The sequence below is a fragment of the Methylotetracoccus oryzae genome (genome assembly GCF_006175985.1).
Lineage (GTDB): Bacteria > Pseudomonadota > Gammaproteobacteria > Methylococcales > Methylococcaceae > Methylotetracoccus > Methylotetracoccus oryzae.
Genome location: NZ_SRSH01000013.1, coordinates 56,989 through 113,907, shown reverse-complemented (window position 1 = coordinate 113,907; position 56,919 = coordinate 56,989). Strand labels below are relative to the sequence as shown.

Sequence of the window (56,919 nt, the reverse complement as noted above, 5' to 3'; positions counted from 1 at the left end):
ACTGGAGACGGTGTTCGAGGACGGTATCCGCTGGCGCCGGAACCGCTTTCCGGCCATCTCGGTGCGCGCCGACATCGTCGACGGCAGTCTGGCACCCGATGTCGCCGACCAGATCCTGCCGGACATCGACGCGATCCGGGCCGAATTGCCGCCGGGCTATGCCATCGAGGTTGGGGCCGCCAAGGAGAATGCGTGGCTTGCGCAGCGCTCGATCCTCGTCTGGATTCCGCTGGTCGCGGTCGTGACCCTGCTGTTGCTGATGGTGCAGTTGCGGAGCCTGTCGCGCAGCCTGCTGGTCCTGCTGACCGCCCCGCTCGGCCTGATCGGCGCGGCCTTCGCGTTGCTGTTGTTCGGCGCGCCGTTCGGTTTCGTGGCGCTGCTCGGCATCATCGCGCTGGCCGGCATGATCATGCGGAACTCGGTGATCCTGGTCGAACAGATCGATCGCGACGAGCAGGCTGGTCGCGATACCTGGACAGCTATCGTCGAGGCGACCGTGCGCCGTTTCCGGCCGATCCTGTTGACGGCCGCGGCGGCGATCCTGGCGATGGTGCCGCTGTCGCAGAACGACTTCTTCGGCCCGCAGGCCATCGCGATCATGGGCGGCCTGACCGTGGCGACCGTGCTGACGGTGTTCTTCCTGCCCGCCCTTTACGCCGCCTGGTTCGACGCCCGGCGTCCGGACCGGCTCGATGAAACCGGCCGCGCTGCCGCAGCGTCCGATCCGACTGCGCCCGTGCCGGCCGGAGGTGCGCGATGAAGGCGCGGGCCCTGGTTCTGCCGCTACTCGCATCGCTCGTGGCAGGCTGCACCCCGACGCGGGTGGATCCCGCGGCGTCGCTCCCGAAGGTGGAGCGCTGGCGCAACGCCGAGGCGGGGGCCGCGGCCACTGATCCGCGGTCGCTGGCGTCCTGGTGGCAGGGTTTCCAAGATCCGGTGCTGAACCGGCTCGTCACTCAGGCTTTGGCCGCGAATCGCGACATCAAGGCCGCGCAGGCGCGGGTGCGCGAGGCGCGCGCGATGGTCGACGTGGCCGAGTCGACGCTCTATCCGTCGATCGAGTTATCGGGGTCCGGCGGGCGGGAGAAGCGGATCGATCGCATCATCGCCGTGCCCGGACCCCAAGGCGTCAAGCTGGTCACGCCGGCTGCGAACGCCGTCAGCGGGGGGCTTGTCGCCCGTTGGGAGATCGACCTGTTCGGCGGGCGGCGGCTCGAAGCGGAAGCCGCCGCCGAGCAGGCTGCCAGCACCGACGAAGGGGCCCGCGGGGTGCGGGTCGGCTTGCTGGCCAATCTCGCGACGAACTATCTCGAGCTGCGCGGTATCCAGGCCCGCACCGGCATCCTGCGCGAGCACATTGCGCTCCAGCAGCAGCGCCTGAGGACCGTGCAGGCGCTGTTCGCCGCAGGCCGTGCGAATCGCGGCGACGTGGCTCGCCAGCAGACTGCGCTGCGGAGTACCGAGGCTGTTCTGCCCGACCTGCTCCGCGCGGCGGACGTCACGATTCATCGGCTTGGGGTGTTGGCGGGCGAAACGCCGACGCGGCTGCAAACGCTGCTCGCGCCCGCGGCGCCGCTGCCGGCGGCCGCGCCGCGACTGCCAGGCCTGTTACCGGCCCAATTGCTGGAACAGCGGCCCGATCTGCGGCTGGCCAAACGCACGGTGAACGCAACCGCGGCCGCTCTCGGCGCGGCCGAGGCCGAACTGTATCCACGCCTGGTGTTATCGGCGAGCGGCGGCTTCGGTGCGCTCGCGGTCGGTGGCTACCCGTCGCTGGCCGAGACGGTGTATGCGCTGGGCTCGGGACTCTCGGCGCCACTGTTCAATGCCGGCCGGATTCGCGCCGGGATCACGGCCGCGGACGCGCGATTGGAACAGGCCGCGGCAGAGTACGAGCGGGCCTTTCTGACCGCGCTGGAAGACGTCGAGAACGCCTACGTGGGCCACCGCGCCGCCACCGAACAGGTCGAGCAATGGGCGCGCGCCGAGGAAGCTGCCGTGTTATCGCACCGTGACGCCGAGGCGTTTCACGTGCGGGGCGCGACCGACCTGTTGTCGGTGCTGGATGCCCGGCGGGCGCAGCTTGAGGCTCGTGAGGCTCGAGTCCGGGCGCAGACGGCTCTGGCGGTCTCGGTCGTGTCCTTGTATCGGGCTTTCGGGGGCGGATGGAGCGCTGGCGCCGACCCGGTCGCCAGCCGCTGAGGCCGCAACGGCGTTGGAGGGGGAACGGTCTGGGCTGCTTGCCGTGTCCGGTCATCGACGGGACGTTAGGCTCTAGGTGCCCTACCGTGTTACGCGGTGGACGGCAACGTGTCGATTAGCTGCCGCAAGGCGTTGAAGTCGACAGGCTTGGTCAGGTGGTGGGAAAAACCCGCTGCCTGCGACCGTTGCAGGTCGCTGTCCTGGCCCCAGCCGGTCAGGGCCGTGATCACGATGTCGCGGCCCCAGGCGTGCTCCCGGATGCGACGACAGGCGTCGTAGCCATTCAGCCTGGGCATGCCGATGTCCATCAGGATGAATTCTGGCCGATGCGCCTCGGCAGCCGCGACCGCTTCCAGACCGTCGCGCGCGATGTACACCTCGTGGCCGAGTGCGCGCAACAACGCCGCCAGGCTGTCGCCCGCGTCCTGGTTGTCGTCGGCGACCAGCACGCGCCGCGGCGGCGATGGCGCCGGCGCGGCTTCCGATTGCGCGGGCGCCGGCTCGCTCGGCGGCGACGCTGCCGGCAGCCACACGACGAATTCGCTGCCCTGGCCAGCGCCCGCGCTGTAGGCCTGGATTGAGCCGTGATGCAGTGCCACCAGTTCCCGCGCCAGACTGAGTCCGATCCCGAGCCCGCCGTGGGTTTTCTCAAGTGACTGGTCGCCCTGTGTGAACATCTGGAACACCTGCGACAGCAGCGCGGGCGGGATCCCTATACCGTTGTCCTTGACGCGGAGGATGATCCCATCGTCACCCGGTTCTACCCTCAGTGCGATATGTCCGCCGGGTTCGGTGTACTTGGCGGCGTTGTTCAACAGGTTCGACACCACCTGCGCCAGACGTACCGGATCGCCTTCAACATAGGCGGCGGCCGACGGCAGAAGTAAATCGAGTTGATGTCGGTAGGTTTCCAGCAAGGGCCGACAGCTTTCCAACGCGCGCTCCACGATGTCCCCGACCGCGACCGGCTGCCAGTCCAAGCTGATCTTGCCGCGGGTTATCCGTGAGATATCCAGCAGTTCGTCGACCAGCTTCGTCAGGTGTTCCATCTGGCGTCTGATCAACTCGCAGCACCAGGTGCGTGTCGGGTCGTCGATGCCCGCCGTTTGCAGGATTTGCACCGCATTGCCGATCGGTGCCAGCGGGTTGCGGAGTTCGTGCGCGAGGGTCGCGAGGAATTCGTCCTTGCGGCGGTCCGCATCCTGCAGTGCGGCTTCGGCCAGCTTGCGGTCGGTAATGTCCTGAACGGTGCCGGCAATGCGCATGGGAAGGTGCCGCTCATCGCGCTGTAACTCGCCCCGACCCGTCAGGTGGCGCACGCGACCGCCGGGGAGCAGCGCGCGGAATTCAAACTCGGGCGGAGCGTCGCCCGCAGCGCATGCCGTGATCCATGCCTGCATAAGGCTGCGGTCATCCGGGTGGAGGCACTCCAGCAGCGAGTTGACGGTCGGAGTGAAGTTCTCGGGGCAAACCCCATAGATCCGAAAGGTTTCTTCTGACCACGACAATGTCTCGGAGAAATCCCAGCTCCAGCTTCCGATATGGGCGATCCGCTGTGATTCCGATAACCTGCGTTCCCTTTCCTGCAGAGCCTCGGCAATGAGCTTGCGGTCGGTGATGTCCGTGGCCATTACCAGTACGCCGGTCACCTTCCCGGCGGCATCCTTGAGGGGGACCTTGTCGGTGGACAGCCACCGAACCCGGTCGGCGGCGACGCGAATCGGCTCCTCGATGCCGAGGCGGGGTTGGCCGCTTCGGATGACGATCAAATCGTCCTGATAGTATCGCTCGGCCTCGTCCGGAAAAAATTCGCTCGTGTGCCGGCCCTCGATCCGATCCTTAGGCAGGCCCAACGCCTCGGCGACCCTGGCGTTGACACGCAGGAGGCGATTGGCAGTGTCCTTGTAGAAGATCATCGCCGGTACGGAATCCAGGATGAGTTCCTGTTCCTGCTGCAGCTTGCGGAGTGCCATCTCGGTTCGCTGGCGTTCCGTAATGTCCCGGCAGACCGTTGCGATGAATTCCAAATCGCCTGTTTCGGCGTCCTTCTGGGCCAGGATCATCTGGGAAACGGGAATTTCGGCTCCGCTCCGCGTCAGCATTGCATTGTCGCCCTGCCAACGGCCGAACTCGAATGCAGCCGGGACGCCAGCTTCGACAACGCGCCGATAGGCCCAGACCGGGTGATAATCCTCGATGGTCGTGTGCAACAGGGACTCTGTGGCACCGATGCCGAGCAGCGCGCGGCCCGCCCGATTCATGTATTCGATTCGGCCGTCTGGCGTGGCGGTGGCGATCAGGTCGCTGCTGGCTTCGATGATCGCGGCCAGCTTGTGGTTAAGGGCTTCGGCGCGCTTACGCTCGGTGATGTCGGTGGAGATGCCGCAGGTGGCATAGATGTTTCCGTCCAGATCGGTGAGCGGGAACTGGGACGACAGGAAGGTGCGCCAGGCGCCATTGACCGGCAGCAATTCTTCCACCTGCCGGCAGCCTTGTCCGGACAGCACCCACCGGTCGTTGGCCGTGAGCTTTGCGGCGACTTCCGGCGCGAACAACTCGTCGGTCGTCTTGCCTACGATATTCTCAGGGTCGGCGTGGAGCAGTTCGGCGCAGCGGCGATTCGCAAACAGGTAACGTCCCTGGATATCCTTGATGAAGACCAGGACGGGCGCATGGTCGAGTGTGTCGCGAAGCCGCTTCTCGCTTTCGCGCAACCCGCGCAGTTCCTCGTCCTGACGGGACAGCAGCCGACGCTGCCGCTCGAGTTCTGACTTGAGGTACGCAATGCTGTCGGTGTTCCGACTTGCGGCGCTGTTCAGCTCGTTCGCGGCCACCTGTTCGGTAGCGGGCGGGGTCCGGATGCAGTTCTCATCAACGGTGCCGACGGCCGGTTCCTCGAAGGCGGGCTGGGGAACCTTCATGATGTCTCATGTCTCCAGGGAACTTGAATTGAGCGCTTTCTCAAGGAAAAGCCACTTACGGCCGCGATGAGCGATCCCGGTTGTAATGGTCGGCTAAGCGGCAACGGTACCGGAAGTTGCGTCACGTCGACACGGCGACTCGCCCGCCACGGCTCGGTGCCGGCAAACCCATGGGTGCCGGTTGGACGCGAGGGCTGGGATGGGCGTCGGATCCTGAGGCCCTCGGCGGGTCGGCTCGCCTAAGCCGCACGACGGGCGGGATAAGGGTTTTTCTGAGTTGTTGGGTTGGAAATGGTATCCCGCGCATCCGGCCTTGGGAATAGGTAGCGCACTCCGACCCGACGGCCCCCGGCCGGCTGGGGTCGTGACACGCGGCGCAGACGCTGGCAGACTCGCGCTGAGACTTGGCACGCTGGCCGGTGAGCGGCGTGGGTTCGAGCCGTGCATTGGTGCCCTGTGCGCTCCCCACCGCGTTGGCGCCGCTGAATCGGTTTGGCGAGACGATCCTTCGATGCCGCTCGGCGACGCTGCCATTGTGCTGAAGGCAACCCAGGGCTTTTGAGCCGTCGTTCCGGATCGGATCCCGGGACCCCGAAGCGCAGGGATGGCGAAGCCGAGAACCGCCCTGGCACTGTATGCCCGAGTCCCGCCCCGCATAACGCAAAGACCACACCGACTTGACACGCTTAACCATTCACGAGGCCTCCCGATGAAGACTTTCCCTGCGCTTGCGGCAATGCTCGCGGCGACGGCAGCGCTCGCCGACGGTCCCCCATTGAAGAAATGGGCTCCCGGGCATTACTTTGAGGTCAAGGATGGTGGGGATGGCCAGAAGGCGTTGAAGCGGGCGCTGGACACGCCAAAGTCGGCCGGCGCGCTGATCCGGGTGCAGTGGCGCCAGATCGAGACGAGGCCGGGTGTGTTCGATATGTCGATCATCGCCGACAGTCTGGCGCTGGCGCGGGCGGCCGGGAAGAAACTCGGTATTGCGCTGGAGGACAAGGGGTTTAACGTCGAGGATGAGGACGAGGCCCGCTGCGTGCCCGACGACATGCTCACGGATGCTCGCTATAGCGGCGGTCAGGAAGTGACTTCCCAGCATTCGGGGCAGTTCGCCTGTAACCCCAAGCGTGCCGTGCCAGCCGTAGGTGAGCGCTGGGCCGCCCTGCTGAAGGCAGTCGGACAGCGTTTCGATACCGATCCGACCTTGGTGATGGTCCAGAACACCGAGTCGGCCTTGAACAGTAGCGGGCTCTCGCAGCCCGATTACGAGGCGGCGCTGGAACGGCAGGCCAAAGCGATGGCGGCCGCCTTTCCGATGACGCCCTGGGCCGTGTCGCTGAACTGGTCGCTGATGAACCCGAAGCTGCAGGTGAAGCTCATCGATACGATTGCATCGCTGGGCGGTGGCATGACCCACCCGGACACCGTGCCGCCTTCAGGCAACGGCAACCCGTTCGATGCCTATTTCAGTACCTATGCCGGACGGATCGTCTCTGCCCCGTTGGTCGAGCTGACCTTTCTTGCCGGCGGTCGGGGCCATCTCTTTCGAGATGGGACGGATTGCGGCGGGCACCCCTGCACGTGGACGGACGTATACGACTATGCGGTCAACCGACTGCACGCTCACTATATCTTCTGGCCCCGCATGGGATGGGGTGAAGACCGCTACATCTGGGAGCGCGATTTGCTGCCGGTGCTGGAGGCCAAGAAATGGGCGATCAACACGGCGTGCCCGAGCAACATCCGCTGTTCGAGCCGTTGACCCCGCTGCGGCGCTTCGTGGCGTGCCGAAAGGGCAGGCGGTTGGGTGGTGATGTTCATGGACCTATCGCCTCGCGTGGTTTCGACTAGACTTGGGTCGTGCCGGAGGTGTCAGGCTCCCAAGCCTGAACGGACCTGATTCCCCCCAATGGCCCCGTATCTTCGGCACTTTCCATCGCACCCTTCCCAGTCGCTGCCCGTGCATGGGCGCGGCAGCAGTCACAAGCGCGGTCTCGTTCCATTCCCGAGAGTCACGCTCAGGCGAACAGCGCGCGACAGCTGGAACCTCGCGTGGAGGGCATCGGCGCTCAGCAGACTTGGCACGTGCGGCCCATTCGACCGCGTCGCCTCGACGGCGATGGGCGTCAGTGCTCCATCGACCGACCGCAGCTGCGGATTCACCATTCCCCGGTGCCATACGGATTTCTGACGCCCTCGGGCGAGTAGCGAGACCCGTACTTGCCGTAAGGGTTGTTGATGGAGTCGGGCGAATACGGCGAACCGTAGCGGCCGTAGGGATTCGCGACCGAGTCCGGATCGTATCGATTGGAATTCAGATTGCCCAGGAACTTGCCGTCTGAGCTGTAGATGCCTGGCGAGCCCGAGCCATTGTTGAACCGGTCCGTTCCGGTGCCGTCTGTGCCCCGTGTATCCCACGCCTGCGCCGGGCTGGCGAGCAGTATGGCGACGATAGCGAGCTTTGCGCTCATGGGTCCGCACCTCAGGTGATTGACTTGCAAGACCAGTATCAATCCACGGCGTGGATTTTCAAAGGGACTTTCGATGGGGCTCCTGTACAGCGCGGCGCCGCAAAAAAAAAAGCGGGGTGGGGTGCGGTGCGGTAAGGTGCAACAGCCCATGAATCCTCCCCCTGGGCTCTGGGGCTTTTCGCGTCCTTCGCGCTACCATCGATGGAAGCGGGGCGGGCGAGAAGATTCGCCGGAAACTGCCCGAAACCTGCGACGCGCATACCATCCTGCCTTGCCGACCGGCATCGTCTACGCCCGGGGCGTCCAGGCGAACGCGCCCTTGTTCGAGCCCCTCCTCAAGGACGGCCGGATCCATACCCGGGGCATCTGGTTCTGCGATATCCGCACCGACAAGCCTTTCACGCGGAAGCCCAAGCCGCTGAAATTCTGGGACCTGCAGGACTGCATCGCTTGCTGCCAACCGGAGAACCGTCGTCGGCGCAAGTCGACGGAACGCTTCAAGTATTTCGGCTGTAAAGAACCGATCGCGCGACAAGGCGAGCCTCGACATCTTCTGGCTGAAGTACGACAGCTCGGCTGAGGCGCCGCTGCGGTGGATTTTAGTCTTCCCCCCAGGCCTGCGGAAGACCGGATTCGGGCCGGATAGCAAGGGAATGCGACCAAGCTGTCAGAGCTCTGGCGCGCTCTGTGCAGAGTTATCGCGAGGCTGGCTCGACTTGAGTGCGATGGCCCCGAACTTCGTCGGGAAGCGTCCCGGGAGACCGCCGGCATCGGTGCCGCAAGGTCCTGCGGGTGCGGTGCTGACCTTGTCGCAAACCATTGAGATATTGGAGCCGGCGACAGGATTCGAACCCGCGACCCTCTGATTACAAATCAGATGCTCTACCAACTGAGCTACGCCGGCAATGGACGGATTCTACACAAGTTCCGGGTGCTTGTGAGGCTCGGCGGTGCGGGGGGGCGGTTAGTCCAGGTCGTCAGTGCGCGGTGCCGGGCGTGTCATCCTGCGCGGTCCGGGCCGGCTTGTCCGGATACTCGCACAGATCCGCGATGACGCATTCGGCGCACTTTGGCTTGCGCGCGATACAGGTATAGCGTCCGTGCAGGATCAGCAGGTGGTGCGCATCGCGCAGATGCTCGCGCGGCGTGAACCGGTTGAGTTTGTCCTCGACCTCGCGCACATTCCTGCCCGGGGCAAGCCGGGTGCGATTTGCCACCCGGAAGATGTGCGTGTCGACGGCGATGGTGTGCTGGCCAAACGCCGTGTTCAGGATAACGTTCGCCGTCTTGCGGCCCACGCCGGGTAGGGCCTCGAGTTCGCCTCGCGTCGCGGGGACTTCCCCGGCGTGTCGCTCCAGCAGAAACGCGCACAGCGCGATGATATGGCGCGCCTTGCTGTTAAACAGCCCGATCGTCTTGATGTAATCCTTCAGACCTTCCTCGCCGAGTGCGAGGATGGCTGCCGGCGTGTTCGCGACGGCGAAGAGCTTTTCCGTTGCCTTGTTGACGCCCTTGTCGGTGGCCTGAGCCGACAGCACGACGGCGACCAGCAATTCGAACGGCGAGGTGTAGCGCAGTTCGGTCGTGGGTTCCGGAATCGCGGCTGCTAGCCGGTCGTAAATCTGCCGGCGCCGTTCCTGGTTCATGCGTCGGAGCTGTCTTCGGAGTGCGGAGTCTTGATTGACGATGTGCCGCTGGACCCCGTCGTCGCCATCGCCTGCTTGCGAGCCCGGGCCCGTTCGATGGCACGAGCGATTTCCTCGGCCCCGGGCCGCTGCAAGGCGGCCTTTTGCCGTTCCGCCCGCTCGGTCTTTTGCTGTTGTTCGCGGTTCAGACGTAGGTGTCGAGCTTCATGACGCCGACGCCAGTGATCGGGTTGCGCGAGTTGTTCCGGCGGCGCGGGCACCATGACGATGCAGTCGACCGGACAGGGCGGGATGCACAGTCGGCATCCGGTGCATTCGGCGGCGATGACCGTGTGCATTAGCTTCGCGGCACCGATGATCGCATCGACCGGACAGGCCTGGATGCACAGCGTGCAGCCTATGCACTTCGGCTCGTCGATCACCGCCAGATGGAGCGGCTGCTCCACACCGTGCTGGGGATTCAGCGGCTTGGGTTCGCATCCCAGCAGGGTTGCCAGCGCTGCGATACCCGCGGTTCCGCCGGGCGGGCATTGGTTGATGTCAGCCTCGCCGCAGGCGATGGCTTCGGCGTATGGACGGCAGCCGGCGTATCCGCACTGGCGACACTGGGTCTGGGGCAATAGTGCGTCGATGCGCTTCGCTAGGCCGTCGACGGTGGCGGATGGGCTGGAGTTGGACACGGGGTGCGGTTCGTCGGATAGCGTCATCGGGACATTCGGCGGCGATGTGCGGGGGCCAAACGGCCCGCCGCCTGACCGATCGGATCTGGCTTGAACGCGGCGATTCTAGGTCTGTTGCAGGGGATGTCAATCGCGCCGGTGGCGTGCCGGTGTGGGCCTGTGGGTGAGGGCCGGCCGGGTTTCCCGCCCTCGCCAGGTGTGGGCTCGCGCTAAGCGTGATGCCAAAGACCGAAAGAACTGAACTTCGGATCCAGCCACCAGGCGCGGTTCTGCACGACAAGGCGGTAATTGGTCGCACCGGCCTGCGACTCAACGGGACGCTGGATCATACCCTGAGCGTTGCGGGACGCGGAGAAGTCGTCGGTTTCCGGAACCACCGCGGTGATGTGGCCCGAGCGGTTCAGATCCTTCCGCTTCGCGACGATCAGGCAGATACCGCCGTCGTTTGCCGCCCGTTGCAATTCGTCGATATCCGCCGCGCGCTGCCATCCGAACCGTTCGCCATAGTCCTCAAGCCAGTCGTGCAGCGCGTTGGCGTTGAGTTCGCGCACCGTGCGGTCGTAGACTGCGTCCACCGCATCGCCGCCTTGCAGTCGCTCCAGTGCGTCGCTCTTCCACCAGACCCGTGGCAGGTAGGGGCCGGCCAGATAGCAATAGTCATAGGCGTAGATGTTGCAGAAGGTGGTGCTGCCCTGGGGCCAGTACCGCTTGTGCGTGGCTTTCGCACTGTCGAGGTACGCCACGATGACATGGATCTCGTCGACACGCTCGACCGGGACGACGCCCTGACGGCCCGGCCGGTCTTTCTCGCCGAGCGGGAACGCGCGGCCCCCGTCGCGGGCCCGCGTGATGTCGGGACGGTCCTGCTGCAGATGGGCGGGCGGAATCGCCGCCGCCGGTGCGGCCGCTCGGGCCGCCGGCGCGCCCGAGAAGGGCTTGAGATGGGCGCTGGCGACGAAACCCTCGAACAGGCGTCCATTCAGCGCCACCTGAATCTTCCACCACGCGTCCTCTGGCTTACCCTCCAACAACGCGATCGGCGTGCCCTGAGGGAGCGCCGCCAGTCGATTGCTGTTGTTGACGACTGCTTGGGAGCGCAGGTTCAGCGAGGAAGCCGTGACGCTGTGCGTCGGCGGCAGGCGTTCCGGTGTCGGTGCCGTTGGCAATGAGGCCGATACCCCGGGCCGGCTCGACAACTGCTGCTTGAGCTTGAGCAGCAGGTGCTTCCGATCTTCAAGACCGATGGTACCGCCATTCACCGCGCGCGTGATGTCGAGCAGGCTGTCTCGGTCGGCATAGGTATTCAGCGAAAGGCCGTTGCGTTTGCGGGTCGACCAATAGAACACGGCGGAGTGGACGGCATAGTCGCTGGCCACCTTGTCCGGTGCGGAGACGACGTCGACACCGAGCCAGTCACTAAAGCTCTGGTAGTTCGCGCGTCCGGTCAGCTGGATGAGGCCGCGACCTCGGAAGCGATAGCCGTCGCCGCTGGCCTCGCTGCCGTTACCGATGCGGTTGGCGTACACCCGGTTCGCGATTTTCGCCGGTTGCCGCGCGAAGGCATTGGCCTCGGCGTCGGAGCGGAAGTACTTGCCAAAGATCGAGCGCAGTCCTTTGGCGGAGTAGTTCAGGTTTTCCTCGACATGCCGCAGCAACCCTGATTCGTGCAGGACCTGAGCAAGGAAATGCGCGACCCGCAGCGGTGTGTCGATGCCGTAACGGGCGAGCAGCGTGTTGAAATCACCGGCATAGCGCTCGGCGCACTCCCGCCGGACGCCGACATTGACGAACAAACTCGAATCGATCTGCATGATGAATTCCCCCGAGTCTGGAAGGCCCTGGTTCTTACGGTCCCTGTGGGCCTTTAAATCGATTCCGCCTACGGAGTCCCACTGGATCGGTACCCCGTCATGGCCGCTTCCTGATGCAGGTCGGTGGGCCGTTCCACCGGCCGGTCAATAGTTTACGCTGAGGCGTGTGGATGCAATATAGAGGGTCTGCGTAGCAAGGGATGCGGTATGCATGCCTGCGGCGCGGGTAATTTTTCCTTGATCGGCGCCCCCAATCATGCGGGCCAGCCGTGGCGGTTCGTGGCGAGGGCCTTTGCCATCAGATCAGAACGGCTGCGACGCCGGCGAAAAAGATTACGGGGCTCAGCCAGCGGGAGTGCCAATCGACCCGCTGCCAGTTGGCATTACCGCGGCTTTCGAGAATCTTGACCCAGGTGCTGAGTCCCACGCCGAAGCCAATGGAGATATAGGTCCAGACGAAGAAGCGGTCGATTGGGGTCAGGTAGCTGATCCGCGGCAGGCTGAAGCTGATCGCGAACTGGGTCGCAACGCAGGCGAGCAGGCACGCCATCGCGATGCCGACGCGGTCGTGGTAAGAGGCGATATCGACGAAGAACAGCGCGAAGGAGATCATTACGATGATCATGATCGGGACGATCACCCGCCACGTGTAGAAGCTGACGTTCCGTTCGACCGCGAGTTCGAGCACGTACCGGCTGAAATTCTCGTTCCAGCCGCTGATCGCGGACTGGGTCACCGAGGCGTGGACGCCCATCAGATTCAGATCGCCGCTGGCGCTGTCGGGATCGGCGCGCGTGCGGTCGCGGTCGATCGTGAAACGCAACTGCCCGGTCTGCTCCAGAAAGGACTCGAGCATGATCTTTAGTCGCTGCCGATCGAACGGAAAGCGCTGGAAATCCATGGGCGTCGAAAAGCGGCCCAGCACGTCGATACGATGTTCGACGGTCCCGTCCGGGTGCAGGGTCAAGGCCTGATTGAAGGTCTGCTTCTCCACGGCATTCACGAACTGCACGTTGGGATTCCAGATGGTTTGCAGTCGTTCCGAGACGGCATCCTCGATCAATCGCAAGGGCTCAGTATGGCGAGCGGCGAGACGTGGGTCTTTCCAGCGGAAGTTGAACAGTATTTCGGCCTGAAAGGTTTGCTCTTTTTCGTCGATTGACAGCAGGTCCATCAAATACGCGGCGACCTCGACCTCGGCCGGTAGCGGGGCCGGTGGTGGCGGGTCGGTCGGGCGTCCTTCGGGAGTCGGGACGGCAGCGTGAAGTGCCGTGCCCAGCATACAGGTCAATACGAGGACGATTCCGCAACGGAGCATGCCGCAGCCATTCCGGTTAAGCGAGTCCTTAAGCATCCGCGTCTTCCATCATCGTCTCAATCCGTTCCGGCTTGTCGCGGCAGCCGGAGTTGACGCCCGGCCGCACGCTCGAGTCGTCCGGGCAGGGTTCCGGCGGGGCGAGCACAGCGCCGCGCGATCAGGGAAGGGGTCCAGCCAGTTCCGACCTTGTGTCCTGGGCTGAATCCGCGGCATGCGCCGGTCGACCGCGGTAGTCATGCCGTTGGCCCGAGTGACGCAGCGCCGCTGCCGGAGCGCCGGCTTTCAATGGCCGTTTCCGATGCCGTCAAGGTGTGACACTGACAGCCTGTCATGTTCGCCCATCAGCGGGAGCCCGGGACTGCCGTGATCGTCGCAGGCGGTTCGCTGCCACCCATGCTCAGGGTCTGGGCGTCAACGCAAAGGCATTCTCGGTCATGCGGGTGACGCCGCGTTCGCGAAACCGGGGGCTGTCGTCGAGCGCGTCGGTGCGGGTGAGCAGTTCGATCGTGTGGGTTGCGCCGAAGTACTGCTCCACATCGGTATCGCTGACCGCGAACGGTGGGCCGTCCATCTGCTCCTGCGGGTAATCCAGCGTGATCAGCAGCCCCGGCAGTGGGGTGGGCGCCAAAGTGCGTAACTGCCCGACGTATTGTTCCCGCATCGCAGGTGGCAGCGCCACGAGAGCGCCCCGGTCATAGACCGCATCGACTGCACCCAGTTGTGCTGCATCCAGCCTGAAAAAATCGCCGCACAGAATCTCGATGGTGCTCGACCGGAAGCGGCGGAACGTACCGACGGCGTCGATATCGGATGTCGAGTCGTGTTCGGTAAAGAATGCCGCGGCGGCGGCTGCGCTCAATTCGACGCCGACGACCCGATACCCTTGGTCCGCCAGCCAGGCCATGTCCTCGCTTTTTCCGCACAGTGGCAGCAAGACGCGCGCACCGCGCGGGAGGGCTAGCCTGAACCAGCCCTGCTCCAGCATTGGGTGGACGTGTGGCAGATGCCAGCCGGTTTCGCCGCGTTGCCAGCGTTCATGCCAAAAGTTGCTTTCCATGGGTCCATGCATCCAGGGTCAGTTGCTCTGGCAGACGATACCCCATTTCGTGTATCCCCTGTAAGCCGGATTTGCGGCAGGCGGCGGATTCCTCAACCTGCAGGCCGTTACTGCCTGAAGACCGTGCCAGGGGAGAATTCGTTAACCGCATCAATGCAAAAGGCGCTATCATGCGGAGCTTTTACAAGTCAATCCGAGATCATTGATGCAGATTTCTCCAAACAAGGTCGTCCACATCCACTACACCCTGACGGATAACGACGGCGAGGTGCTCGACAGCTCGCAGGGCAGCGACCCGATGGCCTACATCCACGGCATGGGCAACATCATCTCCGGCCTGGAGGAAGCGCTGACGGGACGTAAAGTCGGCGATCGTTTTCAGGTGAGCGTGCCACCCGAGGAAGCCTACGGCGTGCGCGACAATGATCTCGTGCAGAAGGTGCCCAAGTCTGCGTTCCACGGTGTCGACGAAGTGCTGCCGGGTATGCAGTTCCACGCCGAGTCATCCGAGGGCATGCAACTCGTGACCGTGATCGAGGTCGAGGGCGATACGGTAATGCTCGATGGTAATCACCCGATGGCCGGCATGACCTTGAACTTCGATGTCGAGGTGACCGGTATCCGCAATGCGACTCCAGAAGAACTGGACCACGGCCACGTCCATGGGGCTGGCGGGCATCACGAACACGACTGATCGTTAACGACCGCGCGCAGCGCCAGAGTTGGCTCGGGTGCTGCGGTGCCCTGCCAGGGGTTCCCCGGGGAAATCCGCTCGGGTTTCGATCAGATTCTCGACGGTCGCCGGCGTTTTTGGCACCACCCTCGCGGCCGTTCGTGCCTGGGACGGAATCAGCGCATCCCTGCGACGCGCGAGGAGGGGGACATCTGAGCCGGTCAGATCTTCCGCAGCGTCAGCCGGTCGTTCCTCTGCGCGGTATATCTGGCCGCACGCCGAGGCGATCGATACCGACCGGGTTCACGCGAGGTGGGCCCAGAGATCGTGTTCGTCGGCCTCCTCGAATTCGACCCGAACGAACGATCCGACTTCCAGATCGGTCGCACCGTCGATGAACACCTGACCATCGATGTCGGGCGCGTCTGCACGGCTGCGGGCCACTGCGCCCTCCTCGACCACCTCGTCGATCAGCACCGTGTCGGTGCGTCCTACCCGGTTCTGCAGCTTCGCCGCGCTGATCTGCGACTGGACGGCCATGAACCGCTCGAGCCGCTCCTCCTTGACCGCTTCGGGTACCGGATCGGGGTAGTCGTTCGCCGCGGCGCCGTTGACCGGAGAGTAGGTGAAGCAGCCGACACGATCGAGCTGCGCCTCGTCGAGAAACGCGAGCAGCGACTCGAAGTCTTCCTCGGTCTCCCCCGGAAAGCCGACGATAAAGGTGCTGCGGATCGTGATGTCGGGGCAGATTTCGCGCCAGCGCCGGATGCGCGCGAGGGTGTCTTCAGTGGCGGCAGGCCGCTTCATGCGTTTCAGTACATCCGGGCTGGCATGCTGGAACGGAATGTCGAGGTAGGGCAGGATCTTGCCCTCGGCCATCAGCGGCACGACCTCGTCGACATGGGGGTAGGGGTAGACGTAATGGAGGCGGATCCAGATGCCGAGGTCGCCCAGCGCCTGTGCCAGATCGAAGAAGCGCGTCCGCAGCGGTCGGCCGCCCCAGAAGCCGGTGCGGTACTTCAGGTCGACGCCGTAGGCGCTGGTATCCTGCGAGACGACCAGCAGTTCCTTCACGCCCGCGTTCACCAGGCGTTCCGCTTCGTCCATGACCTCGCCGACCGGCCGGCTGACCAGTTCGCCGCGCATCGACGGGATGATGCAGAAGGTGCAACGGTGATTGCAGCCCTCGGAAATCTTCAGGTAGGCATAGTGTCGCGGCGTCAGCTTGATCCCCTGTGGCGGGACGAGGCTGTCGAAATCTCCCGTCGGTGGCGGCAGGTGGGCATGCACTGCGCCGACGACCTGCTCGTAGGCATGTGCGCCGCTGATGTCGAGCACATTCGGATAGCGTGAGCGAATCTCCTCGGCCCGTGCGCCAAGGCAGCCGGTCACGATGACCCGGCCGTTTTCGGCCAGCGCCTCGCCGATCGCGTCCAGGGATTCCTCGACGGCCGCATCGACGAAGCCGCAGGTGTTGACGACCACGAGGTCGGCATCGCGGTAGCTGGGGACCAGTGCGTAGCCGTCCGCCCGCAGCTTGCTCATGATGCGCTCGCTATCGACGAGCGCCTTGGGGCAACCGAGGCTGACGAATCCGAGGCGGGGAAGGTTCATGGGATCACCGTGAGGCCACGGCCGGGCCGGTATTTAAGAAAGGCGGGCCGCGCGGCGCCGGCGGCCGATGTCACAAAGCGAGAATCTCGAGTCCGGCGTTGGTGTCCCCGCAGCTTGCCGCTGTCCCGCGCAGGGCCTCGAGGCCGGCGAAGTCGAACCACTGCCGGTCGGCGAGCTGCGATGGAGAGGCATTCTGCAGCGCGCGGAATATGGTCTCCACGCGGCCTGGATTGCGTTTCTCCCAGCCGTGCAGCATTTCCTTCATCGCCTGGCGCTGAAGGTTCGGCTGCGATCCGCACAGGTTGCACGGAATCAGCGGAAAGTCCTTGATACGGGCGTACTCCGCGAGGTCCTTTTCACGGCAGTAGGCCAGGGGACGGATGACGATGTGGCGCCGGTCGTCGCTGAGCAGCTTCGGCGGCATCGCCTTCAAGGTTCCGCCGTAGAACAGGTTGAGGAAGAACGTCTCGAGGATATCTTCCCGATGGTGGCCCAGCGCAATCTTGGTAACGCCGTTCGCCGCCGCATAGGTATAGAGCGAGCCGCGCCGCAGCCGCGAGCACAGGCCGCAGGTCGTCTTGCCCTCGGGGATGACGCGTTTCACGACGCTATAGGTGTCCTGCTCCAGGATATGGAAGGGGATACCCAGGCCGGACAGGTAGCGCGGCAGCACATCGGCCGGAAAGCCGGGTTGCTTCTGGTCGAGATTGACCGCGAGGATCTCGAAATCCACCGGGGCGTTCTCGCGCAGACCCAGGAGGATGTCGAGCAGTGCATAGGAATCCTTGCCGCCCGACAGGCAGACCATGACCTTGTCGCCGCCCTGGATCATGTCGTAGTCGGCGATGGCCTCGCCGGTCAGACGACGCAGCCGTTTTTGCAGTTTGTTGAACTCGTACCGCTCCCTGTCGCTGAGCGACAGGCGCAGCTCAGCCGCCATAGCGACGGAAGATCAATGTCGCGTTCGTGCCACCAAAACCGAAGCTGTTCGACATCACGGTATTCAGGACCGCGTTCTCGCGGTATTCGCGGACGATGGGCACGCCCTCGGCGCCCGGATCAAGGCGCTCGATATTGGCGGACGCGCTGATGAACTGGCCTTCCATCATCAGCAACGAGTAGATCGCCTCATGAACCCCGGCGGCGCCCAGCGCATGCCCGGTCAGCGATTTGGTCGAACTGATCGGAGGGATGTTGTCGCCGAATGCGGCCTTGACGGCTTCCAGTTCGCGGATGTCGCCGATCGGTGTACTGGTGCCATGGGCGTTGACGTAGTCGATGGCCGTACCGGCGGTGGCCATGGCTTGCTGCATGCACCGTACCGCGCCTTCGCCGGAGGGCTGCACCATGTCGTAGCCATCGGACGTCGCGCCGTACCCGACGAGTTCGGCATAGATCCTTGCGCCGCGCGCCTTGGCGTGTTCGAGCTCCTCGACGACCAGTACGCCACCGCCGCCCGAGATCACGAACCCATCGCGGTCTGCATCGTAGGGACGCGAGGCATGCTGCGGCTCGTCATTGTATTTGGATGACAAGGCACCCATCGCATCGAACAGCAGGGTCATCGTCCAGTGCACTTCTTCGCCGCCGCCGGCGAACACGATGTCCTGCTTGCCGAGCTGGATCTGCTCCGCGGCATTGCCGACGCAGTGCGCGCTGGTCGCGCAGGCCGAGCTGATCGAGTAGTTGACGCCCTTGATCTTGAAAGGCGTTGCGAGGCAGGCCGAGTTCGTATTCGACATCGAGCGCGGTACCATGTAAGGCCCAACCTTCTTGATGCCCTTTTCCCGGAACGTGTCCCAGGCCAGCAGCATGTTGGACGTCGATGGGCCGCCCGAACCCATGATCAGGCCTGTTCGGGGGTCGGAGACTTCATGCGGCTCGAGGCCTGCGTCCCCGATCGCTTCCTGCATCGCCAGGTAGTTGAACGCGGCGCCATCCCCCATGAAACGACGGACTTTGCGGTCGATCAGTTCGTCGAGGTCCAGTTCGACAGGGCCGCAAACATGGCTGCGGAAGCCGAGGTCACGGTACTCGTCGCTATGACGGATGCCCGAGTGACCCTTGCGCAGGGCTTCAGCGACCTGGTCGCGATTGTGACCAATGCTGGATACGATACCGATACCCGTGACAACCACGCGTTTCATAGTTTTTCCCTCAGAAGGCGTCCGGGGAGGTGAACAGACCGACCCGCAGGTCGGTGGCCTCGTAGATCACGCGGCCATCGCATTCCATCTCGGCATCGGCGATGCCCATGACCAGCTTGCGCATCATGACTCGTTTCAAGTGGATACGATACAGGACCAATTTGTTGTGCGGCAGCACCTGGCCACGGAACTTGACCTCGCCGACGCCGAGCGCCCGCCCGCGTCCCTGGCCGCCCATCCATCCGAGATAGAAGCCGACCATTTGCCACATCGCGTCGAGCCCCAGGCAGCCCGGCATGACCGGGTCGCCCTCGAAATGACATCCGAAGAACCACAGGTCCGGCTTGATGTCGAGTTCGGCCAGCATCAGACCTTTTTCATATGGCCCCTCGGTCGCATTGATGCGGGTGATGCGATCGAACATCAGCATTGGCGGCATCGGCAACTGGGCATTGCCGGGACCGAATAGCTCGCCGCGACCACAACGAAGCAGCTCCTCCCGATCGTATTGTTCTTGACGCTGCATGAGCAGGATTCCGCGGCAGAAAAGCGCGCATTATAGCGGGAAACGCGTTTCGCGAACCATATGCGGCCTTTCCTGTCGGAGCGGGGTTAGGCGGTTCGCCGCGAAGAGGGGCTCAAGATACCGAAAGAGCAGCTTACGCCAGTACGCGCTTCCGGTACCTGGCGACCGCGGGTCTCGCGCGGCGAGCTGTCAGCTCACACTCAAGCCGCTGCTTCTTGGGCCTGTGGGGCGAATGTTAGGATCGCGCCAATGTCGGGCTGATTTGGCTGGACGTAACTGGCGGGTGAGCACGGGCGAATTGGACATCCGCGAGATGCCGCACTTGGTGTTGCTGACGCACGCTTCGCGACCTGGAAGAGGGTTGACGTTGAGCGGGAAATACGGCCTGCAGCAGCTCATCGAAAAGATCGCACCGGCTCTTTTTCGCCCGTAGGCCTGGTGACGGGCTGGCCGGGCGGGTGTAAGTGTGCTTACGAAGCTGCGCGGGGGGCGAGGAGAAAAACGTTTCCGGCCTCTCGCTTCCACTTTCTCTATTCGAAAAGTCTTGGCCTTATTGGCAGAATGGCCTAAGACGATTCCGAGTGCTCCGAGTCATACCTTCGCAGTTGTGTCGAAGCCCGCGGCTCGGTGTTTAATGGCGAGTATTGACGCGGTGAGCCACTCCGCTGCTTAAGGAGGGGGGCGTACACTGGCCGCTCGCTTGTCATTGAGACTAACGCATGATGGTCCGGGTATTTCCCGATCGATCCGGCCAGATCAGGCAGCGGTGTCGAGCTCCGCCGCCTGACGGTACAAAAGTGCCCTGCGAGTTCGTCAGACCCGAAACTCGTCGACCGACCGTCCCTGGTCCACATACTCCTGCAGCCAGCGAGGCTTCACGCCACGCCCGCTCCAGGCGTTGTTTGGGTTGCCGGGGTCACGGTATTTGATCGCAACCTTGGAGCCCTTCCGGGTGTTTGCCTCGGGAGCCTGTTCGGTTATCTGAACATCGACACCGATCGTAGAGGCGAGTGACTTGATCTGGGCCAGAACATCGCGGCGCGCCTGCTGGCGTTTCGCTTCGAGCGCCTTGGATGCGTCGGCGATCAATACGGACAGTTCCTGTTCGGAGAGTTTTGAAAAATCGGTCATGGTGAATGTCGTGCAAAGTGGAACATGTTGCTGAGGGGCGGCCGCAATAGGCATCGCCAGCGGAGTAGTCGCCGCATCAGACCTTACCCGCTTATTCTATCGCTATGACGGTTAGATCAAAATAGCCGGATAACATTTGGTTCCGAAATTGGATGGAAAGGTTTCTCTGTTGACCCTAAGACGATGATTATTCCTCACCGCCAACTTACCCCTGACACGCTTCAGCGCCTTATCGAGGAATTCGTAACTCGCGATGGCACGGATTACGGTGAGCAGGAGACGCCATTGCAAGTCCGCGTCAGCCAGGTGCAGCGGCAGCTGGAACTGGGTAACGCGGTGATCATTTTCGACGAGGACGAGGAATGCTGCACCATTCTTCCGGTCGAGAGGGTGGTACCGGCGAATGGAGAACGACAGTCCGACTGATGGGCTCACGGGGATTACGGCGGTATCGGGCGACAGGCGCATGCGTTATCGCGGTGGTGCACCTTGAATGCTCAGGTCCGCGTCGTGCTGGGGACCGCGCACTGCCCGGACAGTGTCACGGCGGCGGTCGGAAGATACCAGTACAGGCAGCCGTCCTGCGTTACGCACCCGCCCCTCACGTAGTCCACTATGTCGCGCTTCAGCCAGGCCGGGAGCGTGCTGAACTCGAGCTGCAGGCAAAACGAGATGAATTCGTCGAGTTCGGCCTCACCGGCAGGATCGAACAGACCGGTCAGGTCGATCGGCGTCGGCAGCATCCTGAGGTCCGGTTCGACGCCGCGTGTTCGCAGCCCCCGCACCAGTTCCAGACTGCTCATGGCATTGTTCTGCAGCATCGGACTGGTGCGGTCAAGCAGCGGCTCGAACAACGGAAACATCGCGTGGACGCCGTAGGGTCCGGCGATGAAGGCCAGCACCTTGCCGCCAGGTACTACCGCTGTCGCTGCATGGAGCATTGTCGCGGCGGGGTCCTCCATCCAATAAAGACTGTGTGAAAAAAGTGCGAAGTCGTAGGGAGTGCCGAGTTCGGTTGTGGTCGAGAACGGGCACGCATGCACCTGATGCGGCAGACCAAGTTGCTGCAAGGTAGCGCCTAGCGCTGCAGCGTGCCGGGGATTCGGCTCGAACGCCGTGTAGTGGCCCGGGCTGCGTCCGTCGCCTTCGGCGAGCGCCCGGATCACCTGACCCGTTCCGGCACCGATATCGAGCATCCGGTAGCCTTCCGGGCACTCCGCGCGGGTCATGCGGGCCAGTTCGGCGACCATCTGGGGGTATTCCAGCGAGCGTGCGACGAACACGGCGAAGGTTTCGGCATAGCGGCCGGGATCGAGCGACGGAACCGGAATCTTCGTCATCGGTGAAGGTGCGGGTTGGCCAGGATGGACTGTTCCGTTGGGTGCGGCAGGGCGCAAAATCCGCTGTCCCGCACCGCGCCGAGTGTAGCAGACCTCCCGGCTGGATCGAGTTGCGCGGCGAGGCCCCAGGCCCGATGTTCCCGTGTACTTTGTCGCAGCACGCGGGACTCTGATCGATCGGCCCCCGGTTGACAATCCGACGTGCCGACCCGCATGCTCGCAGGCCAAGCTACAGTGCGTGTCGGCATCGGACGCAGCAAGTCCGCACGCCGATTTCCAAGCGTCGCACCCCGTCTTGCACCTGAAACCGAGCCTAGCGAGGTCCTGTTCATGACCATCGGATCGACTCCCGCGCTGCTCGATTGCGAAGCGTTGGCCGCCTGTCTCGGCACTGCCGGGAGCGTGGTGCTGGACGCAACCTTCTTCCTGCCGAACCAGGGTCGCGATGCGGCTGCCGAGTTTCGCGCAGCGCATCTCCCCGGCGCCCAGTTTTTCGATATCGACGCCGTTGCCGATCGGCGGTCCGCGCTGCCTCACATGTTGCCTCAGCCGGCCGAGTTCGCAGCCGCCGTGGGCGCTTTAGGCATCGGCAATGGGACTCACGTGGTGCTCTATGACGCCAACTCGTTCATGGCTTCGGCCCGCGCGTGGTGGATGTTCCGCGTGTTCGGACACGACCGCGTCTCGGTGCTGGATGGCGGACTGGCCGCTTGGAGAGCCCGGGGACACTCCGAGCAATCGGCGCCTGCGTTGCCAAGGGCTGCGTGCCGCTTCGAAGCCGCTTATCGCCCGGAGCTGGTGCGTGATCTGGAGGCCATGCGCCTTCTGGTCAATGGTGCCGGAGTGCAGATCGTCGATGCCCGCTCCCCCGGTCGTTTCACCGGCAGCGAACCCGAGCCGCGTGCCGGGCTGCGCTTCGGACACCTGCCCGGCAGTCGCAACCTGTTCTTCAAGTGGCTGATCGATTCCGAAACCGGTTGCATGAAAGCCGAGTCCGAACTCGCGAGCGCCTTCCGGTCGGCCGGACTCGACCTGCGCGAGCCGCTGGTCACAACCTGTGGTACCGGCGTGACGGCAGCGATCCTGGCTCTCGCGTTGTACCGGCTCGGTCGCGTCGATGTCCCTGTTTATGACGGGTCATGGACCGAATGGGGCGGTCGCGCGGACACCCCGATCGCGACCGGTCCGTAGCGATCCGGTGCGGGGTGTCCGGTGGCTGACCACGAGCCCGGCATCACGGTGGCGCGCCCCGTGGGCACGATCACCGAGGTCCATGGGCCTGTCGTCGTCATCGCGTGCAGCCGCCTCCCACCGCTGCGGCAGGCTCTGTACGCCGATATCGACTCCGAGACCTACCTGTTCGAGGTCCATCAACATCTCGACGAACGGCGCGTCCGCGCAATTACCTTGCATCAGACGACAGGGCTCGAGCGGGGCCTCCCGGTCTACGACACCGGCGCGCCGTTGCGTGTCCCGGTCGGTGCCGATTGCCTGGGGCGCTTGCTGAATCTATTCGGCGAACCGCTCGACGGACTGCCGGCACTGGCCGCCGCCGACAGCCGGTCCATCCATTTCCCGCCGCGTCCCTTATGGGAGTCCGTGGGGGCGGCCGGGATCCTCGAGACAGGCATCAAGGTCATCGATTTGCTGTGCCCGTTCGTGCGCGCCGGCAAGACCGGCCTGTTCGGCGGAGCCGGGGTCGGCAAGACCGTGCTGGTCATGGAGTTCATGCATGCAGTGATTGCACTGCATCGCGGCGTGTCGGTGTTCGCCGGTATCGGCGAGCGGATCCGCGAAGGTCATGAGCTTTGGCACGAACTCCGCGAAGCGGGCGTGCTGGACCGTTCGCTGCTGATTTACGGCCAGATGGACGAGTCGCCCGGCGTGCGCTTTCGGGTGGGACTGTCCGCACTGACCTATGCGGAGTATCTGCGCGACACGCTGCGGACCGAAGTGCTGTTTCTGATGGACAACGTCTTCCGTTTCGTCCAGGCGGGGAGCGAAATTTCCAGTCTTCTGGGGCGCATGCCGGCGACGGTCGGCTATCAGCCCACGCTGGCGACGGAAGTGGCCGAGATCCAGGAGCGGATCACGTCCACCCCGGCAGGTGCGATCACCTCGGTTCAGGCTGTCTACGTGCCGGCCGATGACATGACGGACCCCGCGGTCAGCGCTATTCTGAGTCACCTCGACACGACCGTCGTGCTGTCGCGCGATCAGGCGGCGAAGGGCATCTACCCGGCCGTCGATCCGCTGAAATCGGGTAGCAAGCTGATGGACCGGCGGGTGCTCGGGGAGCGGCACTACGCCGTAGCCGAGGCGGTCCGTGAGCACTTGGCCCGTTATCGCGAACTGGAGGACATCATCACGATGCTCGGTATCGAAGAATTGTCGGTAAGCGACCGCAAGATCGTGCTGCGCGCGCGGCGGCTGCAGCGCTATCTGACACAGCCGTTTTTCGTGACGGCCTCGCAGACCGGTCTTGCCGGCTGCAGTGTGTCGCTGCAGCGGACGCTGGACGACTGCGAGGGCTTTCTTGACGGCACCTTCGACACCGTGCCGGAGGAGCAATGCTACATGCGCGGACCCATGCCGGACCAATGAGACCCTTCGTGCTACAGCTCCAACAGTCGACGCAGTGCGAGCGGATTGCCGGCGTTTCGTCCTTCGTCGGCGAGGACGCGTCGGGTAGCTTCGGCCTCAGACCGGGCCATGAGCGCTTCGCGACGGTGTTGGGTTTCGGGCTGGCGCGTTTCAGGATCGCACAGGGTCCCTGGGAGTATCTCGCGGTGCCGGGCGGGGTCTTGTACTGTCGCGGGGATCAGTTGTCGCTGTGCGCCCGCCGGCTCTTTCGGCATGCCGATTATGAGGAGGTCGCGCGGGAGTTGCGCGAGCAGCTGATAGCCGAAGAGCGCGAACTGCACGAGTTCAAGCAGTCCTTGCGTCGGCTGGAGCAGGAAATGTTGAAACGCGTCTGGCAAATCGGGCGCGACTGGGGTGGTCGATGAAGGACGATGCGCGCTGGGAGGCCACCATTCGGCGACGCGTCGAGCGGATGCGGCAGGCCGAGCGCGACCGTCCGGGCCTGCTGGCCCAGACGGCCTATCTCGGCACACTCGGTCTGGTCGTCGTGCTGCCGATGGTGGGCGGCGCCTTTCTCGGCCGCTGGCTGGACGAGCGGCTGCCCGGCTTCTGTATACACTGGACGCTGAGCCTGTTGTTCGCGGGGCTGGTGGTCGGCGTCTACAGTGCGTACCTGCTGATCAAGCGGCACGAGTGACGCGATGGATGACCTGCAGCCTGGCGCCCGCACCCTGTTCACGCTCGGACCGGTCGCGATCGCCGACAGCATCGTCTACACCTGGCTGATCATGGCAGCGTTCTGGATCGGGTCATGGGCGGTGAGCTGCCGACTGCGCCAGATGCCAGGGCCGATGCAGGTTGTCTTCGAAGGCATCGTCGGGGCCTGCGAGAACGCTGTCCGGGAGTTACTGCCGAGGGACTACCTCCGCGTGACGCCCTTCGTGCTGAGTCTGTGGCTGTATCTCGGGGTCGCGAACCTGCTGAGCCTGATTCCGGGGTTCGAGACGCCGACCAGGGACTTGTCGGTGACGTCGGCGCTGGCCGTCCTGGTGTATTTCTCGGTGCACTGGTTCGGCATTCGCAGCCAGGGCTGGCGCGCCTACCTGAAGCATTACTTGAGTCCGAATCCGATCCTGTTGCCGTTCCATCTGCTCAGCGAGATCACGCGCACGGTTGCTCTCGCCGTCCGCCTGTTCGGCAACATGATGAGCATGGACATGATCGCGCTGTTGCTGCTGCTGATCGCCGGCTTGTTCGTGCCGGTGCCGATCCTGATGTTGCACATCGTCGAAGGCTTGGTACAAGCGTATATTTTCGGAACGCTGGCACTGATCTACATTGCCAGCGGCATCCAGAGCCAACTCAGTGAGCCGGAGCAGGAGAACGGCAGTTCATGAACGAGATGACGTGGTTAGTGATCGCCTCCACCGTCGCTGCGGTGTTGGGTATCGCACTCGCGGTGATGCTGCCGGCGCTGGCAATGGGCCGGGCGATCGGACAGGCGCTGGATGCGCTGGCGCGACAGCCGGATGCCGAGAAGTCCATCATGCGAACCCTGTTCATCGGGCTGGCGATGATCGAGTCGCTGGCGATTTACGCGCTGGTGATCGTGCTGATCGTGCTGTTCCGGAATCCCCTGCTGGAGTACCTGATCAAATAGGACCGCGCGCGTGGGCTTCAACCCCTGGACCTTCCTGCTGGAGGTCATCAATTTTCTGATCCTGGTGTGGATCCTTGGTCGTTTCCTGTACCGCCCGGTTGCGGCGGTGATCGAGGAGCGCCGGCGAGCGATCGCGTCCAGCCTGAACGAAGCCGCCGCGCAGGTGGCTCGGTCCGAGGCGCTGGAGCGCCAGTACGCTGAGCGTCTTTCCGCCTGGGAGCAGGAAAAGCGGTTGGCCCGCGAACAGTGGCTGGCGGACCTGAATGTCGAAAAGACGCGGTTGATGGACGCGTTTCGGCAAGGCCTCGAAGCCGAGCGCCAACAGGCGGATATCCTGGCGCAGCGGCGTCTTTCGGCTCAGCAGTCCGATCTGGAGCAACAGTCGCTGGAACTGGGCGGGCGTTTCGCGGCACGGTTGCTGGAGCGCGTCGCGGGCCCCGAGCTGGAAGCGCGCCTGCTCGACCTGTTCATCGACGATTTGAGTCAGGTTCCGGAGGAACGCTGGGAGGCGGTGACTGCCCAGGGCGGCGACGGGGGTGGCCGCGCCCGTCTGATGAGCGCATTCCCGCTGGGAGAACAGCAGCGCGCTGACCTGCAGCAAGCCCTCAGCGCTCAGCTCGGCCACCCTATCGCCTGCGATTTCATAACGGATCCCGGCCTGATCGCCGGGTTGCGCTTCGAACTCGGTCCGCTTTTGTTGCACGCCAACCTGCACGACGAGCTCGAGTTTTTCCGACTGGCGGAGTGACTGCAAGGACAGCGTCGGTCGCCAGCCAGGTAATCGCTTGGGAAAGAGCGGGCGGTTGGCTCTGGGCGTGGGACCGAGTCGAGTGGCGTCGGCGCCGTCACCCCCGTGCACCGTGCGCACGAAACCGCTGTGCGCACAAAGCAGATGTACCGCGCCCATGGTGCGCGCGACGCCCCGATCCCCGGATTCAAAACGGCGCTAACTTGATCGAATGCTTGGCCCGGGTCGCGGCTACGTAATAGACGTTGACCTCCTCGCGCAGCTTCAGCGGATCGGCGTCGTCCCCTTTTTGCTTCAGCGTGCGCAACAGATCGGCTCGCGTCAGGAAGTCGTCGCGCAGCATCTCGACATGGTCGTATTCCTGGCCCTTGGCCTTGTGCGTCGTCGTGAAGATGAAGTCGGCGTCGGGCCGCTCGACCAGCCGGGCCTTGATCTGTTTATCGAACTCGAACAGCGTGCCGCCGTAGCGCTCGACCAGCCCGATGATGCTCTGCAGCGATTGGTTCTGGGTCTGCTGCGCGAAGTCCTTCAACGCGGGAAAGCTCTGGAACCGACTCAGGAACGGGTCACGCACCTTTTCGCGGCGGCCCTGGCTCAGGAAGAATGCACCGGCCACGCGGGCATTCAGGAAGGAATAGCCGGCGTAGCCGCCCTGAAAGAAAAACCGTGTGTCGTTTTCGGACAGCCGCTCCAGACAGGCCTCGAACAGGCCGAGGTTGCTCCGTGCGATCAGCGTCAGCGGGCGCGCATCGTCCGGGGCTTTCGAGCCGAAGCGGGTCAGGGCGCGGGTGCCTTCGATGGCGACGGTCCCAGTTTCCCCGAGCATCGCGTAGGCCTCATTGACTTGCTTCGCGATGTGCTTGGCCAGCCCATCGCCGAAGCGGAAGGTCTGGCTTAGAGGCAAGGCCTTGGCCGACAGCCGCTCCAGCGAGTTGACCGCGTGCCGGAATCCATAGATTTGCTGAAAGGTATCGCCGACGAAGACCTTGCGGGCCGGCTGCCGCTCGACGACCGACAGCATCACGCCGGAGGTGTCCTGGGCTTCGTCGACCAGGATCACGTCGTAAGGGAGCGGCTGCCGCGAGAACTGGAACAGTTTCAGGTAGAAGTCGTGTACCGCCGGCTGCGCGCCGCTCCGCATTTCCCCCAGTAGGGTCCGGACCAGCCCGAGCAGTTCGCCGCCACGCCGGGTCAGTAGCGCGATGACGCGGGCCTGTGGGGCAGTGTCCAGCTGATAGCGCTCGAGCAACTCGTCGTCGATGCCGGGGTGAGCCGAGTTCAGGTAGTAGTTGACCAGATCCTTCAGCAGCCACGCGAGCAGCAGGCCGGATTGTGTGCGCCGGTCGGCGGCCGGGATGCAACGTTCGAGCAGGCGCCACTCGCTGAGTTCGTGCTCCAGCTCGAAGCGGCTGGCGTTGGTGTGGCGGTAGGCCAGTGCGTGAATCGTATGGACCGCGACGTGCCGCAGTGCCCGCTGCACGACCTTGGCCCTGACTTCTTCGGCAACCGACTTGTTGTAGGTCAGGTAGAGGATCGCCTGGTCGGGCCGCCGCGCCGCGTATTCGATCAGGGTCGTGGTCTTGCCACTGCCGGCGACGGCGTTGATCTTGACAATCGGAGTATCTGCCTCGATCGCCGCGCGCTGCTGCTCGGTCAGGCGCAGCGCGGACGCGGTCTTCGTCAGGGACTCGGTTTCAGGCCAGGCAGCGCTCAGGGCCGGTCCTCGCTAGGGGCGGGACGGGATCACGAACGGGTCCCGGCAATTCCCGAAATGGCTCCCGCTCTCGCGCGTCGGAATCGGACGGGTGGGCTGAGGTCCCCATTCGTACAACACATACACCGAGGACAAGGCACCGCCCTTGCAACTCAGGCGCAGACTGCCGGCCAGTTCGGGCAGACGGGTCCGGATGACGTCGTTGAACTGCCGGCGGGTCAAGGGCTGGTCGGCCAGCGGTGCCAGCGCATCGGCGATGCGGCGGGTCGTCGCCAGCGACCAGTGAAAATAGGGCTCGGGATCCATCGGCGAACAGGTGCCGTGCTTGACCCACTCATGACGTTCCAGGCACTTCGCGGTGCCGGCCATGTAATCCTTCAGTCCGGGCCACCAGTCCGTCCGGTAGACGTCCGGGAGGGCCGGATAGCCGCAATAACGGCCCGCGGTGCCGAATTGCTCGCGACATTCCGCCTGCGAGCAACGGCCTTGCGGATAGCCCGATTCGTAGTTGGGCCACAGGCCATGCAACTGGATTGGCGTCCGCTTCGGGAAGTCGCGGCAATCGGGTTCGTCGGCCGCCTTACGGCAATAGGTGGCAGGCACGGTCAGTTCGAGGCGATAGACTTTCTCCCGCGTCGTGTCAACCCGGCAGGATGGCTTCGCCCAGGCAACGGCGCTGCCGAGCAGGAACGACGTGGCGCACGGCAGAACGAGGCGCTGTGCGGTGCGTCGGGTAAACCTTGGACGACGGCTCCGGTCGAAGTGAAGGATTGACACAACCGCTATGGGAGATGAGTCATGAAAAGTGCCTGGATTTTCGCCTTGCTGCTGGCCAGCGGAACGGCCTGGACCGCCGAATCCTGCCCGGATCTTTTGAATTTTTCCCTCGAGAAGCTGCGCAGCAAGGAGACCATCGACTTCTGCGACAGCTATCGGGGCAAAGTCATTCTTGCGGTCAATACGGCCAGCCAGTGCGGATACACGCCGCAGTTCAAGGGGCTCGAAGCCTTGTACCAAAAATACCGCGACCGCGGCCTCGTCGTATTGGGGTTCCCATCGGATGCCTTCGATCAGGAATACGATGATCCGGCGAAGACCGCAGAGGTATGTTATATCAATTACGGCGTGACCTTTCCCATGTTCGCGCAGACGGCCGTAACGGGAGATAATGCCAATGCGTTTTTCCGCAAGCTGACCGCCGCAACGGGTCAAGCGCCGGCATGGAATTTCTACAAATACCTGATCGATGCCAACGGACAGGTCATGCGTGCGTTTCCGTCCCGGATCGCACCCGAAAGCCCGGAACTGCAGAGCCAGATCGAAGCACTGCTGCCTGTGGGCACGGCCGGACCGGCGCGCTGACTCGGGCGCGGCGGGATGAATCGAACGCCTCCGCATGCCCAACCGCGAACTCCTGACTCGTAAAGCCGAACAACTGGCCGGCTACCGCTTTGGGCTCCGGGTGTCGGAGCGGGGCGTCGTTGCATCTGTTGGCGATGGGATTGCCTGGATCAAGGGCCTGCCGTCGGCCGCCATGGACGATGTCCTGGAGTTCGAAGACGGCAGCTGGGCGGTCGTCTTCGACCTGATGGCCCAGCAGATCGGCGCCATCCTGCTGCATCAGAGCGCCGCGCTGACGGCGGGTACGCCCGTTCGGCGTGCGCGTCAATCGCTGAGCATTCCGGTTGGGGATGCACTGTCGGGACGGGTCGTTGATCCGATCGGCCAGCCGCTGGACGGCGCGGGGTCTATCGAGGTCGCCGAGCGGCGCCCGCTCGACATTCTTGCGCCACCGATCATCGCTAGGGAATTCGTCCGCGAACCTCTCTATACGGGTTTGCGCTCCATCGATTCACTGGTGCCCATCGGCAAGGGTCAGCGACAGCTGATCATCGGCGATGAAGGCACGGGCCGCAGCGCGATTGCGATCGATACCGTGATCAACCAGCGCGGACGCGACGTGGCCTGCGTCTATGTGCTGATTGGGCAGAAACGTTCGACCGTCGTGAGCACCCTGGAGACGCTGCGCGCGCATGATGCGATGTCCTACACGACGGTCGTCGTCGGGGAGGCCGGCGCGCTGCCAGGGCTGAAGTACCTGGCGCCATTCGCCGGTTGTGCAATCGCCGAGGCCTGGATGGCCCAGGGCCGCGATACGCTGGTCGTGTACGACGATCTCAGCACACACGCCCGCACCTATCGCGAGCTGTCGCTGCTGTTGCGGCGGCCGCCGGGGCGAGAGGCCTATCCGGGCGACATCTTTTACCTGCACTCGCGCCTGCTGGAGCGCGCGACCAGCCTGGGCCAGGCCTACGGCGGCGGCAGCATGACCGCGCTGCCGATCGTTGAGACGATGCAGGGCGAGATCAGCGCCTATATCCCGACCAACCTGATCTCGATCACCGATGGGCAGGTCTATCTCGACGCTGACTTGTTCGCCGGGGGATTCCGACCGGCCGTCGACATTCGCCGCTCGGTGTCACGGATCGGCGGTCGAGCGCAGCATCCGTGCGTCAAGGACGAGTCCGGCCGGATGAAGCTGGACTATCTGCAATTCCTGGAACTCGAAGTGTTCACCCGCTTCGGTGCCAAGCTGGAAGCCGGGATGGAGGGGAAGATCCGCCGGGGCCGGATTCTCCGCGAGTTATTGAAGCAGGAGCGGCTGGCGCCGTTGTCGCCTGAGTGCCAGTTGGCCTGGCTGATCGCCTTCAACGAGGGGCTGTTCGATGCGGTGCCGTTGGACCGCGTCGCTGCGACGCTGCAGGGCCTGTTCGACGGATGGTCCGGACGCAGCCCGGGTATGGAGGCGCCCCGTGCGCTGTGGGTCGATTCCTTGCAGCGCTGGTTCGAGACGCATACCGAGGCGGTCCATGACCCGGCGGCATGAACTGCAGCGCCGCATCCGCACGCTGGGTGAAGTCGACGAGATCATGGACTCGATGCGGATGCTTTCGCTGCTGGAGGCGCGCAAGCTCGCGAGGTTCATCGACTGCCAGCGCGCCGTGGTCGCGACGATCCGGACCGCGGCCGCGGATTTCCTGGCCAGTTACCCGGCGGTCGCGCCGATTGCAGGACTGGCGCAGCCCGTAGTGCTCGCCATGGGTACGGAGCGGGGTTTTTGCGGCGACTTCAATGCGCTCGTACGCGACCGGGTGCTTGCGCTGACTGGGGAAGGACCTGCGGTGGTCGTTGCCATCGGCCGTAAGCTGGAGGGTGATCTGGACCCGCTTGGAGACCGCCTCCGGATACTGGACGGTCCCACCACGGCCGACGATGTCCCGCCATTGCTGCAACAGCTCGTATCGCTGTTGGGCGGGCTGACGGAGCAACTCGGGGCGTTATCCCTGATTGCCGTGCATCATGGCGGTGAGTCCGGGCATATCGTCGAAACGGTCCTGCTGCCCGCCTTCTCCGACCTTCAGTGGCCCCAACCGGCCATGGGCAATCCGCTGCGGCTCAATCTGGCCCCGCCGACTTTTTTCTCGGAGCTCGTCGAGCAATACCTGTTCGCCGAGCTGCACCACATCGTGTTCACGTCGCTACTGCACGAGCACCAGCGTCGCGTGCAGCACCTGGAAGGCGCGACGCAGCGCCTGGACGAGACTCTGGCGGATCTGGCTCGCCGGCAGTCGACGCTGCGTCAGGAAGAAATCACCGAGGAACTGGAAGTGATCCTGCTCGGTGCGGATCTGGTGGTGCCGGGGGAGGATTGAGGGTCCGGACGCCCCGGGAGAAGACTCTGTACGATCGCATCGGATTGGGACGATCCGCCGGACCCATGCTAGCCCACGACGCTATTTGCTTATGCCCAGATCAAAGGCGTAGACGCGGCCGTTCTCGGAACCGAGATAGACTGCGCCATCGTTTATGGTCGGCGCCGAATGGACTGTTTGTCCTGCCAGGGCACTCCAAAGCCGGCGTCCATCGGCTGCGGCGACGGCCACGACTCCGCCGCCATTGGAGCCGCAGTAGACAACCCCGTTGGCCACGGTCGGGCTCGACCAGATGACCTGTCCACCAAGGTCGGCTGACCAGAGTACGTTCCCGGATTCCGCATCGAAGGCATACAGGAAACCGCCAGCACCGATGTAGACGGTACCCCCCTGCACGGCAGGCCCGCTGAAGCTATTTGTGGGCAAGGTCGCAGACCACAGCAGTGACCCGTCTCCGGTGTTGATCGCGTACACCGCCCCGCCGCTCGATCCTAAGTAAAGCACGTCGTCGACCAAGGCCGCGGACAAGCTCATCTGGGTCCTGCCCAGGCCGGTTTTCCAGAGCGTCGCCCCGGTCGCTGCATCGAGTGCGTAGACGTTGCCGGCGCCCGACCCGACGTAGACGACGCCGTCGGCGACGGTGGCGCCGGTTGCGACGCCGCGGTCGACTTTCACCTTCCAGATTTCCGCGCCGGTTTCGGCGTTTAGTGCCCGTAAGCCATTGAAGCAATCGGATTCGGGGCAGCCGCCACCGATATAGACAACGTTTCCGGCCACCGTCGGGGAGGTACCCTCCAAGTCATCCTTGGTGTCGATACCCCACAGCTGCCGGCCCGTCTTCTGGTCGAACGCGTAGAAATAATGGTCGATCGTGCCTATGTAGACCTTGCCGTTCGCTACGGCCGGAGAGCCCGTGTTCATCAATGTCCCGCAGCAGTGCGGGCCCGGTGGGGCGGGTTTGACGCGCCAGACCGGCTGCCCGGTCTTGCCATCGACCGCGTACAAGTAACCGTCGAACGAACCGAAGTAGGCCACGCCGCCCGCCAGGGAAACCGAGTTGTGCACTAAGCTGCCGGTGGAAAATGTCCAACGCAAAGACAAGTCGGCGACGTTTGAGGGATTTAGAACGGTTTCGTTCGGGCTGGCTCCGGCGCGCTCCGGCGAATAGCGGTACTGCGGCCATTCCGCGACCGCGTCGCCTACCGTAAACGGCGTCCTGATCCAGCGTCCGTTGGCGCGGTTGACGGTCCAGATGCTGCGCGCGCCGGGCTCGAGACTTTTGGGCACCTTGAAGGCACAGGCAAACTGGCCCTTCGCGTCGGCCGTGACCGAGCAGCGCTTCCATCTCAGGAAGACTTCGACCGGGCTGTCGGGCCGGAAATGCGAGCCCGTCACGGTCACGGTGCCGGCTGGCGGCGCCACTGGCGGTTCGACGGTGACCCAGGCTTGGGCGGTACCTGTCAGGAGCCACAGCGCTAAGGCGCCGCAAAAGTCGATGGTCCACCTGATGGGGGATCGGCGTTTCATGATTCACCTGGGTTTGCGATGACGCCAATGCCGGCAGTCGGGCTGCCGTGTAGCTTCGCGGCAGGGTCAGCCCTCCCCCCCGAGGACAGCAGCAGAAACCATACGCGCCGAGGGTCAATTCGGCAACACGGATTAGCGCTGATCGCTGGCGCATCTGACCGCGAACGCTGATTCCAGCCGGCGGGCTGTTCGTCTCCACGTCAGTCGGGTTTCGGGACTCTCGAAAGCAGATCCTATGAAGCTCACCGGGTCCACAACGGCGCCGATCGGGCAGCCGCAGCGTGTGCAGGGGCACAGATGACTGTGGTATGACCCGAAACTCACCGAGCCCGAATAGGAAGGAAGTGAGCGGTGGCCGCTGCCTCGGGGCGGCGGTTTAGCTGGATTCTTCAGTGGCCGAGCAGACTCGGACTCGGGGTCCATCGGCTCGTGACAGGGGCGGCTCTGGCGTCGAGGGGCGAGCGCTTTCCATTTCACAAGGACCGTCGCCAGAATTCCGCGTCGCCGGTTCGTGGCGCTGGGTATCGCGAGACGCAGGCGATTGCGGCCTGCCTGGATGGTCCTGTGTAGTCCTCAGAACAGCAGATGGGGCTCGTTCGGCAATTCGTCGCCGTGTCGGTCTTCGCCGGCGAAATGTGTGCGGAGTTCCCCGCCGACCTCGCGGATGCCGGCCAGCGCGCCGTCGACGAAGCGACCTGCGCGAAACTCGTCCTCCATGCGGTCGCAGATCGCTGCCCAGTGCTCCTGCGGCACGCAGCGGGCGATGCCGCGGTCGGCAAGGATCTCGACGTCCCGATCGGCCAACAGCACATAAATCAGTACGCCGTTGTTGTGTTCGGTGTCCCAGACCCGCAGCAGGGAAAACAGTTCGAGCGCCCGGCCGCGTGCCGATTGTCCGCGAGCGAGGCGGTCCAGTGACAGCGAAGCCTCTACGGCGAAGCAGATTTCGCCCGAATGGCCCCGCTCGCTTTCGCCGATCGACGCAGTGATCATCTGCAGTGCAGGTGCGGGAAAACGCCGGCGGAGCGTCCAGTCGGGAAACCACAGATGCTTGAGGATGCGCTTCAGTGCCATGGGTCTACCATTGTCCCGAAGCTCCGCCGCCGCTGAAGCCGCCCCCGCCGCCCGAGAATCCGCCGGAATCGCTGCCGCCGCTCCAGCCGCCTCCACCGGTACTCCAGCCACCGCCCCCGACGTAACCCCCGCCGCTCCAGCCACCCCCGTAGGAGCCGCCGCGCGGGTAGCGATAGCGCCGGCCATAGCCGCCGCCGGTATAAAAACCCCCGCCGCCGCGCCCGGAGTCACCCACGACGAGGATGAAGGCGATGAAGCCGAGCGCGAGTCCCAGCGCTGAAGGCAGGCCCAGTACCATCGAGATCAGGAAGTACACGGCGCCTCCGGTCAGCGCCCCGGCCAGCAGCCGGCCAACCATGAGCCGCAGCAGCTGGCCGAACAGCAGCGGGCCGATGAAGGAAAAGAACACCGCGCCGAGGTCGACTTCGGCACTCTTCGGCGCGTGCCAGCTCGGTTTCGGCAGTGGCTCGCCCTGGATCAGTTTCGTGAGGCTGTCGACGCCGGCCGACAATCCTCCGTGGAAATCCCCGTGCCGAAAATAGGGCACCATGATGTCCTCGACGATCCGGTTCGCGACGGCATCCGGTACCACGCCTTCGAGTCCGCGTCCGACCTCGATGCGCAAGCTGCGGTCGTTTTTTGCCATCAGGATGATCAGTCCGTCGTCCACTCCGGAACGCCCCAGCTGCCATGCGTCGGCGACCCGGATGCCGTACTGCTCTATCGTTTCCGGTTGCGTGGTCGGTACCATCAGGATCGCGATCTGGCTGCCTTTCTCGCGCTCGAGTGCCGCCAGCCGCTGGTCCAGTTCCCGGCGTTGCTGCGGCGCCAGCGTACCGGTCAGGTCGGTGACCCGAGCGGTCAGCGGGGGAACGGCAACATCGGCGCGGGCCGGGCTCCAGGCGATGAAGCCCAGCAGGCAGACTGCGAAGGTCAGCCAGCGCAGCGGGCCGAAGGGCATCGGTGTCGCGGGGCCTTAAGGTTTCGCCGGCGCGGGCTTCGAGAAATCGACGGTCGGTGCGCTCGATATCGCCGCTTCGTTCTCGACGGTAAAATTCGGCTTCAAGCCATGGCCGAATGCCAGCGCGGTCAGGTTGGTGGGGAAGGTCCGGACCGTGGTGTTGTAGTCCTGAACAGCCTTGATATAGCGGTTGCGCGCGACAGTGATACGGTTCTCGGTACCTTCGAGTTGCGCCTGCAGGTCTCGGAACAGGCCGTCGGCCTTCAACTGCGGGTAGTTTTCCGAGACCGCAATCAGTCGTGACAGCGCGCTCGACAACTCGCCCTGTGTCGACTGGAATTTGGCAAAGGCCGCCGGGTCGTTCAGCAGCTCGGGCGTCGCCTGGATGGTCCCGACGCGGCTGCGCGCCTCGGTGACCTTCGTCAATACCTCCTGTTCGTGCGCGGCGTAGCCCTTCACGACGTTAACCAGGTTCGGCACCAGATCGGCGCGGCGCTGGTACTGATTCACGACCTCGCTCCAGCTGGCCTTGATCTGCTCGTCTTGCTGCTGCAGTGTGTTGTAGCCGCAGCCACTCAGCGCTGCGGCCATCAGGATCGTCAGCGCCAGCCACTTGAACTTCGACATATCGGTTGCTCCCGGTGGGTTTCCCTGTTCGAAGGCGGAATCTACCATAAGGCTCCTCTCCATCGAGAATGGAAGAGGCATTTTTTCGCCGCATCCTAAGGTTTGATCGGGGTGCACAGCTGGTGACAGACGTGCGGTGCGATGGATCGTGGTAGACATGCCGCGCATGAGGTGATTCGCTTGAGCGGCTATCTCCAAAGGAGGATCAAAGCCCTTGACCGACACGACTACGTCTAAGTTGACTCTGGCGCATTACAACGACCGTGCCGAGGCCTTTTGGGAAGGGACGCGGGATCACGATGTCAGCCAGAACATCGCCGCGCTGCTGGATCCCATCGAGGCCGAGCCACCCTATACGATACTCGATCTGGGATGTGGACCCGGACGCGACCTGGCCGCTTTCAAGGCGCTGGGTCACGTTGCCATCGGGCTCGACGGCGCGAAGCGCTTCGTCGACATGGCGCGGGATCGCACCGGCTGCGAGGTGTGGTGTCAGGACTTCCTGTCGCTCGATCTGCCCGTCTCGCATTTCGACGGCGTGTTCGCCAATGCGAGCCTGTTCCATTGCCCGAGCCGCGAATTGCCACGCGTTCTCCGGGACTTGCGGAACACACTGAAGCCGGGCGGTGTGTTGTTCACCTCGAATCCGCGCGGGCACGACGAGGAAGGCTGGAATGGCGGCCGGTACGGGAGCTACTACGAACTCGAAACCTGGCGCCGTTACCTGATTGCGGCCGGTTTCGTCGAATTGTCGCACTACTACCGCCCCCCGGGGCTGCCTCGGTCGCAGCAACCCTGGCTCGCCACCGTGTGGCGCGCCGCCCGCTGAGTCGCCGGGCGCGACTCGGCGGCAAGAAGGTCGATGCCGCAGGGATGGCCAATGCACGGCATCAAGCGGCTTGCGGCGCGGGAACCGAGACCGTCCGTCTCATCTGATGGAAGGACGACGGCGAGTTCCTGCGCGTACCCTGACTCGCATCCCTTCGGCAATAAAGGCGTTGAGGGTCGCGCTCCCCGCACGTTGATGCCGGTGCTTTCGAAGAGCCGTCCAGACTTCGTGGATCGGTGTTTCGGGTCGCCGACAAGAAGGGAAATGCCTGGTGGTGAGGGTAAAATTTCCGATTGCCTTGTAGGGGTTATTCCCCTAGAGTTCTACGCCTCAAGGCGTAAGGGGCAGGTGTGCCTGGAACAGCCGGTTCGGCTGGAACGTTCAGTCCGCGGGGTTCGGAGATTGCCATGCCGGAGTCGCCGTGAGTGTGCCGCTACGTCCTTCCTCCAACCAACCCTGGAGCACTATCACTATGGTTGCCAAACTCGCTAGACATTTTGCGTTGCTGCTGACCACAGCGCTTGCCACGAACCTTCTATCGCGGCCGGCGCCCGCCGCCGACGTGGAACCGATGGGTTTCGTGGCGCCCAACGCGGAGAGCTACAGCTCCCTGAGGCTGATTGGGTCCGAGGGCAATCTGAACGACGAGTTTTCCTATCCGCACGGAACGGCGGTGGACGCTTCAGGCAACATCTGGGTGGTGGATCAATACAACCAGCGCGTGTCCAAGTTCGATGCCAGCGGCAATTTCCTGTTCAATTTCGGTGGGCCGGGTAGTGGTCTCGGCTACTTCAGCTATCCGCGGGACATCGCGGTCGATCGTCAGGGCAATCTGTGGGTTGCGGATACCGGCAATGATCGGGTTCAGAAATTCGATACGGACGGCAACTTCATTTGTGAAGCACCGGGCTTGAACAATCCGTATGGTATCGGTGCGGATCCGGTCGGCAGTTCCGTGTTCGTCGCCAACACCGGTTCGCATGCGATCGTTCGCCTCGGTCTGAATTGCGCCAACAACGGCAGTTGGGGGGGGCCGGGTTCCGACGACGGACGGTTCAACACACCTTACGACATTGCCATCGACACCGAGGGCCTGGCCTATGTCGCCGATTTCAACAATGACCGGATCCAGGTTTTCAAGCTGGTCAGAGGCGTCTGGACCTTCCAGCGGAAGTGGGGTGCACAGGGGGCTGGCGACAGTCGCTTCGCCGGAGCCCAGTTGAACGGTCCTGCCGCGCTGGCGTTTGACGGTTGCGGTGATTTGTATGTCTCCGATTTCTATAACGACCGTATGCAAGTGTTTCGCCCCAATGGGACCTTCGTGACCAGTTGGGGGTGGACGGGTAAAGGTTCCGGTCAGCTCGACGGGCCGGTCGGGGTCGCCGTCGACTTTCGGGGTCGCGTCGTCGTTGCCGATTACCAGAACCATCGCGTGCAGATTTTCCAACCGTCGACGTCCGATATCAGCTACCTGTTCCAGACGAAATGGGGCAGTTCTGGGGCAGCGGATGGGCTCTTCAACTACCCGGCAGCGGTCGCCGTCGACCCGGCCAGCAGTGAAGTGTTCGTCGCCGATCAGAACAACAACCGCATTCAGGTTTTCGATCGGGCGGGGAACTTCCTTCGTAAATGGGGGGTTTACGGTGCCGGGACAGGACAGTTCTATCGGCCTATCGCGGTCGCGGTCAACACCGTTACCCATGAAGTGTACGTGGCCGATTACTACAATCATCGGGTCCAGGTCTTCACCCCGGATGGGACCTACCAGCGTCAATGGGGTGGCTCGGGCAAGTTCAGCGGGCAATTCACTTACCCGCGCGGCATCGCAGTGGATTCCGCCCGTGACTGGGTCTACGTTACCGATTCATACAACGACCGGGTACAGAAGTTTCAGGGCAGCACCGGTAGTTTCCTGTTGGGCGTAGGCAACGGCACGAGTTGGACGGGGGACGCGCCTGTGCCCTCGAGTGGGTCCGGCAATCGCTGGTTCAACTCTCCTTCCGGAGTCGCGGTTGATCCCAAGACGCACGACATCTATGTGGTCGAATACAGCAATCGTCGTGTGCAGAAACTGTCGAGTAACGGTGTATTCCGGACGCGCTGGGGTTCAAGCGGCAGCGGCAAGGGCCAGTTCTCGAATCCGATCGGTGCGACTACCGATGCCGCCGGGAATCTGTATGTGGTCGATCAGGGTAATCACCGGGTCCAGAAGTTCGCATCCACCGGCCAGTTCATCACCAGTTGGGGCAGCTATTCGAACATCGGGACAGATGGGTTGTTCTACAATCCCGAGGGCTTGGCGTTCGACGGTTCCACCAACACGATCTTCGTGGCGGACGGCTATAACCAACGAGTCCAGGTTTTCGAGGCGTTCGGCCTGGGCCTGTCGGTGACGCCGGCATTGAATAGGATCGTGCAGGATGCCGTCGCGGAATACACGGCGAGAGTGACGGCGATCGGTCCGAATACCGGCGGTGAGCGTGTCAATCTGTGCCTGCTGTCGGGCAAGCCGCCAGCCACTACCTACGAGTTCTCGCGGCCGGCGGTGGTGCCCCCGAGATCGAGCACGCTGAGCCTGGATACCAGGATCAACACCCCGGCCAGAACCTACGATCTCTATGTTCAGGCTCGCGGAGGTGGTCAGACGCGTGTGAAGCGCGTCCGGCTTCGCGTTACGGCACCGCCGGTACCGTAGTAGCCCGGCTTTTCCAACCGCAAGTCGAGCGGCGGCGTAAACCGCCGCTCGCCCGTGGGGCTTCGAGTACAATCCCGCTGCCTGCGCGCTGTGCCCACGCTGGGACCACGGTCAGGCGGTCGCACGATTCGGCGCGTCAAGGGCGTCGACGAGGGGAACGTTAACCGCGCCGAATCGGCCGCAACCTACCGCTTCGGAGTGATTGCATTGCGCGCTCTCGGCCCTCTCGGCAGTCGCTCCGTGCGCCGTCTCGGCGGTGGTGTCCGCCATCTCCGGGACATCATCCCGACTTGTCAGTTCGTTGGCAACATCATCGAGCGGCCTCCATCGGCGCATCGAGTGGCTCGCGGCCTTCGCTTGGGAGGTCCAGCGGCGTCGGGCTTGCCGGTTGCCGGAACATCCTCATCCGGCGTTTGCTCGCCCGCGCCTGATCCGGTGACACGCATCGCAACCCCCGAATCATCCCCCAGCAGCAGGTGCTTGTGTGCCATGGATCTCTGCGCCGGTGGCGACAACGTCAACCATCTAGTCGCCGGATCCTTGATGCGGTCGGTACGGTTTACCTGAGACGGCCGGAGCATCCGCGAGCGCCGGCCCGAAGCGGTCCCGCAGATAGGCGTGACGGAAGTCGAAAATCTGCTCGAGGCGCCGCCGGATGAAAAGGCGATGTACCAGCCGTCCGATCCATCCGGCGCGCATCACGTAGTGGACGTCGTCTTCCATTTCGATGCCACCGGGGGCGGGGTGAAAACGGTGCTGGTGATGCCAGAAACGGAAGGGTCCGAGCCGTTGTTCATCAACGAACTGGAACGGTTCGACGACGTGCTTGATTTCGGTGACCCAGGTGACCGGAATGCCGGCAACCGCAGCGATGCGATAGGTGATGATGAGGCCGTTATAGGTCCGGTCGGGCACCTCGGAGGTGATCCGGAAGTTCAGGAAGGGCGGGGTCATCGCTTCGAGATTGTGGGGGGTCCAGAAGAAATCCCAGGCCTGATCGCGATCGATAGGCAGCCATTGGCGGCGATGTATCCGGTAAACCTTCATAGCGTGTTTTTGCCCTCTTCGAATCGAAACCCCACGATATCGTTCATTCAGCCGCATCCGGTCAAGCGGCCCGCGATCCCGTATGATGACCCGAGCGCCGGACGGTCATTGGTGCCGCGGGAGACGTGGTGACGATTCACCCTAACTTGGCTTGGTGGTGGAAGCGGGCTGGGAGGGAGAGACCGTCTGCGGGAGGGAACCCGCAGGCTAGCCTCCAGGGACGGATTTACGGCGTGTCTCGGACTCCCGGCCCGCTCCCGCGAAAGGGGGGGCGTGGACCGTTGCGGAGACGTGTGCGGCATTCGACTGTCTAACCGGAGCAGCGAGCGGCGTGGCTTCGCGGGTTCATCAGTGCTTGGGCTGTGAAGCCGCTGGGCCGCAGAGGCGATGCCATCGCCGTCCGGGTCTGTTTTCTGGAGGTCAAGACCATGTCTTATGCACTCATTACCGGCGGCTCGGGTGGTCTCAGCCGCGCGCTGGCCATTCGTCTCGCCGGTGCCGGCTGGGGACTGGCCATGGTGACGCGCAATGCTGCCTCGATGGGGTCTTTCACGGGACCGGCAGCGCAAATCATCGAAGCCGACTGCGCCACGGCCGATGGCGCCCGCCAGGCGATGCGGCAAGCCATCGCGGCCTTCGGCACTCCGCCCGCGGCACTCGCGCATTGCGCGGGCAATACGTTGATTGCGCCGTTGCACAAAACCAGCGACGAGCAGTTTCGTCAGGCCGTCAGCGCGAATCTGGACAGCGCATTCTTCACGCTGAGGGCCTGGATCGACGCCTGCCTGGAACACCATACCCAGGGTGCGGCAGTTTTGGTGTCGTCCGTCGTCGCGCGAATCGGCGTCACGAATCATGAGGCCATTGCGATGTGCAAGGGGGCGATAGAGGCGCTGGTGCGCTCTGCAGCAGCAACCTACAGCCCGAAGGGTCTGCGCATCAATGCCATCGCGCCGGGCTTGCTGCGCTCGCCGATGACGGATCGGCTGTTCGTTGGCAATGCCGAGCAGTACATCGCGGCGCAGTATCCCCTGGGACGGTACGGTTCGGTCGAGGATGGTGCGGCCGCGATGGCCTGGTTGTTGTCTCCGGATGCGGGCTGGATCACGGGGCAGGTGCTGCCGGTGGATGGCGGCTTCTCCGCGGTTCGTCCGGCCGTGAAGCCATGACGCTGCCGCATCATCGACGGTTCCGCGCTGCACTCTGAAGCCGCGTGGAATGGGTGCTGCTGTCGTTGTTGTCCGCGTTCAGCCTGGCCACCTCGGATGCCCTCGCCAAGCGGTACCTGAGCGGTTATGCGACCGCCGAGTTGGTGCTCGTGCGTCTGGTCTACCCGGCCGCGTTGTTGCTGCCGGTCGTTGCGGCGCAAGGGCTGCCCGAACTGCCGACCGCATTTTGGGGATGGCTGGCGGTTTCCCTGCCGCTCGAACTGCTGGCCATGGGACTGTATGTGCGAGCCTTGCGCGACTCACCGATGTCGCTGTCGCTGCCATATCTGGCGTTCACGCCGGTGTTCACGGTAATCGTTGCCTGGCTCCTGCTGGACGAGCGGGTCTCGAGTATGGGGCTGGCCGGGATAGCGCTCGTCGTGTGTGGCACATTCCTGCTTCACGCCGGTTCCGGCAACAGCTCGGCGGCCACTTTGCTCGGTCCACTGCGCGCATTCCGGAGCGAACCCGGCGTCCGGCTGATGTTGGGTGTGGCGCTGATCTACAGCGTGACGACCGTGACCGGCAAAGCGGCGATGCACGATGTGCCGAGCGAGCTGTTCGGTGCCCTCTACTTCGTACTGCTGGGCGCATTCACGCTGATCGTCGTGTCGGCAGTCCGTCCCGTCAGCTTGCGGGTGTTGAGCCGCCGCCCCGGTGTTCATCTCCTGATCGGTTTCTGGTTTGCCTTGATGATCGTTAGCCATTTTCTCGCCATCGATCTCGTGCAGGCGGCCTACATGATCGCGGTCAAACGTAGCAGCATTCTGTTCGCCGTGTTGTACGGTGCCCTGCTGTTCGGCGAGCGTGAGCCGGGACGGCGGCTCGTTTCGGCCGCGACGATGGTCGTGGGTATGATCCTGATAGGCGCCGATCGCGCCGTCGCATGAAGGCGCTCCCCGGCAATCGTGTTCTAGGGCGGCGGAACCGCTGGCGATCCCCCTGCGTCGGTGTGCTGAGCACAGTATTGCCATTGGGAGCGTGCATCCATGTCTCGCCAATCGCGCCGGCCGTGTCGCCCACCGCCGGCTGCGAGCGCTTCTTTGCCGAGTTGGACGCTCTAACCGAGCTCGCTGGCGCGCGCGACGCAGGATCCTATCGACTCCCCGGGTCACCCTACCTGCGCAGCGATCGGTTTCTGGCGAGCTTCCGGCGGAACGACCTCGGGCCCGTCGCCCAGGCGCAGTGGCTGGAGCGCCTGCGAGCGCTGGATGCCGCATCGCGACGGGTCGAGATTGCCAATCTGGGCCAGGCTACCGTCGCCCGTGCGGTGTTTTCGCCTTTTCCCGGGCTCGAACCGGAGGAGGTCGTAGGGACTTGCGGCCGACAGCTCGTCGCGCGTGACCTGACACAGCCGGAGCGGGTCGAGCGACTCAAGGCGGCCGTCACGACGCCAGATGCCTATTCCGGCTGGCATCGCATGGTGGGGCTCTATCCGTTGACTCGCCTTGCGTTGGAGCAGGGTGTTGCGGTCTTGCATCGGCGCTTACGGGCCGCTTTTGCCGTAACGCCGGGCCCACTATCGCAGGGCGGTCAGCGCCTCCGCTACGCCCCACCGGCGCGGACGGAACCCATCCCCGACACGATACCGGCACTGCTCGCCCGGGTTGCGCAAAACCCCCTCGCGATTCCCGATCCGCGCGGCAGCGAGCGGCGGCGACTGTTCGAGACATTCGCACCGGTCTGGGAAATCGAAGCGCTGTCGTCGGCCGACCGGATCGGTGCCGTGGAGTGGCGTAACGATGGCCTCCCGACGGTCCGCGTCGATAGCCCTGTCGTGTACCGGTTCGTGACGCACACGCGTTTTCGCGGAGAGTCGCTGTTGCAGCTGAACTATCTGATCTGGTTTCCGCGACGGCCCGCGCAGCATTGGCTGGACATCTATGCCGGAGATCTCGACGGCCTGATCTGGCGCGTCACACTCGATCGGCAGGGCGCGCCGCTCGCCTACGACAGCATCCATCCCTGCGGCTGTTACTATCAGGTCTTCCCGGGGTTGGGCTACCGCGTGCAACAGCCCGCGCTGCACAGCGAGCCCGTGCTGTCGCCGGCGCCGCTGTTGCCGCCCCGCCCCGGGCAGCGGCTGGTCCTTCGCATTTCGGCTGGCGAACATTACCTTCAGGCCGTTTATGCGGACACTGAGGAACTTCCCGCGCAGCGCTATGCATGGCGGGAGCACGAAGAGCTTTTGGCCATGCGCACATCCCGGGGCTCACGCCGCAGCCTTTTCGGTCCGGACGGCCTCGTGCCGCACACCCAACGTATCGAGCGCTTCCTGCTGTGGCCGTCGGGAGTGCCGAGTCCGGGCGCCATGCGACGGATCGGCACCCATGCCATCGCGCTCGTCGGCCGTCGCCATTTCGATGACGCCGATCTCCTGGACAGTTTGCTGAGGCCGTTGTGAGCCCGCTGCGGCACAGGCTTGGGATAACCGGGCAGATGTGGATGCTGCTGCTGGGTTCGCTTGCCCCCCTCGGCGCCATGGCTGAGCGCCTGGACGTGGGCACCTTTTCCGCTGGCGATCTGGTTGGTTGGCAGCGCAAGGCTTTCAAGGGCGTCACGGAGTACGGCCTGGTGCGGCTGAACGGCAAGTCCGTGTTGCGGGCCCACAGTGAGGCAGCTGCGTCCGGCCTCTATCGCGAGCTCACGGTGGATCTGAACCGAACGCCCTATCTGAACTGGTCCTGGCGGGTGGATCGAACGCTGGGCAACCCGGACGAACGGAGCCGGAGCGGTGACGATTATCCGGCTCGCCTCTACGTTATCGTCAGTGGCGGACTCGCGTTCTGGAGGACGCGGGCACTGAACTATGTGTGGTCCAGCTCTGCCATGGTGGGGACTCATTGGCCGAACGCGTTCGCGGGCAACGGCGTGCTGATGCTGGCCTTGCGCTCGGGTGATCGCGAGGCCGGCCGTTGGGTCACCGAGAAGCGAAATGTCCGCGATGACTGGCGCCGGCTTTTCGGCGATGGTGTCGAGCAACTGGATGCCGTTGCGTTGATGACCGATACCGATAACGCCGGAGGCAGCGCGCTGGCATATTACGGTGACATCTTCTTTTCCTCGGACTAACGCTGTGCCCCGGGTCTGCCAGCCGGCTTCTCTCCGCTGAAGTTCCTCCGCTCGGTCGCGCCGTCGGACAGATGCGGCCGGACAGTCAAGCGCCGTTCCCCGGCAGCGACGGCCCGCCAGGGCATATGGCGGGGCCACTTATTCCACACGTGAGGGATTGCCTGTTACGCGTCCACGCGCCAAGATGGCATCCTGAAACCCTTCGCCAACCCCCCCCACAGTTCCTGAATGTCTGGAATGTCCGTGTGCCGCTGTCAGGCCCGACCGGCGGCCCCGCCGCGATGATCGACAGCATGCGTCCCTTCTTTCGTCCGGCCGCGTCACTGGCTGCCGCGATCCTTGCGTTGGCCGTGCTGCTGCCACTGCTGGTACTCAGTCGGGTTCCTGCCGTGGATCTGGTTCCTGTGGCGCAGACCGATGCGCTATCCCGGACGCGCTCGATCCTACGCAATTCGGTGCCGGACAGCCGGCGGCAGATTGTGCGCAAGACCGTTGCGCTCACCACCGACGACATGGCGACGATCACGCAATATGCCTTCGCGCGGAAGCGCTTGTTGGGCGGCGCGCAGTTCTCGATTCGCGGGCCGCGGCTGCGCATGCAGGCCACCGCCAAGCTGCCGTGGCCCTGGGCGGATCTGTACCTGAACGTTCGCCTGATCGCGGATGACGCCGAACCGTTTCCGGTGGTCCGGCAGTTGAAGGTGGGGCGTCTGGCCGTCCCGCACCCGCTGATCGGCTGGCTGCTGGAGATCCTGCTCCAATCCAAGTCAGTCTCCCGCTATCGGCGGATCGCTGCGGATGTGGTGCAGGAGGTACGTGTCGTGGACGGCCGCCTCAGGGTGCATTTCGACTGGACCCGCAAGGCGCTTGATCAGGCCGGCGACTGGGAGACCGATGTCGCGCTGCGCGAGCGGCTGGTGATCTATCAGCAGTGTCTGAGCGATGTCGTCAGCCGGCCGGAAATCAAGAAATATGTCCGCCTCTCGACCTTGATGCAGCCGCTGTTCGCCCTCGCGCAGGCGCGTTCCCTGGTGGACCACGAACCCGTCGAGGAAAATCGCGCCGTGATCCTGCTGCTGAACGCTTATGTCAATGGGCGGGATGTCAGCCCGATCGGCGATGTCAGCAGCGCGGAGCCATTGGTGCCCCGGCGTCTGGCCTTACTCAACCGGCGCGTCGACACAGCCCAGCATTTCGTCATTTCGGCGGCGCTGGTGGTATCCGGCACACGCACCCTCGCCGACGTTGCGGCCATGGCTAAGGAGATCAACGATATCCACAGTGGCAGCGGGTTCAGCTTCACGGATTTGGCGGCCGACACTGCCGGCGCGACCTTCGGCAAGTTCGCCGTGCATTCGCCCGAAGCCGCCCGCAATCTGCAGAAGCGCCTGAGCCAGTCCGCTGACGAGTCGCTGTTCATGCCACCGATCAAAGACCTGCCCGAGCACATGCGGACCGACGAGTTCGAACGGCGTTTCGGGTCGATCGAGAGCGCTGCCTTCGACGAGGTCAGGCGGGAGATCGAAGCGCGGATCGCCGCCCTCGCGATCTATCGCTTTTGAGCGAAACGAGGCAGGTCAGGCGGCGCCCGCCCGCGTCTCGTCGACGAAGCGCTCGGTGGAGTCGTCCAGCGCGCGGCTCTTTCGCCCGCGCGACTGGTGGACATAGAGGTTCTTCATGTCGATCTTCGCCTCGCACCGAGGCGGTGGAGGCGCCATCTCGTACTTGACCGGCCGAGCGTGATCAGCCATCTGCAGCGCGGGGTTAAACACGCTGTTGAATTTCCAAAGGCTCTTCAGGAAGTTGGTTTGCCCGCGTAGCAGGTGGCGGCCGACGATCCGCGCCGTCCCCTTCAGCGATTCCCAGCCGAGGTGCTTCATGTTGAGCACCTGTTGCGTCCTGACCAGTTCCTCGTAGAACTCGTTCAGCGGTAGTCGGGTCGGCAATACGGCGTGCTGGATGTCGAACATACGGTAGTCGCGCGTGGTCAGCGGGCGCGATTCGGTCAGCCAGGTCTCTGTGCCGGGATAGGGGGTATTGACGCTGATGTTGACGATTTCGGGGATTTCCATGCACCACTCGCGGATGACCTTGAAGCGGTCACGATCCCAATCGGGGTCCGCAATGATGTTGATCGCAACCGTGATGCCCAGCGAGCGGGCGAATTCCAGCGCCTCGAAGTTCCTGCCCAGGCTGACCCGCTTGCGAAACTTGGTCAGCCCCTCTTCGTCGATGGCCTCGACCCCGAGAAACATGTATTCCATGCCGAGGCGTTTCCAGAGCTTGAACACCTCCTTGTTCCGCAGCAGCACGTCGCCCCGGGTTTCCAGGTAGTACTCTTTCTTGATGCCGCGTCGCGCGATCGCCTCGCCGATCTCCAGGCCGTGCCTGTCCTGGATGAAGGCCACGTCATCGACGATGAACACGCCCGGTTCGCGGATGCGCGCCAGTTCGTCGACGGCCTTGTCCGGACTCATGACCCGATAGCTGCGCCCGTAGAAGGTCCATGCGCTGCAGAACGCGCAGTCCCATGGACAGCCGCGGGTGAATTCGATCGATGCGCAGGGATCGAGCGTGCCCAGGAAATACTTCCGGCGATGTCTGATCAGGTCGCGTGCCGGACGGATGTCGTCGAGATCGGCGACGAATCCCGGCGGCGGACCTTCACCGTCCAGCGTGACGGCGCCGGGTACCGCACTGACGTTGCGCCGGTCATGCTCGATGGCTTCGAGCAGCGGCGGCAGGCCTGATTCCCCTTCGCCCTTGAGGATGCAGTCGATCTTGCCCTCGCCGTGTTCCAGTAGTTCATGAGCGGTGAACGAGGCACTGTGCCCGCCGATGAAGATGAAGCTGTTAGGCAGCAGGTCCTTGGCGGCCTTGGCCAGATCGATCACCTCGGGGACGTTGGCGAGATAGTTCAGCGAGAAGGCGATGATGTCCGGTTCCCAGTCCCGGAGTTCCCGCTCGAAATCCTGGTGTGTTTCGACCTGCAAGTCCAAAAGCCTTACCTGATGCCCGGCCCGGCGTGCGGTCTCGGCGACGAGTTCGAGTCCGAGCGGTTCCAGGCGCAGGAAAATCTTTGTGTACATCAGCGGACTGGGGTGAACGGCCAGGAATTTCATGGGCATGGTCTCGCGTCAGTGGGTTCCTCGCAGTGTGGCAGGCCGTGCCCGGCATGGCCTGCAGGGTGGATGGTTTCGGCCCGCCCCTAAAAACAATCTACCCAATCACAAAAAAAAAGCCAGCCCCCGACAGGGGCTGGCTTCGTCGGCACCGTGGACGGTGGGATCTATTCGTAGGCGAACGTCTTGTTCGGATAGTCCGGAAGATGCGGCATCGCCTGGCTTGGGAACTCACCGGTCAAGGCGTTCAGGAAGGCGACGATATCGTTCACCTGCTGTTCGCTGAGATCCTTGTTCAATTGGGTCTTGCCCATGACCTGAACCGCGGTCGGCAGGTCCATGACCTTGCCGTTATGGAAGTAAGGTGCGGTCAGCGCGATGTTGCGCAGCGTCGGTACCTTGTAGAAGTGCTTGTCCGCTTCGTTCTTGGTCACTTCGGCCCGTCCGATATCCTTTTCGAAACCGTACTTGGCTTCCAGCGCGGCATCGGGGAAGGTCGGGAACTTCATGAAGAAACCCGTGCCCTCGGCCTGTGTCGGACCGTTGAACGCCGGCCCGCTGTGGCAACTGACGCAACCGACCTCGGCAAAGGCGTTCATGCCGCGAACCTGCTGCTCGGTGAGCACACCGGTCTTGCCATTGACGTGCTGGTCATAGGGGCTGTTGGGTGTGATCAGCGTCCGCTCATAGGCAGCGATCGCTTTCGCAGCATTGTCGACGTTGATCGCGTCCGCGCTGCCGAAGGCTGCTGCAAAGCCTTGGCGGTAGCCGGGTATTTCCTTCAGCCGGGCGACGACGTCATCCCAGCTCTTCATGCCCATCTCGATCGGATTCGTGACCGGGCCCTTGGCCTGGGCTTCCAGGCTGGCGGCGCGGCCGTCCCAGAACTGCACCGAGTTGAAAGCCGAGTTCCATACGGTCGGAGCGCTGCGCCCACCGACTTGCCCCTTGACCCCCACCGATCCGCCGCGGTTATCTTCGCCGCCGGCCATGACGTTGTGGCAGGAATTGCAGGACACCGTGCCACTGGAAGACAGACGGGGGTCGAGGTACAGCATCTTGCCGAGTTCGACCTTGGCCGGTGTGGTGGGATTGTCGGCCGGCTCCGGAGCCTTGGTCGGCAATGCCTGCCATTGGGCAGCCATGGCTGCGCCACTCAGACCGGTCGCTGCCAGGGTTGCGGCAAGCCCGATAAATTTGAACTTCGACATCTGTGACTCCTCAGGTTTAGACGTTATGCGACAGTCCGACATGCAAAGGACCGACAACGGTAAAGCGGCTTTCGTGCAGTGACGCCAGCCACATCGGAAGGGCGCCCCCCGCCAGGCCATGGCTGCGCCTTGCCGTCGGATCCTTCGTTCTTGTGATGTTCAGCGCGCATCTTATAGTGAATAAACCCGCCCAATGCAACACGATCGGGTGGCCCACCCTGCTGGACGGGCCACTCCGCGGCTCAGTGCTTGGTAGCGGGTGATTCGGCTGCGGCGACGAGGTGCTTGGGGATCGCTATCAGGTCGAAGGATTCCAGATAGCGGGCGACCAGTTCGGCGCTGACGTTAACTTGAACCTGTGGAGTTGGTACGGTGATCTCCTGATGACTCAGGCGCTCGATCCGGTTGGCCAGGATGCTGACGCTGCAAATCACCCCAAGTCCGAATCCGACAGCCAGGAACAGCAGGTACATAAGGATATCCATCGATGCTCACTCTCTTTTGCGGTCTTCGTGCCGTGTCGCGGCACGCGCGAGGTTATGCCCATCAGTTGGTGGCGTCGACACCACGCGTTTTCAAGTCCTGGTCCCGTCTCGGGGCATCGCGCCGCCCCGGTAGCTAGACTTAATGGCAACGCGCTTCAGCGGGATAGATCTGATTCCCGCGGCAGCCTTGGGCTGTACTGCGGTTCTCGGGCGTCATGATCCCCCAGCCGCCCTCGACGCGATGGCGAGAGTTCACATGAACATGAACGGATTGGCAGAAACGCTACGCGCGCACGAGGCTTGGCGGCAGCGTCTGATCGAGTCGATCGAACGCTATCGCGCCTGGCTGCTGGTAGCAGGACTCGGGGGCGATGCCCTGTTGACAGAGTTGGACCGGATGCGGGAGACGGTGGAGTCGGACGTTCTTACCGTGGCGTTCCTGGCCGAGTTCTCCCGGGGCAAGACCGAACTCATCAACGCGCTGTTCTTTGCAGATACCGGGCTGCGGTTGCTGCCGTCTTCGCCAGGGCGCACGACCATGTGCCCCACTGAAATTTTTTGCGATCCGAGTGGCGAAAGCTATATCAGACTGATCGGCATCGAAACGCGCTTGTCCGACGAGAACCTGACGGCGTTGAAGCGTGATCCCCGTTGTTGGCAGCAGATCCCGCTCGATGCCGGTTCGCCCCTGCAGATGCAGGAGGCCTTTCGCGCCCTGGCCGCCACGAAGCGGGTTCCGCGCCAGGAGGCGGAACGTCTCGGTCTATCTACCGAAGACGCATTTCGCGCGTGCCCCGGCCCGGCGGACGTCGTGGAAATTCCTTGCTGGCGGCATGCGCTGATCAGTTTTCCTCATCCCTTGTTGCAGCGCGGTCTTGTCGTCGTTGACACGCCGGGGCTGAATGCCCTTGGTACCGAACCGGAGCTGACTCTCAGTCTCCTGCCCAGGGCACAGGCCGTGGTGTTTGTCGTGGCGGCCGATAGCGGCGTCAGCAAGAGCGATATGGACGTTTGGCGCTGTCATGTCAGGGGTGAACGGCAGACGCGGCGCAAGGGGCTCATCGTTGTGCTCAACAAGATCGATTCGGTCTGGGACGAGTTGAATACCGAAACGGAACTTGAGGCCATGCTCCAGCAGCAGGTGGAGAGTACCGCCCGTACGCTGAACGTGGAATCTCGCGACGTCTTTCCGATCTCGGCCAAGCAGGGTCTGCTGGCCAAGATCCGGGGCGATGGATCCTTGCTGAGACGATCGCGCCTGATGAGCCTCGAGCGTTATCTGGCGGACGACATTGTGCGTATACGCCAGGAAATACTGGTTGAGAATGTTGTACGGGTCCTGGTTAGCGAACTGGAGCAGTGGCGCGCGATCGTTGACGAGCGCGCACAGAATCTCGACGGGCAACTCGCCGAACTTCGTGAACTGGGGCTGCGGAACGATGCCTTCAGCCGCCGTTTGCTGGAGCAGGCACAAGCGGAGCAAGCCGCGTACGCAACCACAGTGGAGGCGCTGACGAAGGATGTTCGGACCTTTTCGGAGACAGCTCAATCGCTGCAGGAGGTCCTGGCGCCCGGACGTATCCAGGGCATCGTCGACCGGACCCGGCGCAGCATGTCCGACAGTCTGACCACGTTCGGCATGAAGACCGCGATGAAACAAGTGCTGGAAGAACTGCGCAGCGCGCTCGGGTCGGCCGCCGAGAAGGGCGAAGGGGCCGGCATCCTGGCCGGCGCGATTTTCTCTCAGTTCGTCGCCGACCCTGCCTTGGGGGAGTTGAAGCCGGCCGAGTTCTCGATGGAGGCCTATCAGACCGAACTGGAGGAGATCTTCGAACAGGGCGAGCAGTTTCGCGCGAGCGCGTCTTCGACGTCGATGTATCAGACTGTCGTCATCAGCCGGCTCTACGGTACGCTGATCGCGCGGGCGCAAGTCCTTTTCCAGCTGGCGTATGACGAATCCTCGGCGTGGGCCGCCACCGTTTTCGTGCCGCTACTCGAGTGCCTGCGAGAGCGCAGGCTTTCGATCGAGGGCCGTGTCGACATGTACCGCAAGGTGCACGAGCGTGCCGAAGCCCTCGATACCGAGATTGCCGCTCTGACCACCGCGCGGGACGCAGCCCGCGCGCAGCTGGACGAACTTGCCGAGATCCGTCGTCTCACGGCCTCCGTTGAACGCTCTCTCAGCGACGGAGCGGTCGAGGCGGAGTTCGCGGCTGATGCGTAGCCGGCCCGGCTGACCTACCGTGATGTGTCGGTCGGGGCGCCGAGGCCGGGGGTAACAGCCAACCCGCGCCGAGCGACCATCCTTTTTTTGCGATGGTTCCACTGATAGATCGTCGTCATCACGCGTGATGACGGGGCGTCGCACAGATCAGGTCACGCCAGAATGGCCTTGCTGCGGCCGGGAGCCGTAGCCCATTCCGACATCCATCCTCACCCAGTTTTCCGCCAGGAGCGGCTGCGCGCGAACCCGCGTCGTGCGATATGGCTTTGCCGTTTCAGTCCCGTGAATAAGTTCGTGATTTCACTCAGTACTAGGGTATTTCCCGAATCAGATAAGAACCTGCTTGAAATGGATGGCGCGGAGCCAAAGGGCTCTGCTCATGGCACGTTTATTGTGGACGTAAATCACGGATCGTCTGACCGTTGTGCCGGAGCTCCACGCCGGGCACATCCGCTGTCGATCCGACACGGAAACTCCATTTAGCCAAGACACACGAGATCAAGCTTATGAAATTCAATCTGCGAACGACGATTGCCGCCTTGATGGCCGGTTCGGCCCTGGCTTCCGGTGCCGCGAATGCGATCAGCGTCACCGACCTGGGCTCCGTGCCCGCCGCAAAGAACGGTTCGATTGCACTGACCGGTACGGCTCCGGTGTACGCGTGGGACGGTCAGAACGGTATCACCCCGGACTGTGGTTGGGCCCACAACAGCAAGTGGTATACGTTCACGGTGCCGTGGAATGCCACCGTACAGATTACGATGGGCACGGGATCGGACACGATGCATCCGGCTTTCTCCGTTTGGCAGACCAATGGCAGCTTTGTCGGCTCCAATCACCTCTCGCACGACTACAACCAGATCAGCCTGGAGGGGACCAGCAGCTTCCTGAAGCCGCAGACTCCGGGTGGCGACGGGGCAACGGCCTTCGTGGGTTATGCCAACTCCGGGATTCCGTTCACGAACTGCGACGGGCAAGCCGTGAAGAAGGGCACGCCGACGCTGTCCGTGGTCGAGCCCGGCTCGACGGCGGCCTTCTCGAAGACGCTCAAGCCCGGTCAGTACCTGATCGTTCTGGGTGGCAGCTGCAACGCGGCTGATTGCGGCACGGGTGGCCCGGGACCGCATGGCTTCAACTACTCGCTCGACATCCGCAAGGCGCCGATTCTGCCGCTGCCGGTGGCCCCGTAGGGGACGCTGCGCTCTGCGTCACGGCAGGGAGCCGTATAAGTTTCGCTTTGGCCCAGACCTTGTCCCAGCCGGGTGCGCGACTCGCCCGGCTGGTCCGCTGGAGACAGGGTGCAGGGAAGCTCACCCATTGATAGGGTCGGGTCGAAGCCATCGATGAGGTCCCGTGATCGCGCTATGCCGGTTTGCGGGGCCGATTCGCTTGCCGTTTTTCCTGAGCCTGTGGACGGGGCCCCGCCGTCTCCCCCACCGCACCCCACAGCGCCCTGTCGGCCATCCCTTGACTTCCCTGTGCACTGCGCGAGTCGGGGCGCTTGGCCTCTTGATGTCCGGTCACGGGCTGCCGGGCAGTCTCGACATTTGCCCTTGCCTCAGTGCTTCGAACGCGGTCGGCTCGATACTGAGCTCGCCGACGAAAGGGTGATCCATCGCCACGATGAAGAAGATCATCAGGCCGATAAAGGTTGCCACCAGCCCAATCAGCAGCATGTGCGTTCGTAAGGGTTCGATGCGCAGCACGTAAAGCAGGATCATGTTCAGAATCGCGCCGGCCAGCACAATGCCCCAGAGGATGGGTGGGAGTCCATTGCCGATACTGGAGATCCGGTCTCTGCGCAGTTCAAACATGACATTGAACTGCTCGATGGCCTCGGCAAACAGCACCGACTCACGTTCCGTCCGCGGCTCAAACTCAACGAGGCGCTTCTGGAAAGCGTTGATGCGGCTGTCCGCGTCGACGGGCACGCGGCCCTTGCGGTGTTCGGGCCAGGCGCGATCGATCACGAAATCGAGATAGTCGCGGAGCAGCGCCCGCAGTTCCCCGGATGCCGGTTCCGGCAGCGCGGACACATCGCGGTCAAGGGCCGACAGCGCCGACGCCTCATGCATGATCAGATCCTCCGATGCGTCGAAGTTGTCCCAGGTGGCGACGGCAATCAGCCCGAGTGTGATGCCGTAGAACACCCCGTATGACCCTATGATCGCGCCCACGGCTTCATTGTGGTCTTCGAGCGCTTGGGAAAAGAAGCGCCGCACAAACCGTCGAGACACCCGTTGGCCGAGGATCGAGCCCCCGGTGAACAGGACCAGGATCAGCAAACAGAGCAGCCAGTTCGGCAGGTCGTAAAGCCAGTAAATCTGCAGCATGAGGAGTGGGGCCCGTAATTGTGTCTGGACAACGGCGCAGGGTAGGGCCTGCCAAGGCAGGGAGGTAATCCCGGAGCTTATCGAATTCTTGGCGTTGGCACAGCCTTTGGGTCAGCGCTTGCGGGGCATGATCGGCGCGGACCGAGCCGCTGCCACAGTGTGGTACTGGCCCCTCTTTTTTTTCCCCACGGTCATCTGATGGGAGTCACCGGCCGGCCTGGCGCGGCACGGTGCAATCACTGCGAAGCGGACCAGAGCGGTCGGCTTACCCAGCGATGGCCCGGAGGGGTATCGGGTTCCTACAAAAGCGCTAGGTAAGCGTACGGATTCAACACGCGATAGTTTTGGTCTACGTTGATCCCCCTGACACGACGCGCGGCATCGTTCGCCCGCAGATCCGCGTTGGGGCACCAGCCGGGGCAAAGCGCTCCGCGGGCGGTAGCCCAGCGGCCGTGTCACACACCTCGGCAAATCCGTACGGTGGAAGATCTTTGTGTTGTTTGAAGACCCCATGGCGTCCGTTGCCCATACTTGGCGGCAAAGCGGTCGATCTGCATTGGTTTAGTGGATGGGAACTTGCGAAGTGGTTGACGACTGCGCGAAGCGGAAGCAGAGCTGGGATGACTTCGTTGCCTGGGAGCCTTGTGCCGGGTTCATGCAGTCGTCGTGGTGGTCGGATTTCATGGTATCGGCGGGATGGGATCACTTCGGCATGGTGCTTCGGGACCGGGGAACTATCGTCGGCGGTGCGACCATCTGGCGATGGGCCTATGACGCGGAGAGCTGCTTCTACTTCGTGCCAGAAGGGCCGGTCTTGATGCAGGCCGACTCGATTGCCGATCAGGCGCAGGCTTTCCAGGCGTTCATGGATTTCATCGATGAAAAGCGAAGGCATGACAGTTCCGTGGTGAGTCACCTCAGGATAGAGCCGCCCTGGGAAAGTCTCCCGACTTTCGTGCATGGCTTTCGGGAGGTGGGCGAGTATTTTCACGTCCCCCGCGATACCCTGTTGATTGACCTGACGCACAGTGACACGGACATCCTCGCGCAGATGAAGCCGAAAGGTCGCTACAACGTGGCGGTTGCGCGAAAGCATGGCGTGGTGATCGTTGAGGACGCATCGGAACAAGGGGTCATCGATTTCTGCGAAATGCAGACCGAGATGTGTGAAAGAAAGGGAATCAAGGGGCAAGGGTCGGATTACTACCAGAGATTGATTCCTTTGCTGGCGCGAACGGGACAGGGTGGCGTCTATTTTGCCGAGTACCAGGGCATCCGGTTGGCAGCAGCGGTCGTGATCATCTTTGGCAACGTGGCGACCTATCTGTACGGTGCCTCCCGGGCGACCCAGCGCAACGTGATGGCGCCTTATCTCTTGCACTTCCACATCATGCGGGAAGCGAAGGCTCGTGGTTGCGAGATCTATGATTTGTTTGGCATTTCTCCGCGGCATGAGGCAGAGAGTGGCTGGACCAGTTTCAGCGAATTCAAGCGAAAACTCGGGGGGCGCGAGATGAGTTGGGTTCCGTCTCTGGATCATGTATACGATTCGCTTGCTTATGCCCGTTATCGAGAGAGCCTTCAGGCGGAGCAGGACGCTTCAGTCGGCTTGCTGAGCGATTCAGCGTTGCAGGACAAGGCAAGCACGTGACGGAGAAGCCAGCCGCTTTAGGCTGATAGGCTCAAGGATTGCCTCCTGATTGATACTGACACGCCAATAATACCACATGGCTGGTTAGGTTATTCTGCCCGAGCTCGTTTCTGGCATTGTGTTGCCGCATCCATTCATATCTCTCTATACGTGTTTCTTGGTGTGAGTTTAAATTTTCTGCCGAGTGCCGATATTCTGCCAATGATCTAGCTTTATGTTTTTGACGGCTACGCGTCGCAGCACTCATTTCTCGTATTTAATCTCTCTAATATATCCAGCTGACATACGTTGTTACGGAAATTTATCGTATGAGTAACTCCATAGATATAGGTAGTCATCCCGATTTGACGGGGCGTTTCTTTTGTTAACCTATCTTTGCCGCCATTGCCTGCCTAGCGGTGGCTCAATGGGGGGCGCAATGTCGCTTTATGCGATCAGATAGCGCTGGGCGGAGGGTTTATCAAGACAAGTCTCGACACCTGTAGCCGTCCAGGTTTCTTGTTGTTTATCACGGAGAAAAGTCATGCGCGAGCTAAAGGTAGAGGAAATGGAGTTGGTTTCCGGCGGCGGAAAGGGTGGCGGATACTACGATCCCCCGAAGCATAAGGATTACCATCACCCCAAGCACCCGAAATATCCAAAGCATGACCATCACCCCAAGCACCCGAAGTATTGCAAGTACTAGAGCGCTGTAATGATGTGGGGACTTCCACGCAGGGAGCGGGACACATAAGCCACACAGGGAAGACGGCACGGATGCGTGCGCACCAGCGATGAGTGCGGCTTCGGCCATCGGGAGAGGCTGCTACGTGGAGGTCGAGGTCGTCCCGGCGAGGCGTCGGGGCGGCCTCTTTTGCGTTGACTTGGCGGTCATGCGCCGGCCGCCGAGGATTCG

Annotated in this window: 50 protein-coding genes, 1 tRNA gene and 1 pseudogene (1 of these 52 only partly in view); 27 read left to right on the top strand and 25 right to left on the bottom strand. The window is 63.4% G+C overall.

Features of this window, described 5'->3' with window-relative positions:
- Together BWR02_RS14115 and BWR02_RS14110 are read left to right on the top strand one after the other, a co-directional pair.
- Positions 1 to 760: the final stretch of an efflux RND transporter permease subunit gene (locus BWR02_RS14115; RefSeq protein ID WP_139558589.1), read on the top strand. Its footprint begins 2,360 nt before the window's first position; 760 of the gene's 3,120 nt are visible here — the last part of the coding sequence; its start codon lies beyond the left edge, outside the window; its stop codon occupies positions 758 to 760.
- Positions 757 to 2,202, top strand: a complete 1,446-nt coding sequence (locus BWR02_RS14110; protein WP_139558588.1) for an efflux transporter outer membrane subunit — start codon at positions 757 to 759, stop codon at positions 2,200 to 2,202. The genes BWR02_RS14115 and BWR02_RS14110 overlap by 4 nt, the downstream gene beginning before the upstream one ends.
- Before the next feature lie 89 nt (positions 2,203 to 2,291).
- Here BWR02_RS14110 and BWR02_RS14105 read toward each other — a convergent pair whose 3' ends face one another.
- A complete protein-coding gene (locus BWR02_RS14105; protein WP_139558587.1) occupies positions 2,292 to 5,123 on the bottom strand; it encodes a PAS domain-containing hybrid sensor histidine kinase/response regulator in 2,832 nt (943 codons plus the stop codon).
- 709 nt (positions 5,124 to 5,832) lie between these two features.
- On the opposite strand from BWR02_RS14105, the gene BWR02_RS14100 reads away from it, so the two are divergent.
- The gene (locus tag BWR02_RS14100) at positions 5,833 to 6,888 is read left to right on the top strand and encodes a hypothetical protein (protein WP_139558586.1); all 1,056 of its coding nucleotides are present in this window, start codon (positions 5,833 to 5,835) and stop codon (positions 6,886 to 6,888) included.
- Between the two features lie 397 nt (positions 6,889 to 7,285).
- Here BWR02_RS14100 and BWR02_RS14095 read toward each other — a convergent pair whose 3' ends face one another.
- Positions 7,286 to 7,597, bottom strand: coding sequence for a hypothetical protein (locus BWR02_RS14095; RefSeq protein WP_139558585.1), 312 nt, complete (start codon positions 7,595 to 7,597; stop codon positions 7,286 to 7,288).
- Between the two features lie 271 nt (positions 7,598 to 7,868).
- On the opposite strand from BWR02_RS14095, the gene BWR02_RS14090 reads away from it, so the two are divergent.
- Positions 7,869 to 8,177: a hypothetical protein gene (locus BWR02_RS14090; protein WP_139558584.1), complete on the top strand. Its 309-nt coding sequence runs from the start codon at positions 7,869 to 7,871 to the stop codon at positions 8,175 to 8,177.
- A gap of 248 nt (positions 8,178 to 8,425) precedes the next feature.
- Here the strand turns inward: BWR02_RS14090 and BWR02_RS14085 are convergent.
- The 6 genes from BWR02_RS14085 to BWR02_RS14060 form a co-directional block, all read right to left on the bottom strand.
- Positions 8,426 to 8,501, bottom strand: a tRNA-Thr gene (locus BWR02_RS14085).
- Positions 8,502 to 8,574: 73 nt separating this feature from the next.
- Positions 8,575 to 9,243, bottom strand: a complete 669-nt coding sequence (nth, locus tag BWR02_RS14080; RefSeq protein WP_139558583.1) for an endonuclease III — start codon at positions 9,241 to 9,243, stop codon at positions 8,575 to 8,577.
- The gene (gene rsxB / locus BWR02_RS14075; RefSeq protein WP_139558582.1) at positions 9,240 to 9,950 is read right to left on the bottom strand and encodes an electron transport complex subunit RsxB; all 711 of its coding nucleotides are present in this window, start codon (positions 9,948 to 9,950) and stop codon (positions 9,240 to 9,242) included. Before rsxB ends, nth begins: the two co-directional genes overlap by 4 nt.
- 182 nt (positions 9,951 to 10,132) lie before the next feature.
- Entirely contained in the window at positions 10,133 to 11,734 is a 1,602-nt protein-coding gene (locus BWR02_RS14070) for a glycoside hydrolase family 19 protein (protein ID WP_139558581.1), read from the bottom strand.
- Positions 11,735 to 12,032: 298 nt separating this feature from the next.
- Positions 12,033 to 13,088: a ligand-gated ion channel gene (locus tag BWR02_RS14065; protein WP_139558580.1), complete on the bottom strand. Its 1,056-nt coding sequence runs from the start codon at positions 13,086 to 13,088 to the stop codon at positions 12,033 to 12,035.
- A 361-nt stretch (positions 13,089 to 13,449) separates the two neighbouring features.
- Positions 13,450 to 14,109 carry a thiopurine S-methyltransferase gene (locus BWR02_RS14060; RefSeq protein WP_139558579.1) on the bottom strand — a complete coding sequence of 220 codons (660 nt, stop codon included), beginning with the start codon at positions 14,107 to 14,109 and terminating at the stop codon, positions 13,450 to 13,452.
- 205 nt (positions 14,110 to 14,314) lie between these two features.
- Between BWR02_RS14060 and BWR02_RS14055 the strand changes: the two genes are divergently transcribed.
- Positions 14,315 to 14,803, top strand: a complete 489-nt coding sequence (locus BWR02_RS14055) for an FKBP-type peptidyl-prolyl cis-trans isomerase (RefSeq protein ID WP_129882706.1) — start codon at positions 14,315 to 14,317, stop codon at positions 14,801 to 14,803.
- A 282-nt stretch (positions 14,804 to 15,085) separates the two neighbouring features.
- On the opposite strand, the gene rimO is transcribed toward BWR02_RS14055, so the two are convergent.
- From rimO to BWR02_RS14030, 5 genes are all read right to left on the bottom strand, one after another.
- Complete coding sequence (gene rimO, locus BWR02_RS14050) at positions 15,086 to 16,396, bottom strand: 30S ribosomal protein S12 methylthiotransferase RimO (protein WP_139558578.1); 1,311 nt, start codon at positions 16,394 to 16,396, stop codon at positions 15,086 to 15,088.
- A gap of 70 nt (positions 16,397 to 16,466) precedes the next feature.
- Entirely contained in the window at positions 16,467 to 17,336 is an 870-nt protein-coding gene (ttcA, locus tag BWR02_RS14045) for a tRNA 2-thiocytidine(32) synthetase TtcA (RefSeq protein ID WP_139558577.1), read from the bottom strand.
- The gene (gene fabB, locus BWR02_RS14040) at positions 17,326 to 18,543 is read right to left on the bottom strand and encodes a beta-ketoacyl-ACP synthase I (protein WP_139558575.1); all 1,218 of its coding nucleotides are present in this window, start codon (positions 18,541 to 18,543) and stop codon (positions 17,326 to 17,328) included. The genes ttcA and fabB overlap by 11 nt, the downstream gene beginning before the upstream one ends.
- A gap of 10 nt (positions 18,544 to 18,553) precedes the next feature.
- Positions 18,554 to 19,069: a 3-hydroxyacyl-[acyl-carrier-protein] dehydratase FabA gene (gene fabA, locus BWR02_RS14035; RefSeq protein WP_129882710.1), complete on the bottom strand. Its 516-nt coding sequence runs from the start codon at positions 19,067 to 19,069 to the stop codon at positions 18,554 to 18,556.
- Positions 19,070 to 19,882: 813 nt separating this feature from the next.
- Positions 19,883 to 20,200: an H-NS histone family protein gene (locus BWR02_RS14030; RefSeq protein ID WP_139558573.1), complete on the bottom strand. Its 318-nt coding sequence runs from the start codon at positions 20,198 to 20,200 to the stop codon at positions 19,883 to 19,885.
- 183 nt (positions 20,201 to 20,383) lie between these two features.
- Between BWR02_RS14030 and BWR02_RS14025 the strand changes: the two genes are divergently transcribed.
- Positions 20,384 to 20,626 carry a YheU family protein gene (locus BWR02_RS14025; protein ID WP_139558571.1) on the top strand — a complete coding sequence of 81 codons (243 nt, stop codon included), beginning with the start codon at positions 20,384 to 20,386 and terminating at the stop codon, positions 20,624 to 20,626.
- A gap of 71 nt (positions 20,627 to 20,697) precedes the next feature.
- Here the strand turns inward: BWR02_RS14025 and BWR02_RS14020 are convergent, their stop codons facing one another.
- The gene (locus BWR02_RS14020) at positions 20,698 to 21,540 is read right to left on the bottom strand and encodes a class I SAM-dependent methyltransferase (RefSeq protein WP_139558569.1); all 843 of its coding nucleotides are present in this window, start codon (positions 21,538 to 21,540) and stop codon (positions 20,698 to 20,700) included.
- A 330-nt stretch (positions 21,541 to 21,870) separates the two neighbouring features.
- Between BWR02_RS14020 and sseA the strand changes: the two genes are divergently transcribed.
- The 7 genes from sseA to BWR02_RS13985 are packed head-to-tail and all read left to right on the top strand — an operon-like array spanning position 21,871 to position 26,531.
- Entirely contained in the window at positions 21,871 to 22,731 is an 861-nt protein-coding gene (sseA, locus tag BWR02_RS14015; protein WP_139558567.1) for a 3-mercaptopyruvate sulfurtransferase, read from the top strand.
- Between the two features lie 21 nt (positions 22,732 to 22,752).
- Positions 22,753 to 24,144 carry a F0F1 ATP synthase subunit beta gene (gene atpD / locus BWR02_RS14010; protein ID WP_236102242.1) on the top strand — a complete coding sequence of 464 codons (1,392 nt, stop codon included), beginning with the start codon at positions 22,753 to 22,755 and terminating at the stop codon, positions 24,142 to 24,144.
- A gap of 8 nt (positions 24,145 to 24,152) precedes the next feature.
- On the top strand, positions 24,153 to 24,548 hold the full coding sequence (locus BWR02_RS14005; RefSeq protein ID WP_236102240.1) for a F0F1 ATP synthase subunit delta/epsilon: 396 nt from the start codon (positions 24,153 to 24,155) through the stop codon (positions 24,546 to 24,548).
- Positions 24,545 to 24,820, top strand: a complete 276-nt coding sequence (locus BWR02_RS14000) for an AtpZ/AtpI family protein (RefSeq protein ID WP_139558563.1) — start codon at positions 24,545 to 24,547, stop codon at positions 24,818 to 24,820. Before BWR02_RS14005 ends, BWR02_RS14000 begins: the two co-directional genes overlap by 4 nt.
- A 4-nt stretch (positions 24,821 to 24,824) precedes the next feature.
- Complete coding sequence (locus BWR02_RS13995; protein ID WP_139558561.1) at positions 24,825 to 25,520, top strand: F0F1 ATP synthase subunit A; 696 nt, start codon at positions 24,825 to 24,827, stop codon at positions 25,518 to 25,520.
- Positions 25,517 to 25,783: an ATP synthase F0 subunit C gene (gene atpE, locus BWR02_RS13990; RefSeq protein ID WP_139558559.1), complete on the top strand. Its 267-nt coding sequence runs from the start codon at positions 25,517 to 25,519 to the stop codon at positions 25,781 to 25,783. Before BWR02_RS13995 ends, atpE begins: the two co-directional genes overlap by 4 nt.
- Positions 25,784 to 25,793: 10 nt before the next feature.
- The gene (locus tag BWR02_RS13985; RefSeq protein WP_139558557.1) at positions 25,794 to 26,531 is read left to right on the top strand and encodes a F0F1 ATP synthase subunit delta; all 738 of its coding nucleotides are present in this window, start codon (positions 25,794 to 25,796) and stop codon (positions 26,529 to 26,531) included.
- A 187-nt stretch (positions 26,532 to 26,718) separates the two neighbouring features.
- On the opposite strand, the gene BWR02_RS13980 is transcribed toward BWR02_RS13985, so the two are convergent.
- A complete protein-coding gene (locus BWR02_RS13980) occupies positions 26,719 to 28,188 on the bottom strand; it encodes a UvrD-helicase domain-containing protein (RefSeq protein ID WP_268921419.1) in 1,470 nt (489 codons plus the stop codon).
- Positions 28,189 to 28,257: 69 nt separating this feature from the next.
- Positions 28,258 to 29,022, bottom strand: coding sequence for a ribonuclease T2 family protein (locus BWR02_RS13975; protein ID WP_162560167.1), 765 nt, complete (start codon positions 29,020 to 29,022; stop codon positions 28,258 to 28,260).
- A 21-nt stretch (positions 29,023 to 29,043) separates the two neighbouring features.
- Between BWR02_RS13975 and BWR02_RS13970 the strand changes: the two genes are divergently transcribed.
- The 3 genes and pseudogenes from BWR02_RS13970 (at position 29,044) to BWR02_RS13960 (ending at position 31,958) form a co-directional block, all read left to right on the top strand.
- Positions 29,044 to 29,607, top strand: coding sequence for a glutathione peroxidase (locus tag BWR02_RS13970; protein ID WP_139558551.1), 564 nt, complete (start codon positions 29,044 to 29,046; stop codon positions 29,605 to 29,607).
- 15 nt (positions 29,608 to 29,622) lie between these two features.
- Positions 29,623 to 31,132, top strand: a pseudogene (locus BWR02_RS13965) (F0F1 ATP synthase subunit alpha).
- Positions 31,116 to 31,958, top strand: coding sequence for a F0F1 ATP synthase subunit gamma (locus BWR02_RS13960; protein ID WP_162560166.1), 843 nt, complete (start codon positions 31,116 to 31,118; stop codon positions 31,956 to 31,958). The pseudogene BWR02_RS13965 and the gene BWR02_RS13960 overlap by 17 nt, the downstream one beginning before the upstream one ends.
- 81 nt (positions 31,959 to 32,039) lie before the next feature.
- On the opposite strand, the gene BWR02_RS13955 is transcribed toward BWR02_RS13960, so the two are convergent.
- From BWR02_RS13955 to BWR02_RS13940, 4 genes are all read right to left on the bottom strand, one after another.
- Positions 32,040 to 33,485: a BamB-related PQQ repeat family beta-propellar protein gene (locus BWR02_RS13955; protein WP_139558545.1), complete on the bottom strand. Its 1,446-nt coding sequence runs from the start codon at positions 33,483 to 33,485 to the stop codon at positions 32,040 to 32,042.
- A gap of 573 nt (positions 33,486 to 34,058) precedes the next feature.
- Positions 34,059 to 34,559 carry a TPM domain-containing protein gene (locus BWR02_RS13950; RefSeq protein ID WP_139558543.1) on the bottom strand — a complete coding sequence of 167 codons (501 nt, stop codon included), beginning with the start codon at positions 34,557 to 34,559 and terminating at the stop codon, positions 34,059 to 34,061.
- Between the two features lie 4 nt (positions 34,560 to 34,563).
- Positions 34,564 to 35,520 (bottom strand): TPM domain-containing protein, encoded by a 957-nt coding sequence (locus BWR02_RS13945; RefSeq protein WP_139558541.1) that lies wholly within the window; start codon positions 35,518 to 35,520, stop codon positions 34,564 to 34,566.
- 15 nt (positions 35,521 to 35,535) lie between these two features.
- Complete coding sequence (locus tag BWR02_RS13940) at positions 35,536 to 36,147, bottom strand: LemA family protein (RefSeq protein ID WP_201276273.1); 612 nt, start codon at positions 36,145 to 36,147, stop codon at positions 35,536 to 35,538.
- Positions 36,148 to 36,361: 214 nt separating this feature from the next.
- Between BWR02_RS13940 and BWR02_RS13935 the strand changes: the two genes are divergently transcribed.
- Positions 36,362 to 36,976, top strand: a complete 615-nt coding sequence (locus tag BWR02_RS13935) for a class I SAM-dependent DNA methyltransferase (RefSeq protein WP_139558539.1) — start codon at positions 36,362 to 36,364, stop codon at positions 36,974 to 36,976.
- 472 nt (positions 36,977 to 37,448) lie between these two features.
- Positions 37,449 to 39,671 (top strand): 6-bladed beta-propeller, encoded by a 2,223-nt coding sequence (locus tag BWR02_RS13930; RefSeq protein WP_139558537.1) that lies wholly within the window; start codon positions 37,449 to 37,451, stop codon positions 39,669 to 39,671.
- A gap of 525 nt (positions 39,672 to 40,196) precedes the next feature.
- On the opposite strand, the gene BWR02_RS13925 is transcribed toward BWR02_RS13930, so the two are convergent.
- A complete protein-coding gene (locus BWR02_RS13925; protein ID WP_139558535.1) occupies positions 40,197 to 40,718 on the bottom strand; it encodes an SRPBCC family protein in 522 nt (173 codons plus the stop codon).
- Positions 40,719 to 41,146: 428 nt separating this feature from the next.
- Between BWR02_RS13925 and BWR02_RS13920 the strand changes: the two genes are divergently transcribed.
- From BWR02_RS13920 to BWR02_RS13900, 5 genes are all read left to right on the top strand, one after another.
- On the top strand, positions 41,147 to 41,887 hold the full coding sequence (locus BWR02_RS13920; protein WP_139558533.1) for an SDR family NAD(P)-dependent oxidoreductase: 741 nt from the start codon (positions 41,147 to 41,149) through the stop codon (positions 41,885 to 41,887).
- Between the two features lie 44 nt (positions 41,888 to 41,931).
- On the top strand, positions 41,932 to 42,816 hold the full coding sequence (locus BWR02_RS13915; protein ID WP_139558531.1) for a DMT family transporter: 885 nt from the start codon (positions 41,932 to 41,934) through the stop codon (positions 42,814 to 42,816).
- A gap of 122 nt (positions 42,817 to 42,938) precedes the next feature.
- Positions 42,939 to 44,330, top strand: coding sequence for a hypothetical protein (locus tag BWR02_RS13910; RefSeq protein ID WP_162560165.1), 1,392 nt, complete (start codon positions 42,939 to 42,941; stop codon positions 44,328 to 44,330).
- A gap of 35 nt (positions 44,331 to 44,365) precedes the next feature.
- Positions 44,366 to 44,998, top strand: a complete 633-nt coding sequence (locus BWR02_RS13905) for a DUF3047 domain-containing protein (protein ID WP_139558528.1) — start codon at positions 44,366 to 44,368, stop codon at positions 44,996 to 44,998.
- A 281-nt stretch (positions 44,999 to 45,279) separates the two neighbouring features.
- Positions 45,280 to 46,560, top strand: coding sequence for a YfiM family lipoprotein (locus tag BWR02_RS13900; RefSeq protein WP_139558526.1), 1,281 nt, complete (start codon positions 45,280 to 45,282; stop codon positions 46,558 to 46,560).
- A 15-nt stretch (positions 46,561 to 46,575) separates the two neighbouring features.
- On the opposite strand, the gene hpnR is transcribed toward BWR02_RS13900, so the two are convergent.
- The 3 genes from hpnR to BWR02_RS13885 all read right to left on the bottom strand — a co-directional run bounded on the left by hpnR (position 46,576) and on the right by BWR02_RS13885 (position 49,816).
- Positions 46,576 to 48,120 carry a hopanoid C-3 methylase HpnR gene (gene hpnR, locus BWR02_RS13895; RefSeq protein WP_139558610.1) on the bottom strand — a complete coding sequence of 515 codons (1,545 nt, stop codon included), beginning with the start codon at positions 48,118 to 48,120 and terminating at the stop codon, positions 46,576 to 46,578.
- Positions 48,121 to 48,287: 167 nt separating this feature from the next.
- Complete coding sequence (locus BWR02_RS13890; protein ID WP_139558524.1) at positions 48,288 to 49,331, bottom strand: cytochrome-c peroxidase; 1,044 nt, start codon at positions 49,329 to 49,331, stop codon at positions 48,288 to 48,290.
- 242 nt (positions 49,332 to 49,573) lie between these two features.
- Complete coding sequence (locus BWR02_RS13885) at positions 49,574 to 49,816, bottom strand: hypothetical protein (protein ID WP_139558522.1); 243 nt, start codon at positions 49,814 to 49,816, stop codon at positions 49,574 to 49,576.
- Between the two features lie 262 nt (positions 49,817 to 50,078).
- On the opposite strand from BWR02_RS13885, the gene BWR02_RS13880 reads away from it, so the two are divergent.
- A complete protein-coding gene (locus tag BWR02_RS13880; RefSeq protein WP_162560164.1) occupies positions 50,079 to 52,040 on the top strand; it encodes a dynamin family protein in 1,962 nt (653 codons plus the stop codon).
- A 506-nt stretch (positions 52,041 to 52,546) separates the two neighbouring features.
- Positions 52,547 to 53,230, top strand: a complete 684-nt coding sequence (locus tag BWR02_RS13875) for a hypothetical protein (protein WP_139558518.1) — start codon at positions 52,547 to 52,549, stop codon at positions 53,228 to 53,230.
- 330 nt (positions 53,231 to 53,560) lie between these two features.
- Here BWR02_RS13875 and BWR02_RS13870 read toward each other — a convergent pair whose 3' ends face one another.
- On the bottom strand, positions 53,561 to 54,373 hold the full coding sequence (locus BWR02_RS13870; protein WP_139558516.1) for a bestrophin-like domain: 813 nt from the start codon (positions 54,371 to 54,373) through the stop codon (positions 53,561 to 53,563).
- Positions 54,374 to 54,956: 583 nt separating this feature from the next.
- Between BWR02_RS13870 and BWR02_RS13865 the strand changes: the two genes are divergently transcribed.
- Together BWR02_RS13865 and BWR02_RS20935 are read left to right on the top strand one after the other, a co-directional pair.
- On the top strand, positions 54,957 to 56,024 hold the full coding sequence (locus tag BWR02_RS13865; protein ID WP_162560163.1) for a lipid II:glycine glycyltransferase FemX: 1,068 nt from the start codon (positions 54,957 to 54,959) through the stop codon (positions 56,022 to 56,024).
- 523 nt (positions 56,025 to 56,547) lie between these two features.
- The gene (locus BWR02_RS20935; protein ID WP_162560162.1) at positions 56,548 to 56,709 is read left to right on the top strand and encodes a hypothetical protein; all 162 of its coding nucleotides are present in this window, start codon (positions 56,548 to 56,550) and stop codon (positions 56,707 to 56,709) included.
- Positions 56,710 to 56,919: the final 210 nt, after the last annotated feature.

Bases quoted from the DNA above. Each gene is read 5' to 3' on its own strand.
- BWR02_RS14110 (WP_139558588.1), top strand. From the start codon at position 757: ATGAAGGCGCGGGCCCTGGTTCTGCCGCTACTCGCATCGCTCGTGGCA.
- BWR02_RS14105 (WP_139558587.1), bottom strand. From the start codon at position 5,123: ATGAAGGTTCCCCAGCCCGCCTTCGAGGAACCGGCCGTCGGCACCGTT.
- BWR02_RS14100 (WP_139558586.1), top strand. From the start codon at position 5,833: ATGAAGACTTTCCCTGCGCTTGCGGCAATGCTCGCGGCGACGGCAGCG.
- BWR02_RS14095 (WP_139558585.1), bottom strand. From the start codon at position 7,597: ATGAGCGCAAAGCTCGCTATCGTCGCCATACTGCTCGCCAGCCCGGCG.
- nth (WP_139558583.1), bottom strand. From the start codon at position 9,243: ATGAACCAGGAACGGCGCCGGCAGATTTACGACCGGCTAGCAGCCGCG.
- rsxB (WP_139558582.1), bottom strand. From the start codon at position 9,950: ATGACGCTATCCGACGAACCGCACCCCGTGTCCAACTCCAGCCCATCC.
- BWR02_RS14070 (WP_139558581.1), bottom strand. From the start codon at position 11,734: ATGCAGATCGATTCGAGTTTGTTCGTCAATGTCGGCGTCCGGCGGGAG.
- BWR02_RS14065 (WP_139558580.1), bottom strand. From the start codon at position 13,088: ATGCTTAAGGACTCGCTTAACCGGAATGGCTGCGGCATGCTCCGTTGC.
- BWR02_RS14060 (WP_139558579.1), bottom strand. From the start codon at position 14,109: ATGGAAAGCAACTTTTGGCATGAACGCTGGCAACGCGGCGAAACCGGC.
- BWR02_RS14055 (WP_129882706.1), top strand. From the start codon at position 14,315: ATGCAGATTTCTCCAAACAAGGTCGTCCACATCCACTACACCCTGACG.
- rimO (WP_139558578.1), bottom strand. From the start codon at position 16,396: ATGAACCTTCCCCGCCTCGGATTCGTCAGCCTCGGTTGCCCCAAGGCG.
- ttcA (WP_139558577.1), bottom strand. From the start codon at position 17,336: ATGGCGGCTGAGCTGCGCCTGTCGCTCAGCGACAGGGAGCGGTACGAG.
- fabB (WP_139558575.1), bottom strand. From the start codon at position 18,543: ATGAAACGCGTGGTTGTCACGGGTATCGGTATCGTATCCAGCATTGGT.
- fabA (WP_129882710.1), bottom strand. From the start codon at position 19,069: ATGCAGCGTCAAGAACAATACGATCGGGAGGAGCTGCTTCGTTGTGGT.
- BWR02_RS14030 (WP_139558573.1), bottom strand. From the start codon at position 20,200: ATGACCGATTTTTCAAAACTCTCCGAACAGGAACTGTCCGTATTGATC.
- BWR02_RS14025 (WP_139558571.1), top strand. From the start codon at position 20,384: ATGATTATTCCTCACCGCCAACTTACCCCTGACACGCTTCAGCGCCTT.
- BWR02_RS14020 (WP_139558569.1), bottom strand. From the start codon at position 21,540: ATGACGAAGATTCCGGTTCCGTCGCTCGATCCCGGCCGCTATGCCGAA.
- sseA (WP_139558567.1), top strand. From the start codon at position 21,871: ATGACCATCGGATCGACTCCCGCGCTGCTCGATTGCGAAGCGTTGGCC.
- BWR02_RS14000 (WP_139558563.1), top strand. From the start codon at position 24,545: ATGAAGGACGATGCGCGCTGGGAGGCCACCATTCGGCGACGCGTCGAG.
- BWR02_RS13995 (WP_139558561.1), top strand. From the start codon at position 24,825: ATGGATGACCTGCAGCCTGGCGCCCGCACCCTGTTCACGCTCGGACCG.
- atpE (WP_139558559.1), top strand. From the start codon at position 25,517: ATGAACGAGATGACGTGGTTAGTGATCGCCTCCACCGTCGCTGCGGTG.
- BWR02_RS13970 (WP_139558551.1), top strand. From the start codon at position 29,044: ATGAAAAGTGCCTGGATTTTCGCCTTGCTGCTGGCCAGCGGAACGGCC.
- BWR02_RS13960 (WP_162560166.1), top strand. From the start codon at position 31,116: ATGACCCGGCGGCATGAACTGCAGCGCCGCATCCGCACGCTGGGTGAA.
- BWR02_RS13955 (WP_139558545.1), bottom strand. From the start codon at position 33,485: ATGAAACGCCGATCCCCCATCAGGTGGACCATCGACTTTTGCGGCGCC.
- BWR02_RS13950 (WP_139558543.1), bottom strand. From the start codon at position 34,559: ATGGCACTGAAGCGCATCCTCAAGCATCTGTGGTTTCCCGACTGGACG.
- BWR02_RS13945 (WP_139558541.1), bottom strand. From the start codon at position 35,520: ATGCCCTTCGGCCCGCTGCGCTGGCTGACCTTCGCAGTCTGCCTGCTG.
- BWR02_RS13940 (WP_201276273.1), bottom strand. From the start codon at position 36,147: ATGTCGAAGTTCAAGTGGCTGGCGCTGACGATCCTGATGGCCGCAGCG.
- BWR02_RS13930 (WP_139558537.1), top strand. From the start codon at position 37,449: ATGGTTGCCAAACTCGCTAGACATTTTGCGTTGCTGCTGACCACAGCG.
- BWR02_RS13925 (WP_139558535.1), bottom strand. From the start codon at position 40,718: ATGAAGGTTTACCGGATACATCGCCGCCAATGGCTGCCTATCGATCGC.
- BWR02_RS13920 (WP_139558533.1), top strand. From the start codon at position 41,147: ATGTCTTATGCACTCATTACCGGCGGCTCGGGTGGTCTCAGCCGCGCG.
- BWR02_RS13905 (WP_139558528.1), top strand. From the start codon at position 44,366: ATGTGGATGCTGCTGCTGGGTTCGCTTGCCCCCCTCGGCGCCATGGCT.
- BWR02_RS13900 (WP_139558526.1), top strand. From the start codon at position 45,280: ATGATCGACAGCATGCGTCCCTTCTTTCGTCCGGCCGCGTCACTGGCT.
- hpnR (WP_139558610.1), bottom strand. From the start codon at position 48,120: ATGAAATTCCTGGCCGTTCACCCCAGTCCGCTGATGTACACAAAGATT.
- BWR02_RS13890 (WP_139558524.1), bottom strand. From the start codon at position 49,331: ATGTCGAAGTTCAAATTTATCGGGCTTGCCGCAACCCTGGCAGCGACC.
- BWR02_RS13885 (WP_139558522.1), bottom strand. From the start codon at position 49,816: ATGGATATCCTTATGTACCTGCTGTTCCTGGCTGTCGGATTCGGACTT.
- BWR02_RS13880 (WP_162560164.1), top strand. From the start codon at position 50,079: ATGAACGGATTGGCAGAAACGCTACGCGCGCACGAGGCTTGGCGGCAG.
- BWR02_RS13875 (WP_139558518.1), top strand. From the start codon at position 52,547: ATGAAATTCAATCTGCGAACGACGATTGCCGCCTTGATGGCCGGTTCG.
- BWR02_RS13870 (WP_139558516.1), bottom strand. From the start codon at position 54,373: ATGCTGCAGATTTACTGGCTTTACGACCTGCCGAACTGGCTGCTCTGT.
- BWR02_RS20935 (WP_162560162.1), top strand. From the start codon at position 56,548: ATGCGCGAGCTAAAGGTAGAGGAAATGGAGTTGGTTTCCGGCGGCGGA.